The organism is Planctomycetaceae bacterium (genome assembly GCA_041398825.1).
In the GTDB taxonomy this organism is placed as follows: Bacteria; Planctomycetota; Planctomycetia; order Planctomycetales; family Planctomycetaceae; genus F1-80-MAGs062.
Window position 1 is genome coordinate 576,713 of sequence record JAWKTX010000002.1, and the last position, 57,671, is coordinate 634,383.

Genomic DNA, 57,671 nt, shown 5'->3' on the forward strand with positions numbered 1-57,671 from the left:
AATCCTTGCTCATCAATCATCAATCCACTTTGCCGGACAACAATCACCAGCAGGCATGCACAGACCGTGGCCATCACTGCGAAGGCCAAACGCCAGCGACGCCCCGGCGTATCTGAAGTCAGGCGTTTTGATTTTCCGGGTGTCTCGCCTTGAGTTGTTGCTTCAGCTTCCAGCAATGCGGAAAGGAAGACGCGATCGTAATACTCACGGCGAATGATTGGATCGACAGACAGTTCCGCTTCCAGCCTCAGGAAGTCGGATTCGGAGATTGTTCCCTCCAAAGCATCGTCAATCAAAGATCGGAGTTCCTCGGCAGTCATGACGTTGCCTCCCCAGTCTCCAATTGTCGTTGCATGCAAGCCAGCAAGGCGGATCGAAGTCGATGCAGTGTCACCTTCAGCCCGCCAGGACTCCTGCCGATCATCTCTGCATACTCTGCGAGCGTGCTCCGATGGGAATACCGCTGGAGAAGCAATTGCCGGTCCTGCGCTCTCAGCTTCCCCAGGCACTCGCGCAGCGCTTCATGCCGCAACTGAAGATTGTAGTCTGCTTCAGCAAGCTCAGATTCGATGATCTCCTCCAGTTCGCCACTGAAGACAAGCCTGGAATCACGAGCCTGCGATTTTCGGAAATTCAGCACTTCGTACCGCGCAACACTGAACGCCCATGCCTTGAAGTTCGTCCCCAATTCGAAGTCAGTTCGCTTCTCCCAGAGCTTCGTATTCGCCTGCTGGGCCACATCACCCGCAGCTGGATCACCCGGCAGGAGCGAACGGACATACAACTGCAACGCCAACTGATGCTCAGTCAGTTGAGTCACAAATGCAGTGTCAAAATCACCGGGGCTTGTGTCTGGCATCACTGCATATGCCGCGGAAGGCCGAATGGTTAACAGAAAATTTTGAAACTAATTGCAGCAAATGACGTAAACTCCCAATTGGATTGACTGTTGCGCAGTTTTCGATCTTCCGGAAAACGTCGACCGCAGTCTGAAGGCCTCAAACCAGGAGGCCTCTTCGAACTGGACTCGAACCAGACTGCCGATCACGGACAGTCACGAGGGCAACAGGAATCCGCCATCTTAGCCTCAGGAACGTGAACTCCTGTTGATCGCTTCCCCGACTTGTCCCCGGTTTGAACCGCACTGGAACTGTCTGCGGTTGGGATAAGTTTCTCCATCAAACGAGAAGCACTCGCCGCAATTGAACGCGACGAACGGCGTTTTCAAAGTCAAAAGTTCAGACAACGACTTGCAGAGAACTGTGTCGTTCAACCCTCGGAGAGCACGAGACCGATTGAACAAATCGGTATGAGAGAGGAACGCTGACATTCCAAGTAAGAGTCCACCGCCAAAAACGAGGCTGGGCTTCATTCAGAAAAGGTCGGGGCAACCATGAAGTTCCAGTCCTGTTCAGCTCCCCGGGTCATGACGTTGGGGCGATTGATCGTCCGAAAACAACTGCATCACCATTAGCTGCCTGTTGAAAACGGAGTGGCTCGAGCAGGAGACCCTTAAGGATGAGCAGACGACGAAAAGGTGGAACTGGCTCGTCTGAACCAAGTCGGCGGATGGAGACGGACGCGGAAGAGTCGTTGATAACCTGAAACTCCATGAGCCAGTCGTCGTGCGGAAAACTCCGAACGGGGTGTCGAACATAAAACGTATTTCGAGCTTCGATGCCGGCCAGCGGTTGCGGTGGGTTGGCACCGAAGGCGAGCATCAATTGGTTGTTCGACCGGGAAATCCGCAGATCACCGTAAAGATCGCAGCGATACGTTCCGGCAAACCTGACAGTCGGAATCTCGGAGGGCTGTTCGGCATCGCGTTCTTCTCTCGCTTCCGCCAGCCTCTTCTCCCGGTGCCATCCGGATTTGTCGACCTTTTTCCAAGAACGGCCGGTAGTGCCCGCGATCCCATTTTGCGTTCGGTCCGTCAATAAGTGCGTCCAGGACGTCGTACATCCCAGCATTCGGAAACTGCGACCATTCGCGGGTTGTCAGAATGGTCACGCCGATCATTTCCTCCGGCATGATGGCATAAACGGTGCCGGTTGAGCCGCCGTGGAAGCACAACCGTCCGCGATAGTCCATCACTTCCCAGCCGAGACCCGTCCCGTAGAACCTGGCCGCGTACGGATTTCCTTCCTGATTCCATGTGACAGGGATCGACATGTGAATCGTTTGCATCATTCGTCTCGTTTGAAACTTCAACAGACGGTGGTTCGACTCGTCTGATGCCATCGCAGCGAGCATCCACTTTGCCATGTCGTCCGACGTGGAACGAATGGATCCGGCCGGTGACGTGTATTTCATAGCGGCTTCTGGCAGTTCGACAGGCTGTAACTCTCCGTCGACCCACTGATGAATGGTCGTCGGAGATTCGTCGGGCTCCGAGCGTCGAGTTGTCGATGTCGACTGCATGTTTAGCGGAGTGAGTAATCGGTTTCTCACGAACTCCTCCCACGAAGTCCCGGACGTTCGGGAAATCACTTCGCCCAGCACATAGAACATCAGGTTATTGTACGTGGATTTCTCGCGGAGACCGCTGACAGGCTGCAGGTAGCGAACTCGTTCCACGATTTCCTTCGGGCTAACATCGCCGCGGGAAGGCAGGAGGTCTCCGCGTTCGAGTCCTGTGCGATGGCAGACCAGATCACGAATGGTTGTATGCTGCGTCCGATAGTCATCACAGAAGCGAAGTTCGGGAAGATGCTGAACGACGGGATCGTCCCAGGCGATCTTCCCTTCTTCCACCATAACCGCCAGTGCTGTCGCGATGAAGTTCTTGGTGATGGAGGCGAGGGGAAACCGCGTTGTCGATGTCACTTCGTCATTGCCGCCCAGCCTTGTGACACCATAGCCCCTGGATAACAGCACGTCACCGTTGCGAATAATCGCGATGCTTGCGCCCGGAATTCCGCGTTCCTGCATGGCATCAACCACATAGCTATCAAATCCATCCAGTACGTCATCTGGCAATGCGAATGGGCATTGCAGAAGAACAAACATCAACAACAGAGACCGCCTTTTCATCGTTCTGTGCTTTCCGTCGACGGGACCCATGCAGTGGTAGACAGCGGCCATCCCACTCCGTAGAAATGCGATTCCAGCAACACAGCACCACCTTCGCAAGTGACTATCAGCCGCCAGGGAAACTCTTCCAGCAGCAGTCACCAAACGAATCCAATCAACCATGGTCGCCGTCACTGCTGCCTGTCCAGACAACGACCAGAATCGCCGGATTGCTGCGAGTGATGCGTCCATCTGGAACCCGGCACTGCCACAACTCCGGTGAATGCTTTTGTTATACACCCTCTTTCATGCGGTGATAAGTATCGGAACAGTTGGGCGTTCAGACTCGCCCGACCATGTCTAATTTCTTCTCACTGGCGGTTTCCAAAGGAGTTGACCGTTGCTGTCCCTTATTTCCAGCACTTCGTCTACGAAGAAAGCAATGCGGCGGAATCCTTGTTGTGACGGACTTTTCTTCTTCCAGCATGCCGTAATGGTTGGCCGTCCTACGCCTTCATCGTCGATTCCATCGTCCAGCGCTATGCCTTGAGAGGAAACAAAAACCTGCTTTTGCCCGTCAGTAAACTCCACGATGAATTCTTCTGGCCAAAAAACCTGTTCGAATTCTGCTCGCAACCTTGTCAGTTCCTCGTGCATGACGAAATAGCAATAAAAGTAAGTTGTGATGTGGCAGTGGACGGAGAAAATGAGCGAGGTTCGTAATGAACCAGAAGCCATTGACCATGACTCGGCTTCGCCGGCTGGTCATTCGGCACTTCGGGGTTAAATTCAATGTCCGTTGAAAAACCGGAACAGGCACGCAGGACGCCTGGAAACCATCGTGTTTTAAGGTCTCCTGCTGGAGCCAGTTCCGTTTTTTAAACAGGCTGTCAGGTTAGCCGTCGACCGACGGCGGTACTCGCAGTATCCAATCAATCGCAGTCATGAATTGAGCTCCAGTTTCGTTCATTGTCTCGTCGCCCAAAAGGGCCGAAGGTCGCGGGTTTCCTGAACGCGGATGAAGTTTCTATTGGCAGATGTTGTCCGCACCTGTCTTGCCGCGGCTCACTGATGCTATTCGCGAGCCGAAGCAGCGATCAAAAAACCACCGTAACTGCCCCGGAAATTCACTGGGGTAAACTGATGTGCCACCGTTGCTTTATGGTGAGGTTTTTTGGGGTGTAAGGCAGGCTGCAAGTGCTGCGTGTTTCAGACTGGATGAAAAGGAAAATCCAGGGATGCGTGTCGTGTGCCGAATGCTGAATCTGCCCGAATGAATATAGGGGCGTTGCAAAACCGGAACCGGCACCCTTGCACATATCAGGCCGTTCCGGTGCTGATCATCCGACATGAACACGATGACGGGCTGCTGCCCGGAAATGCAGAATGCGTCGGACCTGCCGCCGTTTACTTTCTGAAGAGACTGACAAATACATCTTGAGCGGACCTGTCGGCCACGGGGCAATCGAAACGCAACGCGATTCTGTGACGGATTCTCCGTTGACTGCATCTGTCGGATGAACACAATCGGCGAGCAGGCTGATGTCAGCGTTGAGGGGCGAACATTTTTCTGTTGACGAACGTTTGGTATAAGCTGCCGGAAAGGGAACACTTACGCGGGTTCGCCGCAGAACAGGCCGCAGCAAATTCGAACGCACTTTGATTTCCAGTTCGATGTTGCCCTTTTCATTTCCTGGTCAGGGCATCTCATCAGGGCGTAACGTTAGATGGCAAAACGCAGGTCGAAATCTTACAAGTCGCAGCTGACAAAGGCTGGAAAAAACTACGTGGATCTGTTTTCCGCCAGTTCAGACTGGTCTTTGTCTGAGTATCTCGATCGAACGTGGAAAGACGCACAGCAATTTCTCGACACTGCTGCTGAACAATCCCGATGTCAAACGCTTGCCGAAGGTTATCCGGAGTTTCCACGCGAACATATCAGTGAACTTGGAATGCTGTTTGAGCTCCGAACAAAGTTCGAAAATGAAGGTGTCGCGAGGAGAGTGCTGTGTGACGACGTGGCTGAGATGGAGATTCTACGCGCGCATTATCGACTTTGGTTTGCGTTGCGTTCATTTGAGCCGCCTGGCATCGACATCCGGCATTTGTTGTTTTTTTGTGGAGTCGGTGAGGTTGAATTCGCGAAGGAGCTGGCGATGGGCCGCCGCGGAGCCAACACACTTTTCCTGCATTCGTCGGAAATGGTTTGGGCTGCCACGACCGCGATGCTCAATCGGCAATACGACACCGTTCGACTGATCATTGACAAGGCAAATTCATTTCGCAGGAACTCTTTCACGGACCGCGAATGGAATATCCTGAAACTATTTCAGGCGGCGCTGGACCGGGATTCGCGAGCAGTGGCCGATCTGTTGAATGAGCGGGTCGAGCAGACAAGACGTCAGCGTATCAAACCGGGGTTTGAAGAAGTTGTGGCGCTGGACGCCCACGGATTGTATTGGCTGCTGGCCGATATCGACCCCTCTCTCTTGTCGGACTTTGATCCGACTCGCGGTCATCCGTGGGACGCCGAGTTTCATGATTGGTGTGTTCAGAATCCGGCAAACGAGTCCATTTTAGGCGGTTCGGCACCCCACGTAGTCCGTGATGTTCTTCAACGCAACACGCCAACATGGATGCCCCAGCCAGCACCGCTCTATGATGTGATCCTTTGTGAGGGCGACGTTGAGAATGCGGCGCTCGTTCAAGTTGTTGACGAATGTTTTGATTGTCACAACGTTTACGACCCCAAACGAGTGTTCGGGATCCTGCCCACGACTGTGTACTTCGAGACAAGTCATAAATTTGCAACAAAGGTGGCGGGCAGAATCACTGCAGCCGGAGGAAAGGCTGAAGTGAGAATGACGGAAGGAACGCCTTACCAGTCAGTGCTTAATCATTAAGTAATGCGATCGCATGAATTTGATTCCTCAGGAACGGATTCGAAACGTCAAGACCATTGGCCTGCATTCAGACAAAGTGCTTCATGAATTGCTTTCAGCATCAGATCTACCCCACAGAGCCACAAGTGGCGGTTCAACGCGTGATGTTATCCTCGCGTGATTTGACCGGCACTGACTTCAGTGCATTGCATACGGCTTTGGGGGTGAGTCGTGTTTTGTTGGTGCATGGAACATTTATGGGCGACGATCCGTTTGGGATCGGAGACGTGCTGCGGCTGATTGCAGAAAAAGTCCCCCTGATTTCCGGGCAACTTCAGGACCTTGCAGAAACAGTCGTCAGCAAAAGTCGCCCGTTCATCACAAGTTTGACGGATGACATCGGCAACTATACCGAAGGTTACCGAGATGCTTTTCAGCAGATTGTCGGACCGGATCCGCACGTTGAATTGCTGAATCCGACATGGTCTGGTCAAAACCATCACTTTGCCCGGGCTGATCTGGCTGTTCGATTGTTCCAGTGGCTACTGAATCAGTCGTTTCACGCGGACGAACGCGTCCTGCTGTGGGGACATTCGCATGCAGGAAATGCATTCGCCCTGCTCAGCAATCTGATGGCGAATGATCGAGTGTCGGTCGAACAGTTTTTTGCCGCTTCGAATCATCCAGCCGATTCCCACTGGATTCAGGTTCGAAGTGAACTGGCGTCGACAACGGGACCGCATCCATTGGCGGGAAGAATTCTGATTGCAGCCTTTGGCACACCCGTCCGGTATGCGTGGGACACCCGCGGACTGAAATCACTGGTGCATGTTCTGCACGACGTACCTCATTCCGGAGAATTCGAAAGCATTTCCGCGGAGGTATTGAGAACGGATCTTCAAGACAGGCCGTCAGCAACCGATTCTGAAGTGCTTGAGGCCACACAAACTCAACCATTGTTTCCTCCGCAACCGCTGCCGCACGTCATTAATGCAAAGTACGGCGATTGGGTGCAGGCCTTTGCAGTGGCAGAGACCGACAGCATTTCGATTCCGCACCTCGAATCGAATCGGCAGCTCAGCGAACTGCTGCAGAGAAATCTGATGCAGCACGAAGCTGAAATCGAAGCGTCTGAATCGTCCATCCCATGGAAACTCAGGCTGGTGCCTGCAGGACGTCTTCGACGACTTTGTCGGCGATGGATGACGGGAACACGCTTTCATACGAGCGGGCTGAATATCGCCGTGCAATACGAACCCAGCGGCCAGCGCGCTCACGGTCTGCCTTTGGAACACACCATCATGGGGCACGGAGTCGCCACAACAATCGAATGGCTGCCGGCACACCTGAGGCTTGTGGCGGACGCGCTGGCCATTCAAAACAGGTAACAGGATGTGCTGGGTAAACACGGTTGCCTGGTTGCCGCACGACGCTGAGGCTATCGCGTGACCTGATTCACCCTGCGTTCTGCTGGTGAGCCGGGGCGGCTGCGTGTTTTCCTTTTCTGCGGATGTCCCAGCGCTCCCGGGGGAGAATTCTGCGGCCTGTTTCGAAATGCGACAGATCTCAAACCCTCTCGGTGTCACTTTGTCGGCAGCGTTTGACGCCGGAGGCGTTCGCACGCTTCATTCCTCCCCCCGCTTGCCCGTATAACCCGGAGTTGACAGTGTTGGTGCGGTTCGGCGGTGTTGGCCCGGTTTGACCGCTTAGCGCTGCCAGTGAACAATATTGCCAGCGAACAATATTGTCGGCGACAGGCATGGGCACGCGACAGGTGCGGAGCGCCTGCAGGCTGATCGCTGGCAGACTGTCGAGGTTTCTTAATCCGCGCACTTGTTATCTTCATCGCGATATTCACTCATTCCAAAGGGACACTGGCACATGAAACAATCGGTCTTATCCCCTGTTTTCCACGCGTCATCGAGCGGCATTTTGCGAACGGCTTTCGTTCTCTCACTGGTATCAGCTGCGATTTTCGGATCAATGTTCGACAGTGCGCCGCTGGCAGCGGAAGCCTCCCGCGACGAACTGGCTCTGCCCGCAACTGACGATGGTCTTCCGGGGGCAGGCCCGATTCGCCGCTACGATTGGTTTGAGAAGCTTTGGCTGAATCGCCGGACTGACTTTGCAGAGAATGCAGCGCAGGAGAAAGGATCCGTCGTTTTTTTGGCGATTCGATTACTCAGGGATGGGGCGGTCGGCTGGCTCGGGCATTCCCCGAATTCAAATCCGCGAACCGAGGAATCAGTGGTGATACCACGCGTGGAATGTTGATACGCCTCCAGCAGGATGTTCTGTCGTTGAACCCGGCGGCCATTGTGATACTGGCCGGGACGAATGATCTTGAAGAAGGAGCCAGCGCCGAAGTCATCGCTGGCAATCTGCAACTGATTCTGGATGCCATTCGTGAGCACAATGATCAAACGCCGGTCATTTTGAATCTGGTCTTTCCAAGTTCTGAAAGCAAGAAGCGATCTGCTGACGACATTCGCAAAATCAATCTGCTTTTTCAGGCGGCGGTGAAGGCAAATCCTCAGGTGACCGTCATCGACACCTGGACTCTGTTTGCAAATGAAGACGGCGATGCCAGGAAAACGGAATTCCCCGATCTACTGCACCCGAATGATGCGGGTTACGATAAGTGGATCGCCGCCCTGCGACCTGTGCTGGCGACGCTGGGATTCACAGAAACTGCGAATGACGACTTTGTGCCGGAAGAGGGCTTCAGCAGCCTGTTCAACGGTAAAGACCTGACGGGCTGGGGGTATCGCCCATCTTCAGAACAGGACATCAAATCGCGTGAACGCTGGCGAAAAAACAATCCGGATGCACCTCCGTGGCCCATCATTACCGAAGCGAATTCGTTCGATGGCAAGACTGTAAGCTCTGATGGACGGTACGTTGCCAGGAACGGTCGATTGATCGTGACGACTCCTATGGAAGGACGTCGCATTCAGCAGATCTGGACCACGCAGGAGTTCCCGGGCAACTTTGAGCTCCGGCTGCAGTTCCGCGCAACACCAAATGCTGACAGTGGAATTTTTATCCGTAAACCACAGTTGCAGTGCCGAGATTATGTGCTCGCTGGCCCCTGGAAAGAACTGAAGAACTACAAGCCCCAGGACTGGAATGATGTCGTCATCGTTGTGAAGAACGGTGTGGCTCACTGTACCTGCAACGGCGAAGTGCTGGAGGCCGAGTTTCAGGTTCCCGAGACGGGGCCAATCGGGCTCGAAGGCGATCGCGGTCAAATGGAATACCGTCGCATTCGCATACGGCAGTTGTAGGATTTGGATCATTCGCATGAAGAATCGCCTTCATCCATTCGGCCGAAGTCGGATCCTGTGGTCCCCAGGTTCTGTGGGCTGCCTGATCATGGTGTTCGCGGCGGCCGTGGCGAGCACGGTTACCAACAGCCATGCAGGCTTCTTCTTTCAGGGTGAGAAGGCAGCCGACGATACGGCTGAAACCGAATTGGCGAATTTGAAGGCGGAGAAAGACGACGAACTGGATTTGGCGACAGAACGGCTGTTGCAGATCCTGCGTCGTCGTCCGCATTTCGGGACGGCTTTTGATCGGCTGTACCAACAGTTGGCGATTGACCAGCAATTGTCAACAACAATAGACCGTCTCGCGGTGGAAGCCGATGGTGGGGCAAAGGATAACTCCGCTTCCGCAGCGACGTTGGCTGGCATGCTGCAGCTGCACCGAGGGCATCAGAAACAGGCCATTGCCTTACTGCAAACAGCCACATTGCGACAGCCTGATGACGCCATCGCCCACTGGTATCTGGGCAAAGCGTTTATCGTGGACCAGCAACGTGAACCAGCCGTCGCCGCTTTGCGTCGTGGGCTTGAACTTCCCGCATCGCGTGGCGATTTGATTGATATGTCGATTGAACTGGGGCGAATTCTTTCGCAAATGCATCAGGATGCGGAAGCGATGAGCGTCTGGCAGTCGCTGCAGAATCGATACCCCGATGACAGTAGACTCCGGCAACAAATCGCAGAAGCATTAGTGGAAACCAATCACCTTGAAGAAGCACAACTGTTGTACGACCAGTTAATGGCTTCCGGCACAGACCCGATGCAGAGAATTCAATTCGGACTTGAGGCCGCAATACTGAGACATCGTCGCAGGCAATCGGCCGAGGCGCTGGAACGACTGCAGCAAATGCTGGCAACGGTTCGCCCGGGAAGTTGGGTGTTCGCAGAAATTCGCGACACGATTGAAAATGTGCTGATCGACCTGACCGAGCAACCTGCCCCAGGTGCGGGGGGTTCGGTGCTCAATACTTTTGAGCAGCCCGCACCGACAGAGAGTTCACGATCCCTGCAAGCGGTGGTGGATTATTACATCGATTGGCTAAGGACCCATCCCGATGATCTGGATGCCCGGCGACGACTTGCCCGGACCTATCAGCGACTGGGAGAGATGGAAGCCGCGACGTCCCTTCTGAATTCGGCCATTTCGCAGGCTCCGGACCGAGGCGATCTTCGGCAGGCATACATCGAGCTGCTTCTGGACGATGGGCAATGGGAATCGGCCCTGCTGCAGTACAACGCGTGGGAGCAAATTTCACCGGCTGGTTCAGCAGATTCAGGTCGCCTGAATGACTGGGGGAGTCTTCTCTACGAATGCAGCCAGCAAGAAGAACTGGACGCGAATCGGCGTGTTCAACTGCGCGAGGCTGCCTCTGCGGTATGGCAGAAAATGATTGCAGTGGAACCGAATCATCCTCAGACGATTTGTCGCGTCGCACAGCTCGAATCCCGATCAGGGAACTATTCCCGTGCTGTCGAACTGTTATCTGATTATGCCCGGGAACATCAAACATCCGAAGAGATTCTACAGCATTTGGGAGAAGTCTACTGGGCGATGAATCGTCGGGAGGAGGCGGTGTCAACCTGGAAGAAGATTGCCGCGTTGCCGGAGTTCTCCAACGCGTCAGCAGAGGGAGGCAGCGACCAGCGTAGTGAAAGTCGCAGGCTGACCAATGCTATTCGGGCTGCACGAATTCTGCAGCGCTACCAATTGCCATTCGAAGCGATCTCTCTTGTGCAGTCGTGTCTGAAAGTTCAAACGAATTTGCCGGCAGACGAAGTGCCGCCGAATGATGAGATTGTGAATGGATGGATGGTGCTGTCGGATTTTCTGGTCGACGCAGGGCAATGGGAAGACGCGTTGTCAGCCCTGAGGACAGCGTCAAAGGCCAGCAAAAGCACTGAAACTCGTCGGCTTGCTCTTCAAAAGCAAGTCAATGTGTTGCGAGCGATGGGTGGACTGGAAGACTCGATAAGAATGCTTTCCCGTACGCTCACTGACCAGCCGCCTCAGACAACTTCGCGGGATGGTTTCTTCGAGGGCTGGTGGCAACTGGCACTTCTTTATGAAGCGAACCAACAACTGCCAGAGGCCGCCGATGCAATCACACAGGCTGTGCGAATCAGCGAGAATGCCGCGAGGGATTCTGATTCCCGACCGTCGATTTCGCTTTTGACAACCGCAATGACCATCTGCGAATCGGCTTTGCAGTTTGAAGACGCAATTTCCTTCGCCGAACAGTTGGTGCGCAGTGACTCAGAGAATGCATTCGACCATTTGTCCCACCTGATTGAATTGCATGAACGCGCATTCCGGGCCGGGTACTCGCAGCATAAACAAAGAATCGTGAAGGCATCAGATCGACTGATGGAGGTGTTTCCTGATCGGCCTGAAACCTGGCTGAGAGTTTCTGAAGTGCAGTTGCATAACAATTGGGTTGCAGACGGAATTCAGACCCTGATGAAGGCGGCCGTACGATTTCCTGAAGACCAATCCATCCAGATGGCATATGGCTATGCATTATCGCAGCATGGCCAAATCTCTGAAGCCATCACCTACTGGTGGGGACTGTTTGACAAGGCGACCAGCTATCCGCAGCGGGCAGCCATCGTCGAATTGCTTGCGCCACTGTACGGCAGGCTCGAACGGTGCGAAGCTCTGATTTCAGAGATCCACGATCGAACGGCATCCGCAGCGGGTTCGCGTGAGGCTGAACTTCTGGCAGTGACCGCCTGGCGAGCGGCGGGGAATGTTTCCATGGCTCGTCAGACGCTGCAATCGTTGCTTGATGGATCAGAACAAGACGTGCAGCTGCTGCGACAGCTTTCGGTGATTTGTGAGCAGGAGGGGCGGTTAGCTCTCGCGATTGACTATCAGCGTCGCGTCGCAGGACTGACGGGGAGACTTCCCGACAGTCAATCGGCTGCGCCTCCTGAAGCGACCAGAATCCTTCCCGGTCAGGCGGCGCGACCAGCAGGTTCGTTGCCCTCAGATTTGTCCCCTGACGCGGAACGCCTGTATGAATTGCTGATCCGGGCGGCTGCAGAGCTGGAACGAAACAACCAGGGCACGGAAGCCTGTCAGTACTACGCGCAGGCGCTTCGTTTAGATCCGAATCGATTTGCCGCGAACTTTGAGACTTACCTGCAGAGTTTCGAATATGCGAAACAGCTTCCGGTGCTGGGACAAACGCTTCTGGAAACCAGGCCGGATGCATTTGCCGATCAGCAGCGACTTACGAACTGGCTGATTGCCGAACTGGCTCGAACCCGCGCCACAGGAATTCTGGCCGAACGGCTCCGAAAATGGCTCAATCATTCAAAATGAGCCCTCCCCGTGCTTTCCAGTACCACAAGGCGTCGTCAGAGCATCGACGATCATCCCGATTTGGCAGCTCGTCCTGCGAGGAGAGAAGGGCAGCAACGGCGGATTTGCACCTTCGCTGAAGACCGCGCAAAAAGAAACGAAGGACACCCTGCAGAGTGGACTTCGCACTTTTGAATTAGCGGCGGAGGGATTCGAACCCCCGACACGCGGATTATGATTCCGCTGCTCTAACCGGCTGAGCTACGCCGCCTTCTTCCTGAGACTGACCAGTTGATCGGCAAAAGGTGCCGACTTCTGAAGACGATGTCTCTGACTTTCACAGGACAACGACCCAGAAGTCTGGTTCGGTCCTGAGGCCGGATATTAGCAGAAACTGCAGCTGCCACAACTCAGCTGGAGCAATTTGCAGAATCTGAAATGGCGCACCGTGACGGACCGCCACGATGCCCTTATTTCGGCTGTTCACTGCCGCCGATCGTATTGGCTTTTTCAGGATTATGGGTTACTCAGCCACTGCACCAAAGCTGCAGATGTTCGTTCGGCTGATTGTGCCGGAGGACAGGAACCTGATCAGTCACCCTGGCGGGATCGATGACTGTTTCCGGTTGTTGGTGCGGTGTTATCCGGGAAGTGATCAGCAGATGTAACGATTTGGCTGACAATGCGGAATCTGCATTCCAATCGGATTGTTCAGCAGCAATGAAAGTATCCCTGGTGGTCATGGTCCGGTGCTGGTTGATAGATCAAGTCGAGTGAAAGCCTCAGACGAAGACAGTGGCAGACTTTCTCCGGTCTCTCGTCTTCAACGTTCACCTTTCGACATAATCAGAAGTTATGAGGTCAAGGCAATGAAAAGGCTCATGCTGGGAGCCGCTGCTGCAGTTGCCGTGCTGCTGAACAGTGGTCTTGTAATGGCCGGGTTGTGCGGTGCGGGCAGTTTTTCAAACTGTCCAACTGCAGCCTGTGCCGGTTCCGGTGATTTCGCATCCGCCTGTGGATGTGCTCCTCAGTACCAAACCGTCCGCGAGGTGGTTTGGGAACAGCAGCAGTACACATGCATGCGAACGGTTTACGATCAGTGCACAGAAACCGTTCCGGTTTCCTGCACACGCAACGTTTACGAAACCTGCTACCGTGATGAGTGCTACACGGTCTGCAAGCCGGTTTACGAAACACACTACCGAACCTGCACTTACAACGTCTGCAAGCCTGTTTACCAGACCTGCTACCGTGAGGTGAACTGCACGATTCGTAAGCCGGTTTACAACACCTGCTACAAAGACGTCTGCTACAACGTCTGCAAGCCTGTCTACGAAACCTGCCAGCGAACCGTCTGCTACAACGTCTGCAAGCCGGTTTACAACACCTGCTACAAGAACGTCTGCTGCACGACCTACAAGACTGAAACAGAGACCTGCTACAAGAACGTCTGCTACACCGTCTGCAAGCCTGTCACAGAGACAAAGGTTGTTGACGTTTGTTCCGGCGAATGGGTAACAGAAACTCGCCACATTCCCGGCCCCGTCGTCGAGAAGTGTGTCTGCGACCCCTGTAACCCCTGCTGCTGCAAGAAGGTTCAGGTTCAGTGCCCAGGCCGTACCATCTGCTGCCGCAAATGGGTTCCCAAAACAGTGCAGAAGACTGTCTGCTGCACTCGAATGGAAACCGAAGTCTGCCAGAAGCAGGTTCCTTACACGGTTTGCCGTCGGGTTCCTGTGCAGACTGTCAAACAGGTTCCTTACACAACCTGCAGCTTTGTGACCGAACAGTGCACGAAGCAGGTTCCTTACACGACCTGCCGAATGGTTCAGCAGACCTGCACCCGCAAGGTTCCTTACACGACCTGCACATGGACTCAGGAATGCATCACCAAGCGAATTCCATACACGACCTGCCGTATGGAAACACAGTGCTGCACCAAGCAGATCCCATACACGACCTGCCGCATGGAACAGCAGACCTGCACTCGCAAAGTTCCATACACGACCTGCCGTCAGGTTTGTGAAACGAAAATGGTCACGAAGTCGAAGTGCGTTCCTCGCCAGGTGCCTGTCACCATGACCCGCTGCGTACCCCGCGTTGTCTGCAAGCAGGTTCCCTGCCAGACAGCCTGTGCCTGCGGAGACGGTTGCGGTGCAGCTCCTTCCTGTGCAGCACCTAGCTGTGCAGCACCAGTGGAAACACACTAGTCAACGAACTCAGCCAGTGATGCGAGTCATCGGCCGTCGATAACCAGAAGGCGGAGGTTTGCGAAAGTAAACCTTCGCCTTTTCTTTTGCCTCCGAACGATTTTGCGTGGAGACATGCACGTGGCTGGCCACTTCGGAATCCAAATTGGTGGGACCTGCCACGAATACCTGCAAAACCATGCTCTGAAACGTCGAAAGACTTGCCGAATGTCCGGGGAAGGCAAAAAACTCTTGCCTTCACCGGAATTCATCGGGAAGACTGGCAATTTGGAGCGTCTCAAGCGATTATCCCGAGTCGAACGGGGGTTATGCCCTCGACCATAAAACATGTCTTTTGTTGGCTGGGCGGCTGTCTCATTCTGGACTCGCCCGGTTCAACCTGTCATGTTTTACGGGTTTTCAAGTCCATCAGCTCTGCTTTTGGGATGGTGGAAGCCTGTTCGAGCCAACCTTAGATCCTGTCACAATGCGGCCACGATCGGCTGTTCGTTTCGTAATCCATGTCGTTGGGTAAGTCTCGGGCTGCAATCCCGATCCATATCTTTCGAAACAGAGAGACACTGAAGTCTCATAATAGTGGTGAATCTATGCCAGAAGTTGTCTGCGAGCTTTGCTTTCGGCGGTCGGTGAGGAATCTCTGCCGGTACATGTTGGCGATTGCCGCTGTCATCGGGTTCGGAGCACATTCTGCTGCCGTAGCTCAGGGTGAATTCACCAAAGAGAACTATCAGAAAGCCATTCTTGCGCAAAAGGAATTCGCCAGAAAGGTTGCTGCTGCCAATGATCCACTTCTGCCAGCGGGTGCAGAAGAAGAGTTTACCAGGATCAGCCGGAACTATCAGCAAATTCTGAAGAACGGTCAAAACCTGTCCTCTGCAGCAGACCGTAAACTCGTCCAGCAGGGGCTGGAGTATCGAATTCTGCGAGCGTCGGATCCTGTGATTCAGCAGGATCCAGGCCAGATGATTAACGTACTCAACGACGTTCGACGCGACCTGAACACCATTGGCAGCGGTTTCAGCGATAAACCCGACCGTAAGCAGCGGTATCGCGAAGAGGTACTGCTTGAAGCCCTGGTCCCCATCAAAAAGCTGCTGAAGAACAATCTGGATGCGCGGGTATTTGGGCTGGAGATTCTGAACGACCTGGAAACAGTCCAGGGGACCTTTGGCAATAAACGAATTCTGATTCTGGATGCCGTTCCTCAATTGCTGAGAGAAGTGTTAAACGACCCGGAACAACCCGATGTTGTTCGGGGCGTTGCAGCAATGCGAATCGAACGACTCTTGAATACCGCGGATATTCTCCCGGTCGAGCAAATGGAACTCGCGAAGGCTCTCGCAAAGCAGCTGGAACGCTGGGACACCGAATTGACGTTTCAAATGAAACTGATCGATGCGCTGGCGGCCGTAAAGGAACTGCGCGAAGTGGTCGGCAAACCGAACCCAACGGCCGTGGATGTCCTGCTGAAAGTGCTGTCCGATCGAAACCGATTCATTGATGTTCGCTGCCGGGCCGCCTATGCGATTGCAAGGACAGGTTCATCACTTAACGGTAATGCCTTCGGAGCTCAGCAACTGGACTTGGAGCCGATTGCGTGGAAGATCGTCCAGCTCGCTCGCGAAACAGCCCAGTACTTCAACGCGGCTCCTGCAAATCCAGCGTTCGTTGGCTGTGGCGAAAATCTCTATCTTTCGTTTCACCACCTGAATTCGGCGGAATTGTCAGCAGGGGTGGGACTGTTGAATCGGGCTCCGCGTTCGCAATATGTCAACGATGCCTACAAGGAAGCATTGAAGATTGCTGCCCCGATGATGTTCGAAAAGAAGCCGATTGCAGGTGGAGCATTGCAGGGGGTCGACGGCTGGATCAACAACAATAAGCCAGCGACGATGCAATACGACAGAACTCGAAATGACGCCGTCGTCGTTCCGTAATGGCGGTTTGTGTCGATCGGCATCTTAATTGAGCGGACAGAAGCACTTCCGAATTGCGTGTCGTCAGTGGCGTGCTGCATCAGCCGCGCGGCTTAATCGAAGAATCGTCCCAAACGACTTCGAAAGTCGGCCATTTGATTGCTTTCCGGCTCCGCCAGCCATTCAACATGCAGGCCCAGTTGCCACCATCCGCCGGGGCGTGGTGAGTTATGTCGGCATTCACATCCAAAGAATCGCCACACTTCTTCAGTATCGGGGATGGCAACCAGAAAGTGATCACCCTTCAGATTGTGTGGTAAGAGCACACCGATTCCTTCGCGCCGCAGGTCGCAGGTGACGCCTGGTACAGCGTGCAGGTAATTGACATCAGCGGCTTTTGTTTCTCTGCCACACGGGATGACCATCACACCAAGGGCGACTGGACGGGGAAAATCCTGCCGACGACTCCTGGAAATGCCTTCTTCGTAAGACATCTCACTCATGTCATGCATGGTGAGGATTCGTGCCAGAGCGTTTGAGGCCTTTGTGCGTGGCTTCTCCCGGAAAATCCCCATCAATCCCAATGCATCAATGCCACTGACCATAGAGAAACTCCCAATTCGCTGATTCTGACCAGATACCAAACTTTGCCGAATGAAGTCTTGCTTGTCAGACTGGTGGCATCGGTTTCGAATTCTCCGATCCCCCGTGATGCCTCCAAAATCAGGGTCGTCGTTACCCGAAATGCAGGTGTGTTGCATTTCGGCAACACTCATCGGCATCCCAGGAATTCAGAAGCGGGCGATTCGCCGTGCAGGGCAGACGAATTCGTGATATACACATGACTCCCAACGTCACACGATTTGATTGAGGCCAGGAAGAATCATGAAGTTTGCTTTGGTAATACCTGACGGCGTCGCAGACGAGGCACAGGCATCACTGAATGGTCAAACGCCATTACAGGCGGCGCGAATTCTCAACATGGACGCTGTTGCAAGGGAAGGGCTCGTCGGCCAGACAGACAATGTCCCGGAATCGATGCCCTCGGGCAGTGACGTCGGCACGATGAGCCTGTTTGGGTACGACCCGCTGAAATACCACACCGGCCGCGCACCGCTGGAGGCAGCTGCACAGGGGATTGAACTCAATGATGGCGACTGGGCAATTCGGTGCAATCTAGTCACGATCCTTGATGGGATCATGAAAAGCTTTACGGCCGAACAGTTTCCCAACGAATCCGCTCGCCAGCTGATTCAGCTGCTGCAGAAAGACCAGTGTGGTGACAGCCACTGGAAGTATTTTCCCGGGGTCAGCTATCGCAATCTTCTGGTGTATCGCAGTCGCGGCCAGCAGGCTCCATTTTCGAAGGAAACGACGAACACCCCTCCTCACGACATCACTGACCAGCCGATTGCAGACTTTCTGCCAACCGGGCCGGGGGCAGAGTTGCTGCGTGATTTGATGGACCGCAGCCGCGAACTCTTCGCGACGGCCGAAGCAAATCTTCATCGATTGGCGGCCGGCGAAAGTCCTGCGACGCAAACATGGCTCTGGGGATATGGTCAGCGTCCGGCGCTTCAGCCATTTGTGGATCGTTATTCTCAGCGCGGCGCTGTGATTACAGCGGTCGACTTGTTGCGCGGTATCGGTCGACTGATTGGCTGGGAAGTGATTGAAGTGGAGGGAGCAACGGGTTATCTCGACACCAATTATGCGGCCAAAGGACAAGCAGCGATTCAAACGTTGTCACGGCCCGACGTTGACTTCGTTGTCGTTCATGTCGAAGCGACGGACGAAGCGTCCCACGAAGGTGATGTCGCCGCTAAAGTGAAGGCTGTGGAATCCATCGACGAGCAGATCGTTGGACCGCTCCACCAATGGCTGAAGGAACAGGGGGAATATCGCCTGCTGATTTGTCCGGACCATCCGACGTTCTTAAGAACGCGCACCCACAGTCATGGCTATTGTCCATTCGCCGTCTGTGGAACAGGGATACAGGCGGATGACGCTCGGTCCTACAACGAAGTTGCCGCTTCAGGGTCCCCGCTCACCTTTGACAACGGTTCCGATTTGATGGGATGGTTCTTCAGGCGATAGCCGAGTTGCCCCATCCCGGGCGGTTATCCGTGCGGAGGTTTCAGGCGGTTCGCCAGAAAAGTCGCAGGACTCGGCGTGAGAGTCGCCATGAGAGGCTCTGCTGCGCTTCTTTTTCATACTTCCAGCGGAAGAGCCAGCACTGCAGCACGAACAGCAGCTGGTCGATTAACCACGCGACAAGAGGGATGGTCAGAATGATGATGACCATGATCTCCGGATAACCTCGTCGTCGTGAAATATTCAGCATATAGCCCAGCCCGCCAGCCCCTTCGCCTTCCTGAACAATTTCCACCAGCATGATGTAGCCGAAGGCAAGCCCAAAGAGCACTCGCAGTGAATTGAAAACCATGGGCATCGCAAGCGGCACGAGCACTTTGAACATGATCTGAAGTTTGGATGCACCCAGAGTTAAAGCTGTCTCCACATATCGCTGTCCCACTTCTTCGATTGCAGAAATTGTGTCCGAAAGAATGAAGGCAACGCAGGCGATGAAAATAAACATCACCTTCTCCAGCTCCCCGGTTCCAAACAGCGCGAAGACCAGCGCTGTCAGCGCGGCCACCGGTATGTTCCGTCCAAACAGGATGAGTGGTGAGAGAAAGCTGCGAACTATCGGGAAACAGCCGGCCAGTACACCCAGTGGAATTCCAACCAGCAGTGCCAGGCCAAAGCCGATCACAACCCGTTTCAGGGACACCGCGGTGTTGTGAACCAAATGCCGTTCGGGGGCATCGCCGTCCAGCATTTTGGGAAGGAACTCCTTTGTCTCACCCGGTGACGGCAACTGCATGTAGCTGAGCATGCGTTCCTCTGCAGTTCCGTGCGTTACGAACCACCAGACTGCGAAGACAAGCAGCACGCAGGCTGACGCCGCAAGCGCGGAGCCCAGTCTCGGAGGGTCGCGACGAAGTCCGAACCACATGCTGGATTTCTTTTCCGGGCTGGGCAACTCTGATGTTACCGGATCTGTAGACCTCGAAGGACCTTCAGATTCGTTAGAGACGGGTTCCATAATTTCGTCCGTTGACGAGGTGTTGTGAGAAGTGTCTGTTCAATGACGCCGGGAAATGGTTGGAGTTTGACTCAGGCTCTGGGATCTGCGTTGGTTTCCTCAACTGGATCCGATTCTTCCAGCGTCGCTTGAATGATGGCGATGGTCCATATCAACGATCAGTGCTGTGCGGTGGAACTATAGTCTGGCAATCGTGCGCCGAGAACACGAACCATACATCATGTTGGCACCAGTCACAGCATCAGCGGCAGAAATCTGTGGCGAGCGATTGCCGACGTGGGAGATGCTGGTTGAAAAGTAATCCTGATGCGCCAGGCATGGGGCGACGCAGGGGGAACCCCGGCGAATCGGGCCGTCTTCGACGTCAATCCTGCAGACGCGTGTGAAATGTCGTCACAGGTTGCAGGCATCGCACGCATCGTAATCCTGTGGCAAATTCTCTTTGGTGTCGTTTGTCGACTGGCCTTCGCGCGGGGTGATTTGTCACAATCAGCCCACCAGCCCAAGATTCCTGTCAGCGCTATTTCCCACCAGTGTGCACTTCTTACGTCGGATGACACCATGCAGAAACAGATACGACCAGCGATTCTGCTCGTTCTGCTGACATCCTTTTGTGGAAGCCTGAGCAGCATCCATGCCGACGATGCAGATTATGTTGAACCAGAATTCACTGTCGACGACCGGGATCACTGGTCGTTTTATCCGTTGCCGGAAGTCCGGCTGGATACGACACCACCAACGAATTCTCCACTGCACGACTCTGCTGCGCAAAACCCTGTTGACGAAATCGCGCAAAGGGTCCTGGCTGAGCATGGATTGTCGCTGCAGCCTTCAGCGGATGTGCGAATCCTGGTACGTCGCGCGAGTTTGGGGCTGACGGGATTGCTGCCGTCGACACAGTTGATCGATGAGGCACGAACTGCCCCCTGGATAGATGTTGTCAATCACATGCTGGATTCGCCGGGGTACGGTGAACGATGGGCCCAGCACTGGCTGGACGTCGCCCGATTCGCGGAAACGGATGGTTTTGAGCATGACAAGGTGCGTCCGGATGCGTGGAAGTACCGTGACTGGGTGATTCAGGCCATCAACGACGACATGCCCTACGATGAATTTATCCGTCAGCAGATCGCCGGAGATCTCCTGTATCCAAACGACCCCCAAGCGGCCATTGCGACGCACTTTTGTGTCAGCGGCCCGGATATGCCGGACATCAATTCGCAGGACGAACGCAAACATCATTTACTGAACGAGATGACGGCGACGGTCGGCAGCACGGTACTGGGGCTGCAACTGGGATGTGCACAGTGTCACGATTCGAAGTACGACCCCATCAGTCAGGCTGATTTTTATCGAATCCGACTCATCTTCGAACCGTCCGTTTTACTAAAGAAGAACGTCTCTGTTACCCGTTTACAACGATTGAACGACCGACCCGTGGTCGGGCACATTATGTTGCGGGGAGACTTTCGGAGACCGGGGCCAGAAATTCAGCCGGGCATTCCTGCAGTGCTTGCATCCGAGGTATCTGCGTTCAATGAACCCGGGATTTCCTCAGACCCGCGAGTGAAACTGGCGCGGTGGCTCACAGATTCCCGCAACCCGCTGACTGCCCGAGTTGCAGTGAACCGGGTTTGGCAGCACCACTTTGGTATCGGTATCTGCGATACGCCGGGGGATTTCGGGATTATGGGTCAGCCACCATCAAACCAGGAGTTGCTGGACTGGCTGGCAGCGTGGTTGATTGCGAATGACTGGAGCCTGAAAGAACTGCATCGCCTGATATTAACGTCACAGGTTTGGAAGCAGCGCAGCAAACTCCCTGACGGCTCTTCTGAAGAGGAATTAACAGCCTGGCGAAAATGTCTTCATGTCGATGCCGATTGTCGGATGCTTTCGCGTTTTCCAAGGCAGCGTCTGGAAGGAGAAGTGATCCGTGACGTCATGCTTCAGGCGGCTGGTACGCTCAACAGAAAAACGGGTGGTCCCGGTGTTCGACCGCCGCTGCCTGCCGAACTCCGAAGTACGCTTCTGAAGAATCAGTGGGATGTGACGCCTGACACCACTGAACACAGTCGTCGAAGCATCTACGTATTTGCGCGGCGAAATCTTCGATACCCCATCTTTGAAGCCTTTGATCGTCCGTCAGCAAATCAAAGCTGTCCGTTGCGCAACGTCTCGACCACTGCGACGCAGGCTTTGCACCTGCTGAATTCCGAATTCGCCTTTGAAATCGCGACAGGAATGGCGCGGAGAATTCAGGATCAACTGGCACAGCGAACTGCTTCTTCAGGTGAGCCTGCGGATGCCGTCGAAGTGGATCGTCAAATCGCTCTGGCATTTGAAATACTGTTTCAACGTTCGCCAACCATCGCTGAAACAAAGACGGCCAGGTTGTTTTTTCAGGAAAGTTCTTCTGTCGACGATTCGTTAAGTTCTGTAGCCGATGGATCGCTGTCGGTGGATGAAAATCGAACGACACTGACCAACTTCTGTTTGTGCCTTCTGAACAGCAACGAATTTGTTGTGATCGACTGAGGATTAAAGCTACACGATGTATCTGTTCAAACTTGCCGACCGTGTTGCACGGGGCCTGCGCCAGATTGATCCCAGTCGAATTGTTCGTCACCGCGAGTTTCTGATGGCACATCAGCTGCCGGACGGAGGGTTTCGCGGTCGCGAAGGAGGTTCGGATCTTTACTACACGGGATTCGCAGTTCGAGCGCTGGCGGTGACAGGAGAACTCGAACCGCAGGTCTGTCAGGGCTTAAAGCCATTTCTTGATTCATTTCAACCGCTTGATCTGGGCGCGATTGATCTGCTGAGCTGGTTGTACTGCGTTCTGGTGCTTCAGGCGGCGACGGGACACGACATCCTTGCCAGCCAGCCGGAGGACCTGAGTTCACAACTGTGTCGGCAGCTCGAACTTCGTCGAGTTGCGGATGGTGGATATGCAAAATCCAGCGGTGGCGCTGCGGGAAGTACATACCAGTCGTTCATGGTGGCACTGACGTACGAGCTTCTTGGTCAGTCTGTTCCGCGACGTAATGCGCTGGTGCAGTTTCTTTACGACCGTCAACGTGATGACGGCGGGTTTGTAGAAATCGCACCCATGAAACGCAGCGGTACAAATCCGACCGCCGCCGCTGTCGCGCTGCTGAATAAGCTGAATGCCATGGACAACGAGATTGCCGATGACGCACTGGCGTTCCTGACAGATGTCATCAGCAGTGAAGGTGGATTTCAGGCAAATACGCGAGTTCCGTTTGCTGACGGGCTTTCGACATTCACAGCGTTGCTCACCGCACAGGATCTGGGACGTCGCGACTTAATTTCTCCGGATAAAATCGTGGATTGGGTTAGTCAATCCATCGAATTGCCTTCCGGCGGATTCCGAGGCGCCAGCTGGGACCAGCAGGCGGACGTGGAATACACATTTTACGGACTGGGAATTCTTGGGCTGCTTCACGCTGTCTGATCAGCACGGGACGGCGGTTCAATCAGAACAATCGCGCTGGATTGGCGGGCTTCATGGTTTGTAACAGCGCGTTGCAGAAACGGAACGTTGATTGGGTGAATCTGCCCATCGCTGGCTTGCTGAGATACCTTTCGTGAGCCATTTTTTGAGTATGCGCGCTGTGAGACGGCTGAACCCGTTTCGGCATACACACTCAAAAGATGATCCACCATGTCCCAGCATCGAGTTGCCATCATTCTGCTCGGGTACCTTCTCTTGACACTGTCAAACAGGGTATACGGCCAGGATTCCACCAATTATCAGGTACGCATTCCGGGCCAGATTGTCATCCGAGCACTTGATCCCGCCATTGTTGAGGCTCATCCGGGAACCAACGATGACGTTGTCATGGCTGATCAGAGATGGTTTGCACTATCCACATCACGTTCCGGAGCAACGGTTCGATTCTCAACGGACCACGCTTTCCACAATCTCAGCAACGCAGCTTACAAACGCGACGCCCGAATTCAGATAACTCGCATTCAGGGAACACGATCAGCACGCTGGGGATTTGATGCGCCCATCGATCAGACGAACTACGCCGCCGGAGACGAAGTGGCAACGGTTCAGGTTTCCAGCCGCGGGCCCGGGCTGGTCTATTGCTGGCTGGATGTCACATTTCTGACCGACGACTTTTCGACGATGGCTGGAGGAGACTATCAATTGACCGTCATCGGCACGATTGCTGAGAACTGAATCGGCCGTTCTCTTCACCTTCCAGCCACAGAACTGTAACTCTGAATCGCAGGTAGGAAGCACCCCGCCCCAAATGTTTCCGGTAGCTTTTCCATCACGAAGCTTCGCCGCGCGGGACGGTTTCGGTTTTCCTGGCTTCGCCGTTTTCCTGTTCGTCTGCCTCTGAATCGTCCAGCAGTTCGTCGCTGTCGATGGCCATGTCCAGATGCGTGACCGATGTGCCTGTGCCAGCGTCTGACGCAAGTGCCTTGCCGGACAGTTCCAGCTCTGGTTTGTGCAGGTCCAGTGCGACTTTATGCCCCGGCAGCCAGAGCGGTTCCACCTTCTTTTCCTGAAACAGGTGTGCGAGATGTTCGTGACAGGTGAAGAACAGGACCTGCTGACCTTCCCCGGCAAGTTCAATCAGACAATCGGCAGCGGCTTCTGTTCGTTCCTGATCGAAATTCACAAACAGGTCATCCATCACAATAGGCAGTTCGACGCCGCGGCGAGCGAACTCACGAACCAGCGCAAATCTGATCGCGAGGAACAGCTGTTCTCGAGTACCACCGCTGAGCTGTTCCACCCGGAAGGTTTGGCCGTATTCGTCATCGATACAGAGAAAATCTTCACCAAGCGGCGCCCAGATCCGATGGTAACGCCCGGAAGTCATCCGGTGCATGTAGTCGGATGCGGTCACCAGGGTTCCTGAAATGTTCTCCTGTTCGAACTGACGTCGGAGCTGGATGACGGCATCCTGTTCCACTTTCAGTGCGATCCACTCTTCTGCCGCGCGATGAATTTCGGACGCAAGACTCGCCTTTCGGAAGTAGTCCGCATGCGAATCCCGACTCGCTTCCAGCAGTTTGATCTCCTGCTTCAGGCTTCCGAGCTCTTCATGATCGGCATTCAGCTGTTCTTCGACTTCTGACAATTCAAGATCCAGAAGTTGAATTCTTTCACGAGCGTGAGCCGGATCGAATCGAATAAGATCGTCTTCGACGATGGCCATCGCATTTTCGGCGGAAGAGATTTCGACCACTTCTTCCTTCGCTTTTTTCAGCTGGGCCGTCAGTTGATGTCGCTTGTTTTCCCATTCCACCTGCTGCTGCAGCTCTTCTTTCGAAGCGACGCCCGCGCGTGCCAGCACGGCGCTGCGGCGCAGTTCTGCGGCTTCCATCTGGTGCTGCATATGAATTCCGTCGCGAGCCCGGCTTTCGGATTCTTCCAGCAGCCGAGCGCGTTCGGTGCGATCACGATCGTGCGTCTTGATTTGAAGACTCCAGGCAGTCAGCACCTCCAGCGGCCGGGTAAAGTTCGACTTCTTTGATGTCGTGATGCGCTGCCCCAGCTGCTCTACTCGCAATCGCATGCCCTCAAACATGCGTCGCAGTCCTTCCACCTCTGGTGCAACATTGCGCCACTGCATGTGCATTTCTCGCACCTGCTGGATTTGCTGCCACCAGTCGAATGCCTGACGCACATCAACGGTTTCGTCCATTCCAAGTCGTGTGAGAAGACGACACCACTGTTGTCGCTGGGCGTTCACGTCCTGCTGCGCCGTTCGGTAACGGTCTCGAAGTACCTGAAGGCGTTTGCGACGAAGCATCGCGCTATCCTGCCGACGCATCAGACGTTCCAGGTCTGTGATGCGGCGTGAACATTCGCCAATACGCTCGATCAGTTCAGCCGTCGATGATCGATGTTTGGTGGTCACATCATTCGTCTGAATCAGCGATCGCGGTGCTGATCCGGAATGGCCCATTCCCGGTATCGCCATCCTTTCGATGCGGTCCTGAATATTTCGCAGTTCGCGATCGGCCTGCCGTGCTTCGTCGGTCAGGTCGTCCAGTTGGATACCGGTCTTGGTGTCAAAGTGGTTTCGCAAACCATTTCGAACGGCCCACCACATCATTCCTGCAAAGCCGAAGGCTGCTGCTGCGAGCGATCCCCCCAGGGACCGGCGGGCGTCGCCGCCCATGGCGAATGTCATAATGCCGAACAGGAATAACGCCGTTCCGATCCACCACATGGCGTTGACGGCTTTATCAACCCACGGAGGAATAGATTCGTTGGTGTCAACACGACTCATCACGCGGCGGACCGTCTGAATCTTCAGTGCAAGACGTTCTTCTTCCAGACGAAGTCGCCCCAGGTTTTCGAGTTCCTGCATGCGCTCCTGTTCAAGCTGAATGGCTTCAACGACCGACATGCCCAATGCGTCGAGTTCTTCATTGAGTTCCACAAGTTCATTCTGGCTCTTGCGAGTCAGTGAACGGGCCATACGCCTGAGTTTGCCACGGCGTTGCAGGGCGGTCTGGTAGACCCGTGCCTGTTCCAGCAGCTGGTGATGCGCTTCGGATGAGGTATCAATGCCGATGAGACGATCCAGCGTCCAGCCTGAGCCAAGCTGTGTCAGCTGGTGATTCAGTTCGCGACGCAGTTCGGCAGAACGCTCTTCTGCGCCTCGAATCTGTTCGTCCAGTTGACGCATCCAGTCCGCCTGATCAACCAGACTCTGAATGGCATACCGTTCTTTTTCGAATTCACCATCGATCTGTAGTCGTTCCGCCTGCGACTTCAGCTGGGCTGCCTGATCGTTCAGCTTGTCGCGGCGATTTGCGCATTCCTGACTTTCTTTTTCGGCCGCCTGTAGTTGCTTCAGTGCTTCCGACGGATTCGTGTGGACGTACGGTAACTTTTGCAGTTCGTCCTGCAGATCACGACTTCGTTTCCACGGTTTGTGGACGCTTTGAAGAAAACGCAGGCCCTGCAGTTCATTGGTGATGGTATCTTCACGCTGCTGCAGTTCGTGGATTTCGTCGTTGAGCTCCCGCCGCCGTCGTGTCAGGCGTGCATGCTTCTCTCGTGCCTTGCCAACATCGGCCCGCTTGCCGGAGATTCTTGCATACCGATCAAACAGTTCCGGAAGCGTGCCTGCCTTCCCGTGATCGCGGAACAAACGCTGACGTCGTTCTTTGACTCCCGCAATGGAGTCCAGAATTTGTCGCCCCTGCGGCCCCATCGACAGGCCATAGATGTATTCTGAGACCTGATCGGTACCCAGTGTTGCCAGTTGCTGCAGTTCGCGAACGCCAACGGCAAAGATGTCTGTAAACAGCGATTCGGTTGTACCAGACAGCAAAAGCTGCATGGCGTCGTCACCGTGCAGGTCCTCAGGGCCACCGGAGATTCGCAGCTTTCCTGTTGTCTTCAGAGAAGCTCGACGATGAATTCGCCAGGTCCGTCCTCCGTGTTCACATCGCAGAGCACCTCGCCAGGGCTGCTCCGCATCTGGTCGATGCCATGCCGGTTCCTGCGAAAGCGGTTCGAATCCATAAAGGATAGACCGAACGAAGCGCATCAGAGTGGTCTTACCGGCCTCATTCGGGCCATAGATCACGTTCAACCCGGACGGATTGAGACGCAGCAACAGACTTCGCCAGATTCGGAAGCGGTCAATATCAATCTCGGTCAGCTTCATGCTGCGCCTCCTGCGACGTCATCTTCGTCTTCGAAGTCTTCCTCGTCGTCGTCCGGGTCGACGTTATTGTATTCTTCATCGAAGTCCGGATCGTCGTCAAACTGTTCGTCATCTGAAGGCACATCCTCTTCTGCGGATAGCTCATCATCAGACATCAGAACATCAACAGCGTCTTCTTCGGTGAAATCTTCGTCCGTCCATTCGTCGTCCTCGGATTGGCTGGCACCTTCAGAAATGTCCCTTGGTGAGGCCGTCCGCTGCAGCGTCTCGAATTCTTCGAGATCCGGAAGAAACCAGTCAGCACCATCGGAACGCATGCGTCCGAAGATTCGTTCCGCATCAATGCCGGACAACAGGGCCGTGAGACGATGTCGCCAGCCGACTGACAATTCGGAATCGTCTTCAATCAATTGTTTGAGTTCTGATTCGATCAGTCGAGCATCATCATTGATCAGTCGTGAATAGCGTTGTGCGAGATGATTCGCGTCAGACAACTGCCACTCCAGCGGGATCAGTACCACATCATGCAACAACTGAATCGTACGGGTGCCGCGTTTGAGTTCATCGAGCTCAACGGCGACGGCAACGGCAAGGTCTTCCTGTATGAGTTCCCGCATGACCGGCACAGAACATCGCAAGGTCCAGTGAACGGACCAGATGCGATCACTGCTGCCCACGTTTTGCTCCAGTAATTCGGCTTTCAGCATCTGAAGCATTGCGGTCAGCGTGGTGTGCTCCCGGACGGTCACCTCGATGTGCTTCCAGTCGACCGAACTGGTGTCAATCGTTCGAATCCGCTGGAGTCCATCTGTACCAATCTCTACCAGCGAACAGCTCCCGTCGGATGTTTCGTGATGACTGCGAGGTTGAGTTGTACCGGGACAATGCATCGTCCCGAGCGGGCGATTCAATGTGCTGCGTTCCAGTTCTCCCGTGAGAGCCAGATAGTTGAGTCGCCCCTCTGTCAGCATCTCGTCAACAAAAGCGATGAAGCCTTCGTCCCAGCCGTCGATCGTGGTCTCTGCTTCGTCTGATGGCTCACTACCCGGCTCGGAATCGTCGACGTCGTAGATTTCGCCATTCCATTCCGATTCGTCGTCATCGGACGTTCCGGCCGGCCGTGATTTTCTGACACGTGGCTTGCCCGAAAGAGGCACCAGAGTCCCATGGACCTGACTCTTTTCCGCTGCCAGTCGTTCCGCCGTCGCGCTGCTCTGGAGCGTTTCATCCAGCAGGTCGTCGTTGGCCTCAGCTGCCATCGCCGCCATTCGCTGAGACTCTTCGTACTTCGCCTGGCTCACTGGCGCGATACGAAATGGTTGAATTCCGTCGACAGTCTCTGAGATGACCTGAATCCCAAAAGCGTCGGTCTCCCCATACCACATGGATGCAGACACGGTCGCAATCGTGCGGCCATTTCGATTGACTTCCAGTGGCTCCGGATTCGAACTGAAGCAGATGAATACGTTGTCCGGTAACTCCGGAATTGCCCGCCAGGCTTCTGGCGGGTCTGCGTCACCGGGCAGGATGTAAACGGGAATGTTCTTTTCGGAAAGTTGCCTGAATCCTTTCAACAGTGCCAGACGTGCTCGAAGACTGCGATCTGCTTCGATGAAGATGTTTCCTGACAACAGCAAGAAATCGACGGCATGGTCGACGCAGGCGTGAATCACGTCATCAAAAGAAGTCAGTGTTGCGTCTTCGAAAGCGACACGCAGTTCGTCCGTGAGCGCCTCAGAGGTCTGGACGCTGACGGGAACATCCAGCCGCACATTCGCTGCGTGTATAAATCGTTGCGGTTCGAACGCCATCCTGCAGAGTCCTTTCCCCGACAACCCCGGCTGCATCCTCACAGGGACAACGCCCTGAAACTAAGTCGCACAGCAGCGGGATTCGAATTGTTCCCCCCCGGATGCCATTCGACAACCTTCGCACAGGCCTCGACGGATTGAACTCAGTCGTTTTTCTGCCTGAAAGGCGACCGGATTCCGATCACTTTCGAGGGCATGGCCGACCAGGCAAGCTACCTGCGCGGCGTGAACGTTAATAAATGGGGCGATTTAGGGAAAGCCTGCCTTTGTGGTCGACTGGCAGATTTTGCCGGAGAAACTACGGTTTCGGCACCAACAGCCGCTCTTCCCGGTCACGGTCCGATATTTCCGGGTACCCACTTCAGGCCAGACACGGGCAATGTGAAAGCTGCCGGCCTCCCATGAGTCTCGAACGTAGTCGCTGAGAATGAGGGGGGTTTGATCGTGAAACGGCTGGCTCAGGCGTATATGGGGCGTTTGTTGACCGAAAGTCCAACGCTGGCATTTATTCCTGCTTCCGGCTTTGGCTTAGGCTCCTGCGTATGCCTTCCATCCCGACTGCGAAAGGTCCTCTGTTTGAAATTTTCTTTCAACCAGCCGACAGCATCGACATCGATCTCTGAACACTGCTCAGCGGCCCGCTTCATCGAATTTCGGATCTCCGTTCCGGCGTACCATAGGCTCCATCTCCCACCTGGCTTCCAGCGGTTCTGTTCGTCTTTGCACGATCACGCGTGGGGTTACTGGCAAGCTTCAGGAATCTCGGGAACGACGGGCTTCAGAAGGGCAGGATGTCATGATGGCCAGTGGTTGAGCGACAGTCGCGAGGTGCTTGAATCTGGTAGTGGCATCCCAACAGGATCAGACTCAATAATCTTTAGTTTCCCAAAAATGTTCTATTCTGTTCTTGATATCCATTCACCCTTCTGACACCTTTGCCCTCGATTCAGGTTTTCCATCTGCCAGGCGGCAACCAACAGAGGAGACCTGAGGTCCCTTGTTGCGGCTCTGTGCGTTGCCCCTGAATTGGTTTTCTCTGAGAGATCCCGTTCAGCGATTCGGCCCGGTACATTCAACAAACACTGGAGAACGAGGATGACCACTCGAGCGTTCCATTTGCTGCTGGCGATTTCGTTAGCGATGGTATCTGCGGACCACCTGCAGGCCGGAGTCATCTACGTTGATTTTTCCAGTTTTCAGACCCGACTGAACGAAGCGACCGCGGCCGCTGGAGTCTCCAGTTTTACGGCCGCGGAGACGAGCACGATCAAGTCAAACATCCTCACTCAGTTGAGTACGATCTATTCTGACTTTACTGGCCTGTCGTTCTCGGACTCGGCCGTCGGAACGGTGTTCGAGACCCTGACATACAGTATTTTTGATGGGACTCCGGGATCCCTTGGGGTGGCTGATTCGATTGACTGGTTGAATACCGTTGGAGCCCAGACTGCTCGCGTGTTCACGAACAACTTTGGTTTTACTCTGGAAGGCAGTGATGCCCGCGCTGTTCAGATTGATGAGATTTCCACAGCACTGGCAGGAACCGGGGCTCACGAACTGGGACACAACCTTGGCTTGCGGCATCACGACGCGTACGGGGACCTTTCCTTCGCAGGAACCCCGGTTGCAACCGGGGGGCTGCAGAACTCGAACATCATGGCGACGGGCAGCACAGGGCTTGATGAGCTCGGCCGTGAGACGCTTCGAGGGTTCTCCACGCATTCCAAAGTCAAACTTGCCTACGCGGCTGGGACTCTGCCCCTGAATCCGACAGCTTCCAGCGAATTTGGCGATGCTGGCAACCTGATTTCCACAGCTCAGGGACTGATGCTCAACGAAATCTCTGTGGCCGGTCGCTATGCAGATGTTGTGAATGGATTTTTGTCGAGCGGTGACAGTGATTTCTTCGAACTCGATCTCACTGCACCCGGGTTCCTGACGGCAGACATCAACAACGACGGCATTTCCTCAACAGATACGATCATAAGTATCTTCGATTCGTCCATGAATCTCCTCGGGTCGAATGACGACACTTTCTATTCAACGACCTCGTTTGGAAGTGGCAGTTTTCGAGATTCCGGTTCCATTCTTACGAACGTCGCCATTAACACGGCTGGGAAATATTACGTCGAGGTCAAGGGGTTCGGGGGAGGCGGAGGTAACTATTCATTGCTGGTTCATACCGATGCCATTGGTAGTGCGGCGGTGCCTGAGCCAGGGAGTCTGACGCTGACCTGCATGATGATGGGTGGTTTTGGAGTGTGGCGTAAACGACGTGGTCGAAGGGCTTAGTGCACTTTCATGATCGACGAAATGAACTCACGAAACAGATCGCATCAGCGATCTGTTTTTCGTCGCAGGGATGGTTTGTTGGTGTTTTCGATCCTGTTGACGTTCAGCACAGTCCTTTGCTGTGAGTTCGTCTGGCTTGATCACTCAGAAATCGAAGATGCTGGTTATCGGGTGAACTCCCTGGATGATCTTCGTCGCGTCTTTACCACGTCTCTTGATGATTACCAGTTCAGGCATGGTGGGGAATCAGATTCGTCCGGGGGCTACTGGCGGCCATTATATGCCCTGAGCATCAGTGTCGACTGGTGGCTCTGGGGAAACAATCCGGTGGCATTTCACGCAGAGAACGTTATCTGGCACTGTCTTGTGGTCTTGCTGCTTCATCGCATCGGTGGCCAGATTCTGCCCCGGAAACCTTGGACTGCCGATGCCGTGTTTCTGAGCACGTTTCTATTTGCCACGCTGCCAATCAATGCGCAGTCCGTGACGTGGGTGAGTGGTCGCAAAGACATGATGGCCGCTGCCTTCGGTCTTTTGGCGCTTTATCGGGCGTTATCAGTGGATGCTGCCACCTCTGATCGCACGGTGCGACGTCGCATCAGGAATATCGTCGAAATCGTGCTGGCGGTCAGCTGCTCCGTCCTGAGTAAAGAGAGCGGTTTCATCATACCCGTCATCTATGTCGCGTTGCTTTGGACAGACACATCGCGCCTGTCTGTGCCAGTGATGGCAGGTCGATTCACCGCGATGCTGGTGACGACAGCAACACTCTGGCTGATCCGCGGAACAATCACAGGATCCGGCGAACTTACGGGAGTGAGACCCGGGAACACGGTTGTGCAGCAGGCATTGACGTTGGCCAGTCTGTGGTGGCACCATGTCAGCACGGTCTTCTGGCCGTTCTCTCCGCGACTCAGTGATCGGTGGGAGGTCGCTGCACTGAACGATCCTGTTGCCTGGCTGGCGCTGCTGGGCGTGCTCCTGATTGTCGTGTTCTTTGGGATTGCGTTCCGTCAGCGATTTTCACCTGCCACGGGGCTGGTCTGGTATACCCTGTGGACACTGCCAACATCCGGAATTCTTACCCTGCGTCACTGGCGTGCGGAAAGGTATCTTTATCCGGCAAGCTGGGGCCTGATTCTGTTCGCGATTACAATTCTGTATTCGTTTTCCATGCGATCGCACAATACAGCGGCGTGGAACAGGAGAATTGTGCGGTGCAGCCTGTGTCTTGTGATCGTATTCGCGCTGACATCACTGTGGGACCGGCAATACTGGGTCAACGATGCCGCTCTCTTCACACATGCCGTGTACCAGGATCCGCTTTATCTTGAGGGACACGCAGCGCTGGCGGCACTGAGCCTGGAGTCGAAGGACTACGACTCGACGATTTCACACTCTGAAGTCATCTTTGCTCAATCAGATCACGCACACATGCTTTCATACTGGTCGCCTTACATCGTCTACACAAACTACGGACTGGCCTGTTACCACGTGGGACGGCTTGAACAGTCAGAGCAATATTTCGAATTGGCTCGACAGTTACAGCCAAATCAGGCCACGTCTTACTACCATCCCGGGTTGGTTGCACTCAAACGACCCAACTACGCAGAGGCTGAACGTCTGTTTCGCCGAGCGTTTGAGCTGAACCCCAATGACCCGCTGATTCGCAGCAATCTCGCCTTCTCGCTGCTTCAAACACATCGTCCCGATGCCATTCGTGAATGTATGGAACTGCTTGAACCGACGATTGGTTCAGAGACGCCGCCGCTGGACCTGCGCAACTATGGCAGCGCAGCTCTGGTGTTAAAGGTTTGGCCTCGCGCTGAGGTCGCGTTTCAGGAGATCATTCGCCAGCAACAAGCCACTGCGGCCGACATGGCTAAGCTCGCGTGGGCTCACTTCGAATCAGGAGATGCGTCCCGCGGATTTGAGCGACTGCGTGAAGCGGTCGAACTCGATCCAAAAGACCCGGCAGTGCTGGCAATTCGACAAAAGTACGGGCGCGAAGAAACAAACAAGTGACAGTGTGTCTGGCTAATCATTGGAATGACCATGTGTTGTGAACACGCATTCCTGGCACACATGAATGAGCCCGGATCAGGGGGCGTTCGTTGAACGACAGTTATCCGGGAGTCATGAGATTCGATGCTGTTCGCTGCGGCATTGAACGGTTGCCTTGTTTGCCTTGTGCGTGATGCATTCTCCGTGTGGAATCGGGGACAGAGGACAGAGGAGCTCAGGCATCCGAAACGTCCGTCGATCGCGGCTATCATTAGGAGGCCACCAATCGGAGGCAGTGCAATCATTTCTTCAAGCTGACCAAACCTGGTATCCGTCTGAGTGGTGATCGGCTTTGCAATTCTGGCACTTCCGGATCGAATCAGGATCGTATTGTTGCCTGGCCCTGGTGCGCCGACTTACTCGAGTGAAATATCAATGGGATGATTGGATGGCTGAACCGCCGCACTGGATTTTAGTTGGGTTGATTCGGGCGTCGTCGCTGGCGGCTGTGAAGGTTCCGTCGATTTGGTCGATGTTTTCCCGGACGGACGATAGTAAACAACACCATTAATTTCTTCGGCCACAACATCGTCGTTTGCCTTCCTGAGTTGCTTTACTTCTTCTTCTGCCATGGGCACAGAGGTCTCGTGGATCGCATGCATAGCTTCTGCGGCGGGAGGAGCAACATCCATCATTTTCAATTCGTCCGGAATACCGGATGTATGGGGATCCGTTTCAGAAGCACGACCCGTGCGGGCGAGGCGAGCAGCACCGGGCCCGAAATACAGGGAACCATCGCGTCCGGATACGGCTGGCGGTTCATGCTCAGTTTCAAGGGTGAAGCTGGCCTGCCGGGTTGGTGATGTGCGAGCTGACGGCATTGTCAGGTTTCCCGGGCGTCGGATGTCATTGCCGCCGGGATTTGAACCGATCGTGTAACTCATCTGCGATCGAATCTCCTGCGGTTCCGAGACAAGATGGCCAGCTCGCTGAATGACGCCGGACGGACTTTCGAGAAATCGCTGGGCAATCTCCTTCCGCATGGTGGACCGAATGTCCACAACCTGCCCCGCTGAATTCTGGAATGAAATGTCATCGATCAGCCAGCGTCCATGTTCCGGTACAAGTCGTACATTCGCGCTTTGTCCTTCCCCGGCCTTCAGAACGGCAATAGCGCTGTCTTCGGTCATCTGGTACCGGCTGACGGGCAGCGAAAGCAGATCAGGAATGTCAATGTAACCGACTGGCAGTTCATCGACGTTACTCCAGACCAGGCGATTGAACTGCAGCGATGAAACTTCCTGCACTTCGCTCAGGCTTCCCTGCTGCCATGCCAATGCGCATTCAAGGATAGGGACAGCAAGACTGACCTGATTCTTCAGCGATACGACTTCCGCCATCGAATTGGGGTACTGAACGTCATCCACTTTCAGGTCACCGTTTTCGTCTGTCAGAATGATGCTGAAGACCTGCCCGTTGTCGGTTACAAAATCCAGTTCTGTATTCTGGCCTCTGACACGGCTTCCCTGATGCTGCATTTCGCCGACGGGTACATCAGGAATTCTTAGCAGGCTGGCGTGCGCGTCTTTCAGGCGATGCCATGTCCCCTGAGACAATGACTGGGTGGAAGCGGCTCGCAACATCTGCAGGTCCCGCTGCTGCAGCGCTGTCATGAACAGCGATGCTCTGGCCGGGCCGGTGAATGCTGACGAGAGGTTGCGCTGCTGCATCGTCTGTCGATCATACAGTGTGACTTCCCGCACAACGAATGCATCGATATCGGTTTTGCTGCCGACCTTGTCCAGCTTCCTGCCTGATGCCCCTGCATCGGCCACGGACATCAGATCCAGTCGATACATGTTTTCTTTCCCGGGGATCATCACAGTCAGCTGATCTCCGTAAGCTTTGATCTCAAAGTCATCGGGGGCATTGTCGTGGCTGGGCATTGGAATCATGGAAAGATCAGAATACTGCAGTGCTCCCTGGAAAAATTCGTGATCGGTGGCTTTCTCAAGCGTTGCCAGATCATTCGCGTTGTAACTTTTCAGGAATGTGGTCACGGCAATCATTGCGCGTGCCTGTCGGCCGATGGATCCTGGATGATCCTTATCGCGGCGACTGATCAACTCAACATTGCTGATCAGCCAGCGGTCATCGATTCTCTGCACTTTGACCATCAGGAAACCGGTCTTGGCGGGCAGTTTCACAGTGGCATCGTCACCGTTGAGCTGAGCTTCCGGGCGACGTGCCATCGCGACTTCATATTCACTGGTAATTCTTCCAGCCAGCTGATGCATCCATGGTTCTGGCAGAATCTCCAGTGACGAACGCATTTCGGGGTCAAGTACGCTCAGCATGGCGTCACGGTCACCCTGTTTCCATGTCTCCAGAAATTCCCGCAGTGTCAGCAGCAGGTCCATCACCTCGGTGCAGGACCTCGCAGATCGGGTTCCTTTTTGTTGCTGACGCGTGATGACGTCGTCCACCACCCAGCAGTCTTTCTGGCTGTCACGCACAAGCTTCATCTGAAACTTTTCTTCGTCTTCGTCCATGACTACGAGTCGCCTGGTAACGTCGTCGACAACTTCCGTTTCTACGACGGTCAGGTCTGTTCGAGGCAGGCTGACGATTTCAAGATCGCGAAACGCTGTCTCGGATCGTAGTGCCTTCTGCTCGAATCTCGAGGAGACTGCGCGACGCAATGCTGGTTCGTTGTCCTCCTTCAGTGCGTCAGCAAATGTTGTGACAACACGCTGTTCCATCGTGAATTGCCTGACCATTCGTGTGTCAAGCAAAGACGACATGCAGCCCGCAGTCAGGCTCAGAAACGTCAGACTGATGATCGCGATTCGCATGAGTCAGGCACTCCCACCGATCAGCGTTCGGATCTTCATTGCCATCGCGAGCTATCATGTCTGCAGGCCGAAGTCTGTCTGACTGATAGTTCACACGTTCTGCACCACTCAGGAAGCTATGCAGGCGTCTGGCTTTGAAAAATTCCGAAACCGTTTTGTTTGGCTGAGGTGTGGCAGAGAAAGGATTACAGGAGGGGGAACGAGAGATTCGCTGAAGAACCATCTGTTTTCGCAGTTGACTGCGGGGAGGTCAACGCGACTGAAACCCTTCTTCCAGGTCCGTGGATGTTCCCGTCGATTCATGGGTGCAGGTTCGGCAGAATTCGGCACTCTGCGTCGTCGATTCGTCATTCGCTGCCATTGATAACCGACCATTCGCGCCGATTTCTGCAGGTCGCGCCGTCTTCATTTGGGATCGGCATCATTTGCCGAATCGCTCAGTCTTGCCTGTTTTGAAGGGCGATTCGTGGGATTTGCCAGCGATTCTCCATGTGACGAGTCGGTCTCCGCAACTCCCGGCGGCTCAGGAAGGATCAATTCGCACCGCGGCAAGTGACACCTGATTGGCCAGTTAGCTGCCCTGGTCGAGGTGATCGGGCAATGCAAACCGGGGAACCGCCTACGAACAGAACACTGCATCCTCAGCGGTCTCGATCTTTCGAGCGGCCGCGTAGATCAGGCCTTCTTCCGGAACCGATCGAGCGGTCCATTCCAGCAGAATATAGTGGCCATCCTGGTGACGATATCGATTGCAGAACCGCACCACAGGGCGCCCTTCTCCGAGCGTGCGCATTGCCTGTTCTGTTGGTTGATGATCATCGGGGTGGACGTAATGCATGAATGGCAGAGTCAACAGGGTTGTTTCGGTGTACCCAAGAATGCGAGTGAAGTTGACGTTAACGCGGCGCATGTAGCCGTTGAGACCCGCGATACAGAACAGATCGAGAGATAAGTCGAAGAAACGGACCAGGTCGCGTTCGCTCCGGCGAATATCCGCTTCAAGGCACTCGGTCAGCCTTCCTGCCAGTTCTCCTGCATTGCGGCATCGATCCGTGGGTTCGGGGGAAAGGCACTTGATGGCAAGTTGAATCAATCCGTTGTCTGCTGAGCAGCGATTGAGTCTTTCGAATGCGTCCGAAAGGTCTGCCCTGGCAGCTCGACGATACAATTCGGCTGGTTCATTTCCGCAATAGGGCGGAGAGCCTGTCAGAATTTCGCAAAGAATGGCGGCCAGGCTGAACACATCGGCACGCTTGTCGACCTGATCCGTTTTCCCCTGAGCCTGTTCGGGCGGTAGATAGGCCAGTGTTCCGAAGACGGTCCCCCAGGAAGTTTCAGCTCCGCTCAGCATTCCGATCTGAGCGTCAGATTCGGGGTTCGAGTGCGAGTCCGGGATTTCTGCGGGATCACGGCCAAAGTCGTAGCGCAGATCGCCAGGGTAGTTGAGTCGCTTGGCGAGTCCCCAGTCTGTGACTTTGACGATGCCGTAGTCACCAACGATGATGTTGTCTGGTTTCAGATCGCGATGGATGATATGGTGATCGTGCGCGTAGGCCATCGCGTGGCAGATGCGTTCGAAGATCTTCAGGAATCGCATTTGATCCTGTGAACCACAACTGCGTCCATCTAACAGACTCTGAAGCGAACGGCCTTCGATCAGACGCATCGCAATAAATGGCTGACGGTCGTTCAGCAGACCAATCGCGTGCACCGGGATGGTTCCCTGATGCTCCAGCAATCCACTGATTCTTGCTTCGGCAAGAAATCGACGAACCAGTAAATCGGTTCCAATGAAGTCTTCCTTGAGCAGCTTGACAGCCACCGGTCTGCCGACAAGCTTATCCCAGGCACGCCAGACAATTCCCATACCACCTTCGGCAATTTGCTCCTGAAGGTCGAATCGATCCCCCGGTGTTGCATACAGGTTGAGTTCGCTCAGAATGGCTCTGGTTCGTTCTGAAACGGGATCGTGCGCTTTTCCGGCCGGCGATCGCCCGGCAACATATGTTCGTTCTGAAGCCTGATCTGACTGGAACCAGTCGCGTGATTCCATCAGGCCGACCAAATCTGCGTCGGTAGTCTGATCCGGGTTGCCGGACTGTGCCTGGTTCTGGATTTCCAGTTCGAATGTTGAATCGGCTCGGCAGTCTGCCGGTGCTGATTTCAATGAGTTCTCATCCGGGTGCTGCGCAACGAAGTGCTGGTTGGTCGCATTTGTGGAGGGGCTGCCGCCGGTTTCGGGGGGCTGGTTAGTGGGGGGGACAGGCTGGCTCATAGCAGGACGCTTTCGCCGGGGAGGAAGAGGACTTCGCACCTATAGGCGACATCCTACGAAATACCGGGCGATTGACAATCCAATTGTGCTGAAACCACTATCGGCGCAGACGAACAGGATTAAACGAACATGGTCCGCTCAACAGTGCAATCGTGCACCGACATCGCCCATCCGGGCCGATTGGTGTTTCGGAATTCTTCTGTGTGGAAGTCCGTCACCAGACCAGGATTCGGGAAAGGCAGGCCCTGACTGCGTGCGGTTACGCTGAGCGATTCACTGTTAAGCGATTCACTGTTCGGCGTTTACAGTTCGGCGTTCACAGTTAAGCGATTCGCCCGGGACACGATTGCTGAAGCGGCGATTATTCGTCCTGAGTATCGGACGCTTCGCCGCCCTGCAGAGATTCCAGTCTCTGCAGAACGTCGCGATAGTTGTAATCGACGCCCAGAATCTCGTGGTAATGGTGCTCAGCCTGTTCCGTCTTTCTGGCTTGTTCGTAGATACGTCCCAGCCAGTAATGTGCCTGTCGAAACGCATCTGGCTTATCTTTTTCGCTGAGGCCTTCCAGGGCACGTTCGAGTTGTCGGCGTCCCAGGTCCGCCTTGCCATCGCGAAGAAAGCAGTAACCAAGTGACACCAGAGCGTCTGTCTTAACACGATTGTCGGAAGCCGCCTTTTGCAGCAGCGGTATTGCCTTCGACCATTCCTTGTAATGTTTATAGCGTTCGGCCTGCTGATACATCATCGGCATATCGTTTGGGTGACGAACGATGCGACGTTCAAAGATATCCTTTTCTCGCGCGATGAGTTCTTCTTTCAGTGTTTTTGCTTTTTCGACGATGCGTTCTTTGGATGGATTCTTGCGAGCACGATCTTCTGCAACGGCCAGATCGTTTCTCAGCATCGCCAGCTGAACGTCTTCAAGAATTTCAGCAATGTCTTCGTTATTGTTGGAGACTTCGACTGCCTTCGTCAGGATATCCTGTGCCTTACGAAGGTCGCGTGCTGTTCGATAGTGTTCGGCCAGTTTCAGATAGTTGTTCAGATCATCGGGAGCTTTTCGGATGGCATGCTGCAGGTCGGCTTCCACAGATTCACCGGGAGCTGCCTGTCCGGTCTGGCCTTTTCGAGCCCGTCGATCTTCCTCGTAGGCATTCACAGGTTGCTGGGGTTGCTCCTGTTTCACGTCACGCGTGTTTTCGGCGTTTTCGTACCCGCCGCGATCCATTGCAGATTCTGCCTGCAGCTTGTTGAGCATCGTCCGCGCTTCGGTATCCGTTTTATTGATCGTCAGTATTCGCTGAAAGCATGAAATGGCGGGCGAATAGTCGCGTCGATCGCGAAGCAGGTAACCCAGTTTCTTCAGATAGTCTGTGTTCTGCGGATCCAGTTCCACCGATTTTGCAAGGGCGTATTTGGCTATCTCCGGTTGATCCAGTTCAATATTGGCGTCGCCCATGTCGTAGAACAGTCCGGAGTCCCATGGGTTCACCAGCAGACCTTCTTCGGCTGCGGCGTCTACTCCCTTCCAGTCTTTTTGCATTCGGCATTTCTTGATCTTGCCACGCGGCCCCATCAATTTCATTGTGCCCATGCGAGCACCCGTACCGTTGTCGTTGTACAGCTTTCGAATACATCCGTGTTTCGTCTGGCGATACATCACGTTTCCGGGCGACAGCTTGACGCTGTTGCTGAAGCATTCAATTGCAAAGTCCCAGTTCTGGTGATTCATTGCTTCGGTCCCTTTTCGGAACCACTGCTGAGCTGCTTTTTCTCGCTCGTCCATTCTTCAGTTACCTTCGTGTTCTGTCTGCGGGATGTTTCAGAACAGATGCTGTCAATATCTCTGGCTGGTTTGAAAGTTAGCACACTTACACGGCTGTCGCTACGCTCGAAAACTCGCACAGCCAGGCGATTTTGTGATTGAAGACCATCTTCCATCAGAAACGGAATCGCAGCCCTGGATCAAACCGGAATTCGCTGTTTTGCCGGATTTTCTGAGGCCGTGAGATCCCTGTGCCGGATGCACCAACCTCCTCCGCAGAACTCCCTGTAGAGATGCCCGCTTCGCCTTCAGCGAATGGATTTCACCGTGAAGGACCGTCGGTCTAACCACAGAATCAATGCCAGACGGGCATACCGGCAGTCTGAATGCCTGGCATCTGCGGGGTCAGTTTGGGACCTTCGTAGTCTGCCAGAATTGATTCATCGAGCATCGTTTTCATCATCTCGCCCCGAGCCTCAGGATCCTGACCCTGACTTTCAACGACAGAGCTCGCTGGAATCCTGAACACGGGTTTGGCCATCAACAGGCTCTGTGCCAGGACTTGTTCATCGCCCATTTCGATGAACGCGCAGACTGCTGTCGTACCAGACTGCAGTCTTCAGTTCCGGTGGAACGATAATGGCGTTGCCGGTGCGAGGCAGTTCGAAGTGGGCATAGAATCGATTAACCGGCCATGACTGCGGACAAGCGAGACGAATTACCGAAACCTGCGGTGTCAGAACGGATTCTCCGCCCGTGACGGCGACCGTGAAGAGCGTCCAGAGTCTGACTATCCGAATGCTGGCTGTCGTTGTCATCGCCGTTGCCTGATTCTTCATCGGATAGAGTTCTCTGACGTTCGATTCGAACGACGACATCCAACAGACTCGCGCCTGTTCGCTGGGTCACTCGATTCATGCTGATCGGAAGTGATTCGCCGTCAGGGTCACTGACATCGCAGCGAATTCCGGAAACGTTTGTCCTGAGCAGGACATTGTCAAGTTGTAAGCGGGTGGGCGGCTGTTGAAGACGAATTCCATAACCCGCTCCGGTGATAGCGACATCACGAAGCAGCAACTCTGTTGACTGTGGCCCCGTCGATACTTCGGCATCATTCAGATCGCTGATGCCGTTTGCCGACTTTGGCGCTGTCCAGGACACGCATGACCATTCTTTTGGATTCTCATCGCCACTCAGCCAGCACTGTTCAAGCACCAGAAGCGACGTATTGGCCGCGAGCAATGCGGCCTGCGAACCCGTTAAGGGTAATGGAGATGGAATCGGCTGAGACCCTGTTGTTCCGGCGACGCGATATTGCGAGACTGACCGCGCAGATATGCCTTGAATTTGTATTCCACGCATCATCACCTGATCGGCAGACACCGACCAGTGACGTCCGGGCGGAACATAGACAATGGCAGGGAGAACGCGCGTTGTCAAAACTGGCGCAGATTCATTGGTGACATTGGGAGTCTCAATCTGCACAAGGCCCGCGCTGGAGATGTCAGATGCCAGATAGTGTCGACCGGCAACCAGTTGGATTGTTCCCGATGCATCAAGTGGTGGAAGCGGCCAAAGCCAGTTGGATTGGGGAGATTCCGGCGAGCCGTCAAGCATTCTCGCAGCCTCTCCAGCGTCGGCGGACATTGGAAACACGTCTTCGTCAGGCACTGGCGTTCCGTCGGACAGCGCAATTGCATCCGCCGTTGGACCGAAGAACAAGGGCTGGGTCGTCAATCCAAATTCCTGAAACGCTGTCAGCATCATCAACAGCACCGCAGCGACCACGGCGAGCGCTGGCCAGCGCGGAGTGCGCCGGATAGCTCGACGCGGAGGTGACTTTCGAACGGTTGTCGAAGTGATTTTCACCGCCGACTTTGTTGCTGATGGATCATTGGCATGATTGATCGAATCAACGGCATTGTTTTTTAGTCCGGGACCACGGTGTGTTGACGGCATCGTTACAGTGGCACGACCACCAGCTGTTTCTCCACTGTTTTCAGCCGAAGGAATGACCGACCGCGCTGGAATTGCGGTCCATGGTTCCAGTCGTCGACGTCGCACAGGTGGCTGGTGTTTGCCGGAACAATCGGGCATTTTTCTGGCAATCACGCGACACTGGCTGAGGCCTGACTTAACGCGATGTCGCCAAAGCTTCAGGACATCACTGACCACTGCGGGGCGTAATTCAGGAGAACGCCGCGTCATTGCCATGATGCTGTGCGCCATCCATTCGGGGCAGTCGGGAACCCACGTCCGGACGTCAATTACATCGTGTTCCCCCAGCTTTCGCAGGCGTGTCACGGGATCGGCATTCAGGACGACTGGCCGGGATGTCAGACATTGCCACAGCAGGCAGCCCAAAGCATAAAGCTCGCTGCGTACATCTGCCGGGCGACCGGAGCCGATTTGTTCGGGAGAAATTCCGTCGCAGTCTCGAAGCGTCAACTGATCGCTCAGCGTTACAAAAGGGGTGAGGTGTCGTCGAAGAAATGCGTCTGTCAGCACGACCCGGCCTCCGGTGGTGATTCGAACATTCCTCAGGACGATCTCACCGTGTCGCATTTGCTGTGTTTCGAGCCATTCAAGTGCACTCAGCAGTTCACGTCCGATTTCTGCCACCACCGGCCATGGAAATCGACCACCTCGGATCAGTAGTTCTTCAAGCGACCATCCGGTTGCATATTCGCTGACTACCCACGCGCTTCCGCTGCCATCCTCTGCGTCGATCGTGACCTGTGGAAGGATCAGCGATCCTGGCGCCTGAGAAGCCTTGCCGGCCACAGAACGGACAAGGTCGCAAATCCTGGCAACAGGGGCTGCCGTTTGTCGATCGACCTCTCCTCCCGAAGCGTCCCAGTTACATTTGGCGTTGGGTTTCGCTGATGGATGCGGTGCCGGGTGGGTTGTCGGACGCACTGGATTTGAAATCCGATGCAGATGATAGAAGACCCGGACACCTCGATCAGCAGCCACAAAGGAATTGCGTCCGGATTGATCGAGGCAAATCAAATGGCCGACGGTCACGGTGTTTAACAGGCCGGTTTGGATCTGCTGAGCCTGCCAGGGGGTCAGTAGTCTTCGCTGAACCAGTGCATCCAGCCAGACGCTGTCAAAATCGGGCAGGTCGCGGCTGAGTTGAGCAACAAATGGCTCACAATCCGCCAGTTCCCGGGCAGAACAGAGGCCGGAATCAGACAGCACACGAATAAGTTTTTCAGACGGTGAACGCATCCTTGCATCCCCTCAAAGGGTCAGCCATCGCACAACCAGGCGGCCATCCTGCCGCAGTTTTCCCCGGTCCCTGTCCCGATTCGGCAAAAATTGCCCAACACAATTGAGTCCGGTGAGGAAGAACCAGCGAATCATGCCGATTTCGATGAATTGCCACAAGACGACTTGATTGGCTCGATCTGTGTTGGACGCTGCGACTCCTTGTCTTCCGGCGGATACGATGGCAGCGCGCCTGGACGAATCTGATTTCGCAGGACGCGGGCGAAGCCACTTCAGACGGACCGGTCCTGGGCTGCGGAATCGGGCCTGACACGAACAGCCGACAGTTCGCGGGTGGTCTTTTCGTGCGGATTTTCTGCCGGTACGGGATGGTCGGCGGAATGGTCGACTGTGACAACGAATTCCGTCTCGCCAAGCAGAATTCGATCGCCGGACTTCAGGAAGGCGTGCGCGATGTCCTGATCGTTCACGATGGTCAGATTTGTTGATTCGTTATCAACAATCTCAAACTGTCCGTTCTCATGGAGCCGGAATTCTGCGTGGATGCGACTCAGAAGCAGATCGGGAATGGCGACGTCGGCTCGATGGCTGCGGCCGACAGTCAACGGAAGATCCACTGGAGCAAGGACCAGACGACCGCCTGGGAAAACTTCAGATTGCAGAATTAATAGAGGCATACCGGGGTGTCCGTCTCCCATCGCAGTTGACATTCAGTGGGGGAGGGCTTCAAACAGAGCGACAGGATACCACATCAACCTGTCAGTCAAAACCGGGAATGCTGTGTATTCATCAATGGATTCCCGAAACCAGAGGGCAATTACGCATCGCTGCACGTCGCAGGGCTCCCTGAACGACTGAACCTCCCTATCGGCAGAATCCGATTCTTCTGGCTAATTCCGATATTCTTTCCAGGATGACGGAGGAATCCTGTGGTTGCATTGGCCTCAATCTCTCGAATCGCCATTTCCCATGCTAGGTTTTGCTCAGGGAATGTTGAAATTCGGGCACATCCGTTGCTCCCTTTCACTTCTCTCTATGTCGGCGATGAACGTCGGCATCGTCGCGCAGTTCTGAGTTTGCTGGGCGGCGGTTCTGCAGGTGCTGAACAACGGAATGACTGAAACCGCGGATTGGAAACAACGTGTCAACAGATCCTGGCGAAACGGTAAAAATCGGCGATCAGCTTGCGGAAATACAACTGCAACTGGGCCTGCTTCTGGAATCTGAACTGGATTCTGCTGCTCAGGCTCCCGCAGATACTGGCACGCTGACCGAGCGAATTGAATCGTTGCGGTCCGACATTGCAGCGCTTTCGGAGTCTGTCAATTCGCGGCTGGGCAGTGCCGTCGAACAGTTGACGGAAGCGCAGTCGAACGCCGTCAGCAGTCAGGGTGAGATTATCCGTACTTTAACGGAAGCAATCTTCACCTCTTCGTCCGGTGGTGGCATCGAATCGTCTCAGCTGGAGTCGATGTTCAGCGAATTCGAAAGTCGAATTCTGGATGGTATCCGGCGAACACTAAAGTCTTCTGACGCGACCGGCGAATCACAGACTCAACTGCATGCGCCGGACCTGAGCGGTATCGACAGCACGGTTTTTGATTCGTCTGCGGAAGTTGCGGCCCCGCAGTCCATGTCTGAATCGGGCGAGCAGACGTGGGACGATATTCGCCGCGCGCTGCTGGCAGAATCCGGCGACTCTGATCCGGGTGAAAGCTCCGCTTGTAAAACCAGTGTTTCTGATTCACTCGCCCTGCCAGATCCGATCGACGAACACGTTCCTTCTCCGTTCTCTTCGGTTGACCCGGGAAGAACGCAGGAGTTCGTTCTTCCCGAAGTTGAAGAGCCACTCGAACCGCCATCGACGATCGATGTCGAAACACTGGACGTACATGAGCTTCGAGACCTTGTGTACGAACGCGATCGATTCATTTGTACGCTGATCAATCGGCTGCGACGAAGCCAGCAGTCGAACGGCCAGATCATGAGTATTGATCAACTGCAGGCCATGCAGCATGAAATGCCGGAAGAATTTGCGTTCCGAGTGGATCGAACTCTGCAGGCAGTGGACGAGCAGCTTCGACTCAGTGAACTCGAACTGTCACTTGAGCGTGCACGGATCGCTCGACAAGCCGCTCAACTTGAATACGCTCGCCAGCAGGTCGAAAACAACGCTCGTCAGCTTGGGTACACCGTGAATCATGACGGCACACTGTCGATGGAAAACATCGCTGCGGTTCGCGGCTCAGCCCAACGCAGATGGCTCGGCAAGCTTGGATTCTCCGAATAGTGCTAACCTGACAGCCAGTTGGAAAACGGGACTGGCTCGAGCGGGAGACCTGACTCTTCTCCGACATGCTTTTGTCAGGTGTACTCAAGTGTCTTTGGCTGGGTAAATTTGCAGTCCAGAGCCAGGCAGGGGAAAGGCTGCTCTACGCAATGCATGGTTCCGCTGCCTGAAGCGGCGTGAGCTTACCATTCGTTCGCAGGAATACGGCGCATTGATTGCCACCCAGGCTGCGTGCTTTTTGCGTGGCCTTCTGTGCTTCTTTCGTGACCAGATCCAGGTTCCCTGCTTTTCTGTCCGCGGCTACGGCTATGGCACCAATGCTGGCCGAAATCAGAATATCTTCGGTGCAGGACAGTCGAATCTCTGCAATGCGTTTGTGAAGTCGTCGAGAGATCCTCGCGACAAGTTCCGGCGTTGCGTTTGGAAGGTAAATCAGAAACTCATCACCACCAAATCGGATTACGAAATCGTCTGGTCGAATGACCTGGCGAACAACTGAAGCAATGCGTCGCAGGGCTTCGTCACCGAGTGATTCGCCGTGATGCAGGTTCAGGCTGCCGAAGTTGTCGATATCCACAAAGACAACGCCGGAGCTGAGGTTTTGACGGATGGTTCGATCGTACTCCGTCGAGGCTGCTTTTAGTACACTGCGCCCGTAGACATGCGTTAGCTCATCTTTCCATTGCGATTTGTCGGTCGAGCCGGGATCGATGTTCAGGCACCGAAGCTGATTCTGTGTTGCAATTTCGAATAACAATTCATTGGCATCTTCAAGGATGCGTTCGAGAGATCGATTGCTTCCGATATCGACCGAAAACATCGCAGCAATCTGCGTGGCGCGCGCATCGATGTCGGCCAGCGTTTCAGTAATTTCGTCCGGGGCAATTCCGAAAACCAGCATCAACAGCTGATCAAGCACCTGGCGGTTACAGGATCGATCGCTCACCACCTTTTCGAAGTAGTCGACGACAATCGCAGATGTTTTCAGCGCTGTTGCCAGCGTTGGATGACCCTTATCACCCGCCATGACAAAGTCGCTTGTATCGTGGTGAGTTGCGATGGCGTCGACAAACTCGTCGCCCAGCATCCAGCGGTCGCAAAGCTGCATGCTGACATCGGTGTGGCTGAACCCGAAAGCCGATCGTTCCAGATCCTCAATTTTCGAATCGTCCAGCGAGCTCAACACTTCCATGATGTAGGTGTTTTCGTCAGCAGACAACATGGCCAGACGTCCTACATCCTGAAGCAGGCCCGCTAGGAACCAGTTCGCAGGATCTGCTCCCGCGACATAATGAGCCAGTGTTTCGGCCGAAGCAGCCTGAAACAATGATTGCTTCCACAATAACTGATACCAGGGTTTCACGGTGGAAGCTCGCGAAGTCCGGGCCGCTGACAAGGCAAAACCCATGACCAGCATGCGAACCAGATTCAGTCCCAGCAGCGGGATTGCAGATTCGATGGATGCCGCCCTGTAGCGAACTCCAAACAATGCGGAGTTGGCCGTCTTGAGTATCCGGGCGGAAATCGCAGGATCTGCCTTCACGACGGCAATCAGCTCCTCCATGTCCGGTTCAGGCTGCTGCGCAATTTCAAGAACGCGTCGCGCGACCTCAGGAAGCGTCGGGAGCGATTCTGATTCCAGAATGTCTTGCAGATTTAACGCCACAAACCACTGCCTTCACAGGAGTTTACGAGGATGATCCAACAAATTGTGATGCTGGTGGTCAGGATTGCTTATCGAAGCCAACAGGGCTTCGCTTGCCGAAGGAATCCCAGTTGAATCGAAATGAAGCAAGCAATTTGCTCGGATACCAAATGTCAGTTCGGCAATGGAGGGGGCATTGGGAAAGATAGCCCGAGTTGCTCGAAAAACGGCTTTGACGTGTTTTTTTTTCCAGATCCGACCAACGATTCACACAACTTGACCGAATTTCCAGACGCCTTTTATACTGCGTCTCCTGCCCGCAGTCTGGTAACTGCGGGTTTTTGCTTACTGCACGCTCCTCCTGGCGTTAGGTTCTTTGAACGTAACGTTCGACGGGACCCTGTGATCCATCGACCCGAAAGTCGTTTCGAACATGTCCGACAAGCACTACGTTCATCAACCGGAAGAAACAGAACTGGCCAAGGTTCTTCGCGAATCGCGGAGCTGGTTTGACACTTACGGAACCACCCTGATCTATGGGTTGTCGGCCATCCTCGCTGTCGTAGCCCTGGTGGTCTACATCCAGCGAAGGCCTGCTCCCACGGCCCCCGCTTCAATGGAACTGCTTCAGGCAAGCACCGTGGAACAGTTCCGCGACATCGCCGACAAATTTTCCAGCAGTGAAATTGGAATTCGCGCGAGACTGCGGCAGGCCGAACTGCAGATGAACAGTGCCGTCAACAAAATGTTCTCGGACCGAGCGACCGCGAATGAAGAACTGGAGGCCGCTCAGAAGGCATACGATCAACTGATCGATCGAAGCGATATCCCGTCGGATGTGCGTGAAAGTGTGCTTGCGGGGGTGGCTCGGCTGATCGAATGCCGTAACGACGGTAGCGAAACCGCAATCAGCAATGCCACGAAAGCCTGGCAGAAGCTGATCGAAGAATTTCCAGATTCGGAAGTGTATAAAGAATACGCGGAAAGCCGGATTGAAAGTCTGAAGAGTCCGGATGCGAAGACGTTCTACGCATGGTTTCACGCTCAGGATCCGAAGCCGGGCGATGACCTTCTGCTTCCTCAGGACAAACCGGCCGTTCCAAACGTACCGAATGCATTCGAACTGCCGGAACTGGATCTTTCTGGCGGATTGATGCCTGCTACCAGCACCCCGGCAGAGCCCGCGTCAGATACTCCGAAGCCAGACGCCCCGGCAGAGCCCGCGTCAGACGCTCCGAAGCCAGATGCTCCGGCAGAGCCCGCGTCGGACGCTCCGAAGCCAGATGCCCCGGCAGAGCCCGCGTCAGACGCTCCGAAGCCAGACGCCCCGGCAGAGCCCGCGTCAGACGCTCCGAAGCCAGACGCCCCGGCAGAGCCCGCGTCAGACGCTCCGAAGCCAGACACCCCGGCTGCCCCCGCGTCGGACGCTCCAAAACCAGACGCCCCGGCAGAGCCCGCGTCAGACGCTCCGAAGCCAGACGCCCCGGCAGAGCCCGCGTCGGACGCTCCGAAACCAGACGCCCCGGCAGAGCCCGCGTCGGACGCTCCAAAGTCTGGCGAATGACCAGCCCTTCGAGCGACGATGATCATTTCCTTCCGCCAGAGCCCATCGAACAACCCGATGGGCTCTGCGACGATGAAGCTGCTGAATCTGGCGATTTGTCGGCCGTGCTGTCTCAGGCCGTCGAACCACTGGCCTTAACGGTTGAGGCTCGTGCGCATGGATGGCGACTGGATCATTACCTCAGTCGCTTGTTCGCAAATCACAGTCGAGCGCAGTTGCAAAAGGGAATAGAAGCGGGATCGATCAAGCTCAACGGACTGGCCACGCGTCCCTCCAGACGCCTCCGCGTCAATGATCGTATTTGGGTGCAGTTGCCGGACGCAGAAGAAAGTCACATACCGCCCGAAGATATTCCGCTCGACGTCTTGTTCGAAGATGACTATTTGGTTGTCTTGAACAAAGCAGCCAACATGATCGTGCATCCGGGAAAAGGAAACTACGGTGGCACCCTTGCCGGCGCGCTGCAGTTTCATTTTAACCAGCTGAGCGACGTGGCAGGCCGTCATCGGCCGGGGATTGTGCATCGGCTGGATCGTGATACAAGTGGCGTGATCCTGGTTGCCAAAGACAATCAGATTCATCAGAAGCTCAGTTCGCAGTTCGAACGTCGGGAAGTGAAAAAAGAATATCGGGCGATTGTCCGTGGCGTCCCGGAACTGGATTCGGATTACATTCGAACGCACGTGTGTGTGCATCCACGGGTACGTGAAAAGATGATGGTTTGCCCGGAAGGTGGGAATGCTCGCGAAGCGGTCACGTTCTATAAAACAGGCGAAACATTTCTGAACCGATTTGCTCTGATGGAGTTGCACCCGGCGACAGGAAGAACCCATCAGTTACGAATTCACATGCTGCATATTGGTACTCCCATCGTTGCCGACAAGCTGTACATGGGGCAGTCGTCGTTCTGCAAATCGCAGGTTCTGGGCGACGGGAAGACAGATGGTGCGGTCAGCAGTTCGGCAGGCAGCGATGAAGACGTGTTGATTGCGAGACAGGCTTTACATGCCTATCGATTGACGATTCGGCATCCGGTGAGTGGAAAAGAGGTGCAGTTTGAAGCACCATTCCCACCAGACTTCGAACGAACTCTGCACTGGCTGAGATCGGTTGGCTGACGCGATCACAATGTTTGTCCATACTTCGCAGGATGATCCGCGGGAAGTAAAGACTGTTCTTGCCGTCCCGTCCGCTAATTCCGTCCATGTGTTGCTGCTGCGTGCTGTAGCCTCCGGTTATCGTGTCGATCGCGTTCACAACAAACAGCCAGGCTTAAATACTTCAGTCCGATCATTCATCGCCCATTTCATCAAAGGACAACTCCTGTGAAACTTGCAAACATTCGTCTGGCGGATGGAACTCCGGCCATCGCCGCGGTTCATAAGGACACGGTTCAGCCGCTGGATCTTTCGCAGGTCGACAATTGCCATTCTTTGTCTGATGTACTGCATTCAGCGGATCCTGGCGGGCTTGCACGCTTTCTGCTGAAGCCGGGGACTCATCCCATTCCCTTCAGCGAGGTTCAGTTTCTGGCTCCGATTGATCAGCAGGAAGTCTGGGCTGCCGGCGTCACGTACAAGCGAAGCCAGGTGGCTCGAATGGAAGAGTCAGAATCCGGGGCTTCGCATTACGACAAGGTTTACTCCGCCGATCGTCCTGAACTCTTTTTCAAAGGCACCCTGTCGCGTGTTTCGGGCCCGGGTCAGCCTGTTCGGGTAAGGCACGACAGTGAATGGAGCGTGCCCGAGCCAGAGTTTACTCTGGTAATCAATCCGGCTGGAAAAATCGTGGGATACACCATCGGCAATGACATGTCGGCCCGAGATATTGAAGGGGAAAACCCGTTGTATCTTCCTCAGGCCAAGGTGTACCGACAATGTGCGGGTCTTGGGCCCTGTGTTCTGCTGGCCGAAGAGCCGCTGGATCTGCCTTCTGTAGAAATTCGTCTGGAAATCAGTCGCAACAACGCAGTTGTTTTCGAAGGGGCGACGTCACTGGCTCAACTCAACAGAAAGCTGGACGATCTTGCCACATGGCTTTATCGTGAAAATGAATTTCCGAAGGGCGCTTTCCTGATGACCGGTACAGGCATTGTTCCGGATGACAACTTCACTCTGGAGAACGGGGATCGCGTAGACATTACGGTTGCGGGCATCGGAACTCTCAGCAACCCGGTGGTAAAGGACTAAATGCATGACCATCAGGAAAATGACAGTGCCGGCGTTTCGCGACGCTGCAGCCAGTGGTCGAAGGTTATCGATGCTGACAGCGTACGATGCCATGTGGGCCGGAATTCTGGATGCCGCGGGCGTTGACAGCATTCTGGTAGGTGACAGCCTGGCGATGGTCGTTCAGGGAAGAAACACCACACTGCCCGTGACTCTCGATCAGATGATCTATCATGGGGAAATGGTGGTCCGCGCAACGCAGCGAGCACTGGTGATTGTTGACATGCCTTTCATGTCATATCAGGTCAGCACCGCTCAGGCCGTGGAGAATGCCGGTCGAATCATCAAAGAGACCGGTGCGGATGCCATTAAACTGGAAGGGGGTGTTATCCAGGCCGACACCATTCAGGCAATTGGTCGAGCTGAAATTCCTGTCATGGCTCATGTGGGTATGCGTCCACAGGCCGTACGGCAGCTTGGCGGCATGGGAAAGGTGCAACGCGACGAACAGCAGCTTCTGGACGATGCCCGCGCTGCGGAAGATGCTGGTGCATTCGGGATTGTGCTTGAACTCGTCCCGGAAGATCTTGCCAGGAAGATTACGGAAACGATCAGTATTCCGACGATCGGCATCGGAGCCGGTCCTCATTGTACCGGTCAGGTGCTGGTGGGGCCCGACATGCTGGGGCTGACGCCGAACTTCAAGCCGCGATTTCTGAAGCACTACGGTCAGCTGCGTGAAGCCGCGACAGCTGCCGTGGAATCCTATGTTCGTGAAGTGCAGACCGGTGCGTTTCCGGATGCAGAACACTCACACCGATAACCCAAATGACTCGATTCAATTACTGTCAGACGGATGACGGAGTCCTTCTGTAAGAATGCGGTGCTAACCTGACAGCTTGCTGACAAAACGGGCTCGCGCAGGAAACCTGAAAACACGATGGTTTCCAGTGGTCCTGCGTGCCTGTCCCGGTTCTTCAACGGACAGCTAAGCTAAGAGACCGTTTGTTTGCTGATTCAAAAGGACCAATCGGACATGGCAACGACGTTGACATTTCTCGGACATAGCGCATTTCAGATTCGCATCGACGAAAAAACGATACTCATTGACCCGTTTCTCACACACAATCCGCTGGCTGCCGTCAGCGCTGATGACATCGAAGCGGACTATATCATCGTGACACACGGTCACGATGACCATGTTGGAGACACCATTGCCATCGCAAAGCGCACCGGGGCCGTTGTGATTTCGAATCACGAAATCTGCGAATGGCTTCTGCGGCAGGGGGTGCCGAACGTTCATGGAATGCACATCGGCGGCAGTCACGCTTTCCCGTTTGGGACGGTCAAACTCACGATTGCTCATCATGGTTCGATGCTGCCGGATGGATCTTACGGCGGGAACCCAGCGGGAATCCTTGTGCAAACGACTGATGGTACCATCTATCATGCGGGCGACACGGGCCTGTTTTATGATATGACGCTTATTGGAGAAGAAGGTCTGGATGTCGCCATTCTGCCGATCGGTGATAACTACACGATGGGGCCGACAGACTCGATTCGAGCGGTACGAATGCTGAGCCCGACCTCCGTAATTCCCGGGCACTACAATACGTTTCCGCTGATAGAACAAGACGTTGAAAACTGGGCCGATGAAATCAGACATCAAACAGGCGTCCAGCCTGTTGTGCTGAATCCGGGTGAAGACTTCACACTGTCGAAAAGTTCGTAGTCCGTCTGTGGCAACAGGAGTCCCTACGCTCAGGCTTTTGGCGATGTCATACCAGCTTGTGACGTCCTGCCAGTATGGCTTGTGATCCGCGTGCACAAAAAGTAAGTCAGCCATGGCAGTAACCGATAGCCAGCCCCGCAAACTGAGTTCGACACAACCATCAGGCAAACACAGGCTCAGATCGATGATCTACATTTTCATGGGGATACTACTGACTCCGGTGGTTGTGCTTGGATTCCTGAGCTTCACTGCGAAGCCACCGCACAATATTGGTCCAAACAATGGCCGACTGTCCGACTGTCCGAAATCACCCAATTGCGTGTGCAGTCAGGCAAGTGATGATCTGCACTTCATCGAAGCCATCGTTATTCCGGAAAATTGCGAGGAACCGTTGAAACGCATGCGGGAGATCGTGTCGAAGATGCCCGGGGCCACCGTCATCGATGAAAGGCCAGACTACCTGTATGCGGTGTTCCGCAGCCGAATCTTTCGGTTCCCCGACGATGTGGAATTCCTGCTCGATGACGCAGCGGGTGTCATTCAGGTGCGATCCGCATCACGTGTTGGAAAGTCCGATCTGGGAGTCAATCGCTCCCGTGTCGAACAAATCCGCGCTCGGTTCCATCATGCAAACCTGAACTGAAGAACCAACAATTCACGTTCGATGCGACAGAGTGGTCTTCACCCCAAGACGGACTGGGTTTCCGCAGGACTTCGGTTTCCGCACAGGGTGTGTTGACGCGGTGAAAAACTACGGAGTGTGCCAAACGGGCCCGTTTCATTCCACGTTCAGCTGTTGCCAGGCCCAGCGATAAAGATTTCGTGAATCCGCGTAGCGACTGGCAGACGCTGCGGACCCCAGGACCACCATCAGAAGTTCCTTGCCGCCGCGTTTTGAGGTCGAAACCAGGCAGGCCCCTGCCTTTTCAGTGGTCCCCGTCTTCACACCACCATAACCCTGAATCTGCAGCAACTGATTTGTATTTTCCCAAAGCACATTCCGAACATAACCGGAAGCGCCTTCGACTGCAGTTCCATGGCGTCGGGTTGTCACATAATGCCTGAATAACGGGTCCTGCAGGGCAGTATACGATAACAGGGCCAGATCTGATGCTGTGGAATAATGGTCCTTTGACGTCAAACCGTGCGGATTCATGAAGTGCGTTTCTGTCATTTGCAGTCGGCTGGCCTCGTTATTCATCGCCATAACAAAGTTTCGCACCGGATCGGACACTTGTTCTTCGTTCTCGAGGCTGTCTGCGGATTCCGGGGCCAATCGGCTGCCGAAATGTTCGGCCAGGGCGATGCTCATATCGTTTCCGGATGGCAGCATAAGTCCATAAAGGGCTTCCCGGACGGTGATTTTTTCACCAGCCTTCAACGCAGATGTCGAACCTGGCGTTTTGTCCGCTCGGTCCGAGAAAATCAGTACTTCATCCAGAATCTCTGGCTGGCTGGATGCAAATTTCACAATCAGCCACGCTGTCATGATTTTGGTCGTACTGGCCATATCCAGATGCTGATCGGCACTTTGGCTCCAGAGTGTTTCGCCGGACTGCAGATCCATGATTGTCCATGCACGACACGTCACGGCAGGGGCTGCATTCAGATCTTCCATTGACTGTAAAGGCAGCACTTCGGAGTTGACGATTTCCGGCGCAGGGATTTCTTCGGGAGGCAGAAGTGGGCCGAGCGCTTTCCAGAAGTCACTCTGCACGACTCCGGTCACATCCAGCGAACGTGCTTCCTGAAACTCCCGAACAGCTTTTTCGGTTGCGGGACCGAAATCACCATCGACAGATAGTTGAGGGGAAGGGGACATCCTCGCGTTGAGTGTCCGTTGAAGCATTTCGACGAGTTCCCCATTTGATCCGTTCTGCAGAGATGCGTCGGCAGTCATCGCCCCGCGGGTAGACTTTGGGTAGAAATGATCGCAAACGAGGCGTCCAATTTTCGCACATAGTCGATGCGCTTCGTTTCCCTCTTTCCAGCTTTTGTCAGCGTTGTTGGTTGTGAGCACGCAGATGGCTACCGGGCCGCCGGGGCCGAACAGTATGCCTGCGTCTGTTCTTGAAGCGTTGACCGACCCTGTCTTGTGGGCAAACCTGACGCCGTCGGGCAGGTCTGCTCCAAGTTTTTCGCCATCCTCACATGTCATCAAATGTTCGACAATCGCATCGCCCGATTGTTGCGTCACGATGCTTCGTTTGTGGAGCTGTGAAAGCAGTTCCACCATTTCTCGCGCCGACGTACTTCCCAGACCGTAAAGCCGACTCCGCTCCGGATCAATGCTGCTTGACCCTCGATAGACTTTGGAATGAAGTCGTGTGTGTTTGAAACCCAGTGAATTCATCATTTCCGACGTGGCTGGCAGACCCATTTTGTCAATGACCAGATTCGTGGCTGTGTTGTCGGAGTATCGAATCATCAAGCGAACGGCGTCTCTCAACGAAAGACTGGTGCCGGCGGAAAAATGGTCGGTCAGAATGCCTGACCCGGGGACCTTGTCTTCGTCGGTCAGCGTGACCATCGTATTCAGGTTCAGCCTGCCGTCGTCCACCATGCGATAGGCTGTGATCATGATGGGAAGTTTAATGAGGCTCGCGGTTGGCTGTGGTTCATCAGCCCTCCATTCGAATTGTTCCCCCGTTTCCAGATGCCGTACGCAAACAGCAACGTCCCCCCTGTGGTTTTCGAGCAGGGGGAGCAGCTGATCTGCGAGGATCCCCCCTGAGACTCCCGCATTGGGAGTATTTTCTGATGCAGAGCCGATGGTGATGTTTGCCGCAACAACGAAAAGAAACGCCAGATGCGGCAGGATCCGCCCGGACTTGAACTGCAACATTCGTGAACCCCCTCTTTTCCCTTGCTGTTTCGCGAAGAATGTCGTTCGAAAGCCTGACGTAAAAGACGTCGTGATTCAACCGAACCCCGGTTTTCACAGGCGATGCAGGCATTCAGACAATGACCACTCATACAACAGAGAAAGCGGGCCTTTGGTCGAGGCTGCCAACCGGTATTCGGGAAAGATCTGTTTTGTTGCTGGCATATTCACAAAATCTTAACAATTGGCCCGTTCAATCTTTGCTGTGAATGAACGACGGGAGGGCTTCCTTCGGTCAAACGACGGATTGTTAAGATTTAGGGGTGTTTAGTTGACCAGTGTTTTGTCGGCTAACTGCGGTTCTTAACATTTCGCGTGAGTGCAACTTGAACTCTTAACATTATGCGGAGATGCAATGAAGTCGTTGTTTCGGATGTGTCAGTGTGTGGCTCTTGTCGCGCTGGTGGCTGGCTGCCAGGTGGAAGAAGCAGAGCAGGGTGTGTCGAATGTTGATTCATCCATCAAGCGAATCGCGATTGACGGATCCAGCACCGTTGAGCCGATTACAGCACGCGTTGCAGAGAAGTTTGGTGAACAGTTTTCTGATGTTCAGGTGGGCCTGAAGGTGACTGGCACCGGCACGGGGTTCAAGGAAATGATTGCCGGGCGAATTGATATCGCCAACGCATCGCGTCCGATCAAGGACAGTGAGAAGGCAGATTGCGAAGCGAACGGGATTGAAGTTGTTGAGTTGAAAATTGCTATCGATGGCCTGACCGTTGTTGTCCACCCGGAGAACGATTGGGTCAGTGCGATCACCGTCGCTGACCTGAAGAAGATCTGGGAACCCGAAAGCAAAGTTGTCAACTGGAAGGATATCAATCCTGAATGGCCGGACCACAAGATTTCGCTGTTTGGTGCCGGTGAAGAATCGGGAACGTTTGACTACTTCACAGAAGCCATCAATGGCAAAGAAGACGCGATCACCGATAACTACAGCCCAAGTGCCGACGATAATGTCATCGCATCGGGTGTGGCCGGCGATAAGTATGCAATGGGCTTTTTTGGCTATGCCTACTATGAAAAAAATAAGGACAAGCTGAAGGCTCTGGCGATTTCAACGGGCGAGACAACAGAGGGAGCTGTGGGCCCGACGCCTGAAACAATCGAAGCCGGTGACTACAAGCCATTGTCACGACCGCTTTTCATCTATGCCAAGAAAGAGGCACTGGGAAGAGCCGAAGTGGAAGACTTCGTTCGATACTATCTGAATGAAGGTCAGGCGATGGTGGCCGACGCGGGTTATGTCTCTCTCAGCGAAGCCGAACTGGCCACCACAAAGGCTCGGTTCGAAGAAGCAATCGCGAAATAGACGCGTCGAACAACAGTCACTGGGGCATCCATGTCAGATTCGACAGAAATCAAATCGAGATTCGTCGCAAAACGCGACAGTAACCGCCACGAAAAGTTTATTCATGGCATGCTGTTCAACTGCGCTGGCATCTCTGTGCTGACCACGGTAGGGATCATCATTGTTCTGATGGGCAACGCTGTTTACTCACCGGGTAAGCGAACGGCTTTTTTCGAAGAGGTTTCTGTCACTGAATTTCTGACGGACACAAAGTGGAAGCCGGAAGAGCGAAGCGCTGCTTCCGGCAGCCATTCTGCTGAAGCCGATTGGGCAGACAATACCGCCCGGCCACTTCCGGGGCACTTCGGAATACTTCCGCTCCTGAGTGGCACCATGATGGTCGCGCTGATTGCTTCTGTGGTGAGT

Annotated in this window: 41 protein-coding genes and 1 tRNA gene (2 of these 42 running past the window's edge); 23 read left to right on the forward strand and 19 right to left on the reverse strand. The window is 54.5% G+C overall.

Annotation, left to right across the window (positions count from 1 at the left end):
* The 5 genes from R3C20_06095 to R3C20_06115 form a co-directional block, all read right to left on the reverse strand.
* A protein-coding gene (locus R3C20_06095) for a LamG-like jellyroll fold domain-containing protein (GenBank protein ID MEZ6040056.1) crosses the window boundary here: on the reverse strand, positions 1-320 show its start. It extends 1,363 nt beyond the left edge of the window; the window shows 320 of its 1,683 coding nt (coding positions 1-320); its start codon is at positions 318-320; its stop codon lies beyond the left edge, outside the window.
* Entirely contained in the window at positions 317-859 is a 543-nt protein-coding gene (locus R3C20_06100) for a sigma-70 family RNA polymerase sigma factor (protein ID MEZ6040057.1), read from the reverse strand. The genes R3C20_06095 and R3C20_06100 overlap by 4 nt, the downstream gene beginning before the upstream one ends.
* A 565-nt stretch (positions 860-1,424) precedes the next feature.
* Positions 1,425-1,721 (reverse strand): hypothetical protein, encoded by a 297-nt coding sequence (locus R3C20_06105; GenBank protein MEZ6040058.1) that lies wholly within the window; start codon positions 1,719-1,721, stop codon positions 1,425-1,427.
* A 31-nt stretch (positions 1,722-1,752) separates the two neighbouring features.
* Positions 1,753-3,033 (reverse strand): serine hydrolase domain-containing protein, encoded by a 1,281-nt coding sequence (locus R3C20_06110; protein ID MEZ6040059.1) that lies wholly within the window; start codon positions 3,031-3,033, stop codon positions 1,753-1,755.
* A gap of 339 nt (positions 3,034-3,372) precedes the next feature.
* Positions 3,373-3,669: a hypothetical protein gene (locus R3C20_06115; protein MEZ6040060.1), complete on the reverse strand. Its 297-nt coding sequence runs from the start codon at positions 3,667-3,669 to the stop codon at positions 3,373-3,375.
* 1,070 nt (positions 3,670-4,739) lie between these two features.
* Between R3C20_06115 and R3C20_06120 the strand changes: the two genes are divergently transcribed.
* The 5 genes from R3C20_06120 to R3C20_06140 all read left to right on the forward strand — a co-directional run bounded on the left by R3C20_06120 (position 4,740) and on the right by R3C20_06140 (position 12,545).
* Positions 4,740-5,915, forward strand: coding sequence for a hypothetical protein (locus tag R3C20_06120; protein ID MEZ6040061.1), 1,176 nt, complete (start codon positions 4,740-4,742; stop codon positions 5,913-5,915).
* An 83-nt stretch (positions 5,916-5,998) separates the two neighbouring features.
* Positions 5,999-7,282, forward strand: a complete 1,284-nt coding sequence (locus tag R3C20_06125; protein MEZ6040062.1) for a hypothetical protein — start codon at positions 5,999-6,001, stop codon at positions 7,280-7,282.
* Positions 7,283-7,775: 493 nt separating this feature from the next.
* On the forward strand, positions 7,776-8,168 hold the full coding sequence (locus tag R3C20_06130) for a hypothetical protein (GenBank protein ID MEZ6040063.1): 393 nt from the start codon (positions 7,776-7,778) through the stop codon (positions 8,166-8,168).
* Complete coding sequence (locus tag R3C20_06135; GenBank protein ID MEZ6040064.1) at positions 8,096-9,181, forward strand: GDSL-type esterase/lipase family protein; 1,086 nt, start codon at positions 8,096-8,098, stop codon at positions 9,179-9,181. The genes R3C20_06130 and R3C20_06135 overlap by 73 nt, the downstream gene beginning before the upstream one ends.
* A 16-nt stretch (positions 9,182-9,197) precedes the next feature.
* Entirely contained in the window at positions 9,198-12,545 is a 3,348-nt protein-coding gene (locus tag R3C20_06140) for a tetratricopeptide repeat protein (protein ID MEZ6040065.1), read from the forward strand.
* A gap of 176 nt (positions 12,546-12,721) precedes the next feature.
* Here R3C20_06140 and R3C20_06145 read toward each other — a convergent pair.
* A tRNA-Met gene (locus tag R3C20_06145) sits at positions 12,722-12,795 on the reverse strand.
* 598 nt (positions 12,796-13,393) lie between these two features.
* Between R3C20_06145 and R3C20_06150 the strand changes: the two genes are divergently transcribed.
* Positions 13,394-14,734, forward strand: coding sequence for a hypothetical protein (locus R3C20_06150; protein ID MEZ6040066.1), 1,341 nt, complete (start codon positions 13,394-13,396; stop codon positions 14,732-14,734).
* A gap of 587 nt (positions 14,735-15,321) precedes the next feature.
* Positions 15,322-16,671 (forward strand): hypothetical protein, encoded by a 1,350-nt coding sequence (locus R3C20_06155; GenBank protein MEZ6040067.1) that lies wholly within the window; start codon positions 15,322-15,324, stop codon positions 16,669-16,671.
* A 92-nt stretch (positions 16,672-16,763) separates the two neighbouring features.
* Here the strand turns inward: R3C20_06155 and R3C20_06160 are convergent, their stop codons facing one another.
* Positions 16,764-17,255: a hypothetical protein gene (locus tag R3C20_06160; GenBank protein MEZ6040068.1), complete on the reverse strand. Its 492-nt coding sequence runs from the start codon at positions 17,253-17,255 to the stop codon at positions 16,764-16,766.
* A 280-nt stretch (positions 17,256-17,535) separates the two neighbouring features.
* Here R3C20_06160 and R3C20_06165 point away from each other — a divergent pair, with 280 nt between their 5' ends.
* Positions 17,536-18,747 carry a cofactor-independent phosphoglycerate mutase gene (locus R3C20_06165; protein MEZ6040069.1) on the forward strand — a complete coding sequence of 404 codons (1,212 nt, stop codon included), beginning with the start codon at positions 17,536-17,538 and terminating at the stop codon, positions 18,745-18,747.
* Positions 18,748-18,787: 40 nt separating this feature from the next.
* Here the strand turns inward: R3C20_06165 and R3C20_06170 are convergent, their stop codons facing one another.
* Positions 18,788-19,759, reverse strand: a complete 972-nt coding sequence (locus R3C20_06170) for an ABC transporter permease (protein MEZ6040070.1) — start codon at positions 19,757-19,759, stop codon at positions 18,788-18,790.
* A 306-nt stretch (positions 19,760-20,065) separates the two neighbouring features.
* Between R3C20_06170 and R3C20_06175 the strand changes: the two genes are divergently transcribed.
* From R3C20_06175 to R3C20_06185, 3 genes are all read left to right on the forward strand, one after another.
* On the forward strand, positions 20,066-22,297 hold the full coding sequence (locus R3C20_06175) for a DUF1549 and DUF1553 domain-containing protein (protein ID MEZ6040071.1): 2,232 nt from the start codon (positions 20,066-20,068) through the stop codon (positions 22,295-22,297).
* 16 nt (positions 22,298-22,313) lie between these two features.
* Positions 22,314-23,237, forward strand: coding sequence for a prenyltransferase/squalene oxidase repeat-containing protein (locus R3C20_06180; GenBank protein MEZ6040072.1), 924 nt, complete (start codon positions 22,314-22,316; stop codon positions 23,235-23,237).
* Between the two features lie 210 nt (positions 23,238-23,447).
* A complete protein-coding gene (locus R3C20_06185) occupies positions 23,448-23,972 on the forward strand; it encodes a hypothetical protein (GenBank protein MEZ6040073.1) in 525 nt (174 codons plus the stop codon).
* Positions 23,973-24,066: 94 nt separating this feature from the next.
* On the opposite strand, the gene R3C20_06190 is transcribed toward R3C20_06185, so the two are convergent.
* Both R3C20_06190 and R3C20_06195 read right to left on the reverse strand, forming a co-directional pair.
* Complete coding sequence (locus tag R3C20_06190) at positions 24,067-27,435, reverse strand: AAA family ATPase (GenBank protein ID MEZ6040074.1); 3,369 nt, start codon at positions 27,433-27,435, stop codon at positions 24,067-24,069.
* Positions 27,432-29,246, reverse strand: coding sequence for a hypothetical protein (locus tag R3C20_06195; protein ID MEZ6040075.1), 1,815 nt, complete (start codon positions 29,244-29,246; stop codon positions 27,432-27,434). The genes R3C20_06190 and R3C20_06195 overlap by 4 nt, the downstream gene beginning before the upstream one ends.
* A gap of 1,095 nt (positions 29,247-30,341) precedes the next feature.
* Between R3C20_06195 and R3C20_06200 the strand changes: the two genes are divergently transcribed.
* Complete coding sequence (locus R3C20_06200) at positions 30,342-31,538, forward strand: PEP-CTERM sorting domain-containing protein (protein MEZ6040076.1); 1,197 nt, start codon at positions 30,342-30,344, stop codon at positions 31,536-31,538.
* Between the two features lie 81 nt (positions 31,539-31,619).
* Positions 31,620-33,563 (forward strand): hypothetical protein, encoded by a 1,944-nt coding sequence (locus R3C20_06205; protein ID MEZ6040077.1) that lies wholly within the window; start codon positions 31,620-31,622, stop codon positions 33,561-33,563.
* A gap of 395 nt (positions 33,564-33,958) precedes the next feature.
* On the opposite strand, the gene R3C20_06210 is transcribed toward R3C20_06205, so the two are convergent.
* The 7 genes from R3C20_06210 to R3C20_06240 all read right to left on the reverse strand — a co-directional run bounded on the left by R3C20_06210 (position 33,959) and on the right by R3C20_06240 (position 44,348).
* Positions 33,959-36,397, reverse strand: coding sequence for a hypothetical protein (locus R3C20_06210; GenBank protein ID MEZ6040078.1), 2,439 nt, complete (start codon positions 36,395-36,397; stop codon positions 33,959-33,961).
* A 250-nt stretch (positions 36,398-36,647) separates the two neighbouring features.
* Positions 36,648-36,806 carry a hypothetical protein gene (locus R3C20_06215; GenBank protein ID MEZ6040079.1) on the reverse strand — a complete coding sequence of 53 codons (159 nt, stop codon included), beginning with the start codon at positions 36,804-36,806 and terminating at the stop codon, positions 36,648-36,650.
* A 210-nt stretch (positions 36,807-37,016) separates the two neighbouring features.
* Positions 37,017-38,672, reverse strand: a complete 1,656-nt coding sequence (locus R3C20_06220; GenBank protein MEZ6040080.1) for a protein kinase — start codon at positions 38,670-38,672, stop codon at positions 37,017-37,019.
* A gap of 361 nt (positions 38,673-39,033) precedes the next feature.
* Positions 39,034-40,458 (reverse strand): tetratricopeptide repeat protein, encoded by a 1,425-nt coding sequence (locus R3C20_06225; GenBank protein MEZ6040081.1) that lies wholly within the window; start codon positions 40,456-40,458, stop codon positions 39,034-39,036.
* A 334-nt stretch (positions 40,459-40,792) separates the two neighbouring features.
* On the reverse strand, positions 40,793-41,014 hold the full coding sequence (locus tag R3C20_06230) for a hypothetical protein (protein MEZ6040082.1): 222 nt from the start codon (positions 41,012-41,014) through the stop codon (positions 40,793-40,795).
* A gap of 107 nt (positions 41,015-41,121) precedes the next feature.
* Entirely contained in the window at positions 41,122-43,671 is a 2,550-nt protein-coding gene (locus R3C20_06235; GenBank protein MEZ6040083.1) for a protein kinase, read from the reverse strand.
* A 272-nt stretch (positions 43,672-43,943) separates the two neighbouring features.
* The gene (locus R3C20_06240) at positions 43,944-44,348 is read right to left on the reverse strand and encodes an FHA domain-containing protein (GenBank protein MEZ6040084.1); all 405 of its coding nucleotides are present in this window, start codon (positions 44,346-44,348) and stop codon (positions 43,944-43,946) included.
* 464 nt (positions 44,349-44,812) lie between these two features.
* Here R3C20_06240 and R3C20_06245 point away from each other — a divergent pair, with 464 nt between their 5' ends.
* Positions 44,813-45,961, forward strand: coding sequence for a hypothetical protein (locus R3C20_06245; protein MEZ6040085.1), 1,149 nt, complete (start codon positions 44,813-44,815; stop codon positions 45,959-45,961).
* Between the two features lie 142 nt (positions 45,962-46,103).
* On the opposite strand, the gene R3C20_06250 is transcribed toward R3C20_06245, so the two are convergent.
* Positions 46,104-47,627, reverse strand: a complete 1,524-nt coding sequence (locus R3C20_06250) for a GGDEF domain-containing protein (GenBank protein ID MEZ6040086.1) — start codon at positions 47,625-47,627, stop codon at positions 46,104-46,106.
* A 412-nt stretch (positions 47,628-48,039) separates the two neighbouring features.
* Here R3C20_06250 and R3C20_06255 point away from each other — a divergent pair, with 412 nt between their 5' ends.
* From R3C20_06255 to R3C20_06285, 7 genes are all read left to right on the forward strand, one after another.
* Complete coding sequence (locus R3C20_06255) at positions 48,040-49,170, forward strand: hypothetical protein (GenBank protein MEZ6040087.1); 1,131 nt, start codon at positions 48,040-48,042, stop codon at positions 49,168-49,170.
* Positions 49,167-50,288 carry an RluA family pseudouridine synthase gene (locus R3C20_06260; GenBank protein MEZ6040088.1) on the forward strand — a complete coding sequence of 374 codons (1,122 nt, stop codon included), beginning with the start codon at positions 49,167-49,169 and terminating at the stop codon, positions 50,286-50,288. The genes R3C20_06255 and R3C20_06260 overlap by 4 nt, the downstream gene beginning before the upstream one ends.
* Positions 50,289-50,298: 10 nt before the next feature.
* A complete protein-coding gene (locus R3C20_06265; GenBank protein MEZ6040089.1) occupies positions 50,299-50,499 on the forward strand; it encodes a hypothetical protein in 201 nt (66 codons plus the stop codon).
* Positions 50,496-51,359: a fumarylacetoacetate hydrolase family protein gene (locus R3C20_06270; GenBank protein ID MEZ6040090.1), complete on the forward strand. Its 864-nt coding sequence runs from the start codon at positions 50,496-50,498 to the stop codon at positions 51,357-51,359. Before R3C20_06265 ends, R3C20_06270 begins: the two co-directional genes overlap by 4 nt.
* A gap of 4 nt (positions 51,360-51,363) precedes the next feature.
* Complete coding sequence (gene panB, locus R3C20_06275; protein ID MEZ6040091.1) at positions 51,364-52,161, forward strand: 3-methyl-2-oxobutanoate hydroxymethyltransferase; 798 nt, start codon at positions 51,364-51,366, stop codon at positions 52,159-52,161.
* A 213-nt stretch (positions 52,162-52,374) separates the two neighbouring features.
* Positions 52,375-53,070: a metal-dependent hydrolase gene (locus R3C20_06280; protein MEZ6040092.1), complete on the forward strand. Its 696-nt coding sequence runs from the start codon at positions 52,375-52,377 to the stop codon at positions 53,068-53,070.
* A gap of 112 nt (positions 53,071-53,182) precedes the next feature.
* Positions 53,183-53,713, forward strand: coding sequence for a DUF1499 domain-containing protein (locus R3C20_06285; protein ID MEZ6040093.1), 531 nt, complete (start codon positions 53,183-53,185; stop codon positions 53,711-53,713).
* Between the two features lie 135 nt (positions 53,714-53,848).
* Here R3C20_06285 and R3C20_06290 read toward each other — a convergent pair whose 3' ends face one another.
* On the reverse strand, positions 53,849-55,915 hold the full coding sequence (locus tag R3C20_06290) for a serine hydrolase (protein MEZ6040094.1): 2,067 nt from the start codon (positions 55,913-55,915) through the stop codon (positions 53,849-53,851).
* 394 nt (positions 55,916-56,309) lie between these two features.
* Between R3C20_06290 and R3C20_06295 the strand changes: the two genes are divergently transcribed.
* Positions 56,310-57,266 carry a PstS family phosphate ABC transporter substrate-binding protein gene (locus tag R3C20_06295; protein MEZ6040095.1) on the forward strand — a complete coding sequence of 319 codons (957 nt, stop codon included), beginning with the start codon at positions 56,310-56,312 and terminating at the stop codon, positions 57,264-57,266.
* A gap of 30 nt (positions 57,267-57,296) precedes the next feature.
* A protein-coding gene (pstC, locus tag R3C20_06300) for a phosphate ABC transporter permease subunit PstC (protein ID MEZ6040096.1) crosses the window boundary here: on the forward strand, positions 57,297-57,671 show its start. 651 nt of this gene lie beyond the right edge of the window; only the first 375 of its 1,026 coding nucleotides appear in the window; its start codon is at positions 57,297-57,299; the stop codon falls past the right edge of the window.

What these genes read in the sequence shown, in the direction of transcription:
- R3C20_06105 (MEZ6040058.1), bottom strand. Translation starts at nt 1,721, where the DNA reads ATGCTCGCCTTCGGTGCCAACCCACCGCAACCGCTGGCCGGCATCGAA.
- R3C20_06295 (MEZ6040095.1), top strand. Translation starts at nt 56,310, where the DNA reads ATGAAGTCGTTGTTTCGGATGTGTCAGTGTGTGGCTCTTGTCGCGCTG.
- R3C20_06240 (MEZ6040084.1), bottom strand. Translation starts at nt 44,348, where the DNA reads ATGCCTCTATTAATTCTGCAATCTGAAGTTTTCCCAGGCGGTCGTCTG.
- R3C20_06110 (MEZ6040059.1), bottom strand. Translation starts at nt 3,033, where the DNA reads ATGAAAAGGCGGTCTCTGTTGTTGATGTTTGTTCTTCTGCAATGCCCA.
- panB (MEZ6040091.1), top strand. Translation starts at nt 51,364, where the DNA reads ATGACCATCAGGAAAATGACAGTGCCGGCGTTTCGCGACGCTGCAGCC.
- R3C20_06155 (MEZ6040067.1), top strand. Translation starts at nt 15,322, where the DNA reads ATGCCAGAAGTTGTCTGCGAGCTTTGCTTTCGGCGGTCGGTGAGGAAT.
- R3C20_06115 (MEZ6040060.1), bottom strand. Translation starts at nt 3,669, where the DNA reads ATGCACGAGGAACTGACAAGGTTGCGAGCAGAATTCGAACAGGTTTTT.
- R3C20_06140 (MEZ6040065.1), top strand. Translation starts at nt 9,198, where the DNA reads ATGAAGAATCGCCTTCATCCATTCGGCCGAAGTCGGATCCTGTGGTCC.
- R3C20_06185 (MEZ6040073.1), top strand. Translation starts at nt 23,448, where the DNA reads ATGTCCCAGCATCGAGTTGCCATCATTCTGCTCGGGTACCTTCTCTTG.
- R3C20_06150 (MEZ6040066.1), top strand. Translation starts at nt 13,394, where the DNA reads ATGAAAAGGCTCATGCTGGGAGCCGCTGCTGCAGTTGCCGTGCTGCTG.
- R3C20_06125 (MEZ6040062.1), top strand. Translation starts at nt 5,999, where the DNA reads ATGAATTGCTTTCAGCATCAGATCTACCCCACAGAGCCACAAGTGGCG.
- R3C20_06290 (MEZ6040094.1), bottom strand. Translation starts at nt 55,915, where the DNA reads ATGTTGCAGTTCAAGTCCGGGCGGATCCTGCCGCATCTGGCGTTTCTT.
- R3C20_06195 (MEZ6040075.1), bottom strand. Translation starts at nt 29,246, where the DNA reads ATGGCGTTCGAACCGCAACGATTTATACACGCAGCGAATGTGCGGCTG.
- R3C20_06175 (MEZ6040071.1), top strand. Translation starts at nt 20,066, where the DNA reads ATGCGCCAGGCATGGGGCGACGCAGGGGGAACCCCGGCGAATCGGGCC.
- R3C20_06260 (MEZ6040088.1), top strand. Translation starts at nt 49,167, where the DNA reads ATGACCAGCCCTTCGAGCGACGATGATCATTTCCTTCCGCCAGAGCCC.
- R3C20_06235 (MEZ6040083.1), bottom strand. Translation starts at nt 43,671, where the DNA reads ATGCGTTCACCGTCTGAAAAACTTATTCGTGTGCTGTCTGATTCCGGC.
- R3C20_06170 (MEZ6040070.1), bottom strand. Translation starts at nt 19,759, where the DNA reads ATGGAACCCGTCTCTAACGAATCTGAAGGTCCTTCGAGGTCTACAGAT.
- R3C20_06225 (MEZ6040081.1), bottom strand. Translation starts at nt 40,458, where the DNA reads ATGGACGAGCGAGAAAAAGCAGCTCAGCAGTGGTTCCGAAAAGGGACC.
- R3C20_06220 (MEZ6040080.1), bottom strand. Translation starts at nt 38,672, where the DNA reads ATGAGCCAGCCTGTCCCCCCCACTAACCAGCCCCCCGAAACCGGCGGC.
- R3C20_06285 (MEZ6040093.1), top strand. Translation starts at nt 53,183, where the DNA reads ATGGCAGTAACCGATAGCCAGCCCCGCAAACTGAGTTCGACACAACCA.
- R3C20_06230 (MEZ6040082.1), bottom strand. Translation starts at nt 41,014, where the DNA reads ATGGGCGATGAACAAGTCCTGGCACAGAGCCTGTTGATGGCCAAACCC.
- R3C20_06215 (MEZ6040079.1), bottom strand. Translation starts at nt 36,806, where the DNA reads ATGAAGACGGCGCGACCTGCAGAAATCGGCGCGAATGGTCGGTTATCA.
- R3C20_06210 (MEZ6040078.1), bottom strand. Translation starts at nt 36,397, where the DNA reads ATGCGAATCGCGATCATCAGTCTGACGTTTCTGAGCCTGACTGCGGGC.
- R3C20_06180 (MEZ6040072.1), top strand. Translation starts at nt 22,314, where the DNA reads ATGTATCTGTTCAAACTTGCCGACCGTGTTGCACGGGGCCTGCGCCAG.
- R3C20_06120 (MEZ6040061.1), top strand. Translation starts at nt 4,740, where the DNA reads ATGGCAAAACGCAGGTCGAAATCTTACAAGTCGCAGCTGACAAAGGCT.
- R3C20_06160 (MEZ6040068.1), bottom strand. Translation starts at nt 17,255, where the DNA reads ATGGTCAGTGGCATTGATGCATTGGGATTGATGGGGATTTTCCGGGAG.
- R3C20_06100 (MEZ6040057.1), bottom strand. Translation starts at nt 859, where the DNA reads ATGCCAGACACAAGCCCCGGTGATTTTGACACTGCATTTGTGACTCAA.
- R3C20_06165 (MEZ6040069.1), top strand. Translation starts at nt 17,536, where the DNA reads ATGAAGTTTGCTTTGGTAATACCTGACGGCGTCGCAGACGAGGCACAG.
- R3C20_06255 (MEZ6040087.1), top strand. Translation starts at nt 48,040, where the DNA reads ATGTCCGACAAGCACTACGTTCATCAACCGGAAGAAACAGAACTGGCC.
- R3C20_06200 (MEZ6040076.1), top strand. Translation starts at nt 30,342, where the DNA reads ATGACCACTCGAGCGTTCCATTTGCTGCTGGCGATTTCGTTAGCGATG.
- R3C20_06280 (MEZ6040092.1), top strand. Translation starts at nt 52,375, where the DNA reads ATGGCAACGACGTTGACATTTCTCGGACATAGCGCATTTCAGATTCGC.
- R3C20_06190 (MEZ6040074.1), bottom strand. Translation starts at nt 27,435, where the DNA reads ATGAAGCTGACCGAGATTGATATTGACCGCTTCCGAATCTGGCGAAGT.
- R3C20_06130 (MEZ6040063.1), top strand. Translation starts at nt 7,776, where the DNA reads ATGAAACAATCGGTCTTATCCCCTGTTTTCCACGCGTCATCGAGCGGC.
- R3C20_06265 (MEZ6040089.1), top strand. Translation starts at nt 50,299, where the DNA reads ATGTTTGTCCATACTTCGCAGGATGATCCGCGGGAAGTAAAGACTGTT.